Origin of the sequence: Ensifer sp. ENS09 (genome assembly GCF_014852425.1) — a bacterium.
Classification (GTDB): Bacteria; Pseudomonadota; Alphaproteobacteria; order Rhizobiales; family Rhizobiaceae; genus Ensifer.
Map to the genome: position 1 here is coordinate 401,771 of NZ_JACVBP010000004.1, position 56,390 is coordinate 458,160.

A 56,390-nucleotide genomic window follows, 5' to 3' on the forward strand; every position below is an offset into this window, starting at 1 on the left:
GTCGAGCGGGCCGATGGCAACGGGCTTGTTGCGATCTCGGCGCTCGATGCGAATGCAGGGCTCGCCACCGGCCGGCGCCTGCTGCTGATCTTTGCGACCGATGCGCAAAACACCGGCATGGCGTTTCGCGATACCGAGGAGAAGGTGATCGAGGATTTTGGCCGGCTGCCGGTTCGGCTGCGCGAAGGCTATGTCGATCTGACGCTGGCGCGAACCGCAGGGAACTGGAGCGTTTCGCCGGTGGGCCTCGACGGCAACGTGCATGCGCCGGTGGTGCAAGGCACGGGCAATGTCGCCTTCCGGCTCTCCAACAACGGGCCCTCCGGCCCGACCACCTATTTCCTCCTCGAACTGCGATAGGGGTAGCGCCACGTTTCGCTGGATCAATGAATGGCCACGATGTCGGCCTATGCTCCGCCGCTTTCACGCACAGGAGGATGAGATGAGAATATCGGAAGCCATGCATCCCGGCGCTCGCTGGATCTCTCCGGAAACCGATCTGAAGACAATCGCGCGTATCATGCGCGACGAGGACATCGGCGCGTTGCCGGTCGGCGAAAACGACCGCCTGATCGGCATGGTCACGGACCGCGACATTGCGCTGCGCGCCTTTGCCAACGGGCGGGACCCGGCGTCGATGACGGCGCGGGACGTGATGACGAGGGATATCGTCTATTGCCGCACGGACGAGACGATCGAACATGCCGTCCATCTGATGGAGGCGAAACAGGTGCGGCGTTTGCCCGTGATCGACCAGGACAAGCGCATGGTCGGTATGCTGTCGCTGGGGGATGTCTCCCATGCCGGTAGCCAGCAACTGTCGGGCGAACTCGCCAAGGCCGTCACGGCCCATCACGTCTAACGTCGGCTTTGCAGCTCGCGGCGCCTTTGAATAGGCGCCGCCAGCCGTTTCGTTCGAGGCTGTCAGAACCGGTAGCTGATACCGGTGCCGATCAGCCACGGATCGAGTTTGACCTTGCCGCTGACGGCACCGGCGCCCGGCAGGGTGGCGTTGACCTCAGGCTCCAGGAACAGCTTTTTTACGTCGAAGTTCAGGCCCCAGTGGTCGTCGAGCTTGATATCGACGCCCGCCTGAAGCGCCACGCCGAAGGTGTTTTTCAGGTTGAAGCTGGAGAAATCGCCGCGGGGCTTCTCGTTGTAGAACATCGTGTAGTTCACGCCGGCGCCGACATAGGGCTTGATCTCGTCGGTGACGTTGAAGTGATACTGCAGTGTGAGCGTGGGCGGCAGCAGCCAGGCCTTGCCGATCTCGCCGAGGCCGGCGATCGAACCGCTGCCGCGCGCGGTGTGCGGCGTCGTGCCGAGGATCAGTTCGGCCGCAATGTTGTCGGTGAAGAAATAGGTGATGTCGAGCTCCGGCACGACGGAGTTGCTGACGCCGACCTTTTCGCCGTCGAGTGCGCTGCCGTTGAGATAGAGCGTGCCCTTGTCGTCAGGCAGGACAGCGAGCGCGCGGCCACGGATCATCCAAGGGCCGGGCTCGCTTGCCAGTGGCATTTCCGGTGCCGCGACCGCGCCCGGCTCGGAGAGATCTGCCGCCGTCGCGAGCGCGAGCGGTGCCGCAAGCGCGGCGAAAAGGATGGCAGATGGCAGAATGGCGCGAGTAGGCATGATTTTCCGGACCCCCAGAAGAAGTTGAACATCGCCGGTCAGGGCGTTCGGCGGCAGGGATTCTGCGGCCGACGGCACTATGCTCAACAGGGCGTCTCAGCGGTTGTCCTGGATCAATGCGGACGCGAATCATCAAGCCCTTGGGGAAAAAGGTGGATTCGGCCAAAGACGCGATATCCGCGCCAATCCCCTGTCAGGCGGGCATGCGCGGAATGCTGGCAAGCAGACGCTGCGTATAGGGATGTTGCGGGGCGGCCAAAATGTCGCGGGTCTTGCCGCTTTCGACCACCTTGCCACGCTCCAGAATGACCATCTCTTCGCAGAGGGCCGCGACGACGCCGAGATCGTGCGAGACGAAAACCAGCGTCAACTTTTCGGCGAGTGTCTTGAACAGCTCGACGATGCGGATGCGGGTGGAAAGGTCGAGCGCGCTGACCGCCTCGTCGGCAAGGACGATCTGAGGGCGGGCGACGATGGCGCGGGCAATGGCGATGCGCTGGCGCTGGCCGCCGGAAAACTCGTGCGGGTAGCGGCGGAGTGCATCGGCAGGAAGCCCGACCGCTTCGAGTGCCGCGGTGACCGCCTGCGTCCGGTCGCCCGGGATCCGCAGCGACCTTAGCGGCTCGCCGATGATGTCGATCACCCGCTGGCGCGGGTCGAGAGAGGAATAGGGATCCTGGAAAACGGGTTGCACGGCGCGGCGGTAGCGCTGCATGAAGGCGCTGCTGCCGGTGTCGAGGGCTTCCTCGCCGAAGCGAATGGTGCCGCTCGTCGGGCGAATGAGCCCGAGCATCAGTCGCAGCAGCGTCGTCTTGCCCGATCCGGATTCGCCGACGAGACCGATGCTCACTCCCGGTCGCACCGATATCGAGACGTTGTCGAGGGTGGTCTGCTGGCGGGAGTAGCCGAAGCTGACGTTTTGAAGATCGAGCATCATGATCCGGTTGCTCCGAGCGCTTCGTCGAACAGGCGGGCGGCCTCGACCAGGGTCTTGGTATAGTCGTGCTGCGGTCTGCCGAATACCGAACCGACCAGGCCCTCTTCGACAGCGATGCCGTTCTTCAGCACGATGACACGCTCGACCACCTGGGAGACGACCGGCAGGTCGTGGCTGATGAACAGAAGCGCCATGCCGGTCTCGCGCACCAGCCGGTCCAGCAGTTTCAGGATCTCGGCCTGCGTCGTGACGTCGAGTGCCGTTGTCGGTTCGTCGGCAATCAGCAGCTTCGGGCGGCAGGCAAGCGCCATGGCGATGGCCACGCGCTGGCGCTGGCCACCGGACACTTCGTGTGGGTAGGAATTGATGATGCGGTCGGGCTGCGGCAATGCCACCTTGGCGATCAGGTCGCGGACTTCGCGTTGAACCGCCTCCTTCGTTGCCTTGCCGCCGTCTCGCTCCAGACGTCGGCGAACCGGTTCGGCGATCTGCCGGCCGATCTTCATCAGGGGATCGAGCGCGGTCAACGGCTCCTGGAAGACGACCGCTGCGGCGACGCCGCGCAGCCGGTTCATCACCCGGTCGGTGGCGTCGACAACCTGTTGCCCGTCAAGAGTGATCGAACCGGTGACCGCGATCGACGGTGGCAGCAGGCCGGTCGCGGCCATTGCCGTCATCGACTTGCCGGAACCGGATTCACCGATCAGGCCGATGCGTTCACCGGGGCGAATGGCGAAAGAGAGGTCGGACACCAGAGGCTTGTCGCCGGCGCGGATGGTGAGACCCTGGATGTCGAGCAGCGCTGTCATCGCGATCTCCCCCGCGTCGGATCGGCGATATCGCGCAGGCCGTCAGCCAGAAGATTCATGCCGATGACGAGCGCGACGAGGGCGATGCCCGGTGCGATCGCGCCGATCGGAGCCGTATAGACGGTGCCCTGTGCTTCCTGCAGCAGCCGCCCCCAGGAGGCATTCGGTGGTGGTGCGCCAAGGCCGAGATAGGAGAGCGACGCCTCCGCGATGACGGCGAGGCCGAATTGCAGGGCAAAATTGACCGACAGTGTCGGCCAGATGTTAGGCAGCACGTGGCGGAAGACGACGCCGCCCCAGGAGGTTCCCGATGTGCGCGAAGCGACGATGTAGTCCTGCCTAAGCACGCGCTTGGCGAGGATGCGGGTCAGCCGCGCAACGATCGCCGAGATGGCAAGCCCGAGTGCCAGGATCGCCGACCAGAGGCTGGCACTGTCGCTTGCCGCCACCACCAGCATGGCAAGCAGCAGGGTCGGAAAGGCGATCAGGATATCGAGCGTCGCAGCCATCACGTCGTCGGCCAGGCGCGTGGCGAAGGCGGCGACAACGCCGAGGCTGACGCCGATCGCAGCACCAATCGCAACTGCACCAGTGCCGACCAGCAGAGCGGTACGGGCGCCGATCATCAACTGGGTAAGCAGGTCGCGGCCCAGGCGGTCAGTACCGAGCCAGTGCAAAAGTGACGGCGCTTCCAGTCGTCCACCCGAGGCATTCAGCGCATCATAGGGCGTCCAGAAAAGCGTCAGTACCGCGACGGCGACGTTGAGGCCGACGAGGGCAAGGCCGACGGTCAGGGCCAGCGAGCGCTGGCGCTTCGGCGCGGAAACGGCTGTGTCGACGGGGCTCATGCATTGCCTCCGACGGCGCGTTCGCGCAGACGCGGATCGATCAGCCTTTGGGTGAGATCAGCGGCAAACCCGATGAGCAGCACCAGCAGGGTGGAGATGAACAGCACGCCCTGAACATTCGGATAGTCACGCTGCTCGATCGCAAGCAGCAGCATCGAGCCAAGGCCTGGCAGGGCAAAGACGCGCTCGACGACCACCGCGCCGAGCAGTGTCGTTGCAAGCTCGATGCCGAGAATGGAGACGATCGGCACGGCGCCGTTGCGGATGCCGTGACGAATGAGCGCCTCGGGGAAGCTGGCGCCGAGGGCACGTGCGGTGCGCAGATAGTCGCTACCGAGGACATCCTGGGTCGCCGAGCGTACGTAGCGCAGCAGGGACGCGCCCATGACGAGGCCGATCGTCATGACGGGCAATGCAAGCGCATAAAACACTTGTCCCTCGTTCTGCCAGCCGCGGCGGGGAAAGCCGCCCGAAGGGAACAGCCGGAAGGTGACGGCAAACACCGTGACCAGCAGGATGCCGACCCAGAAGACGGGAATGGCAATACCGAGCTGCGACACGGTTGAAATCAGTCCGCCATACCAGCGATCGGCTTTGACGGCCGAGAGGATGCCGAGCGGAACGGCGATCAGGATGGCGAGCACGAAGCCCATCAGCGCCAGCGGCACGGTGACCGTCAGCCGCGCCGCGATCTCCTCGATCACCGGCTTGCCGCTGACAAAAGAGGTCCCGAGATCGAAGCGGGCGAGGCTGCCGGCAAAGCGCAGGAACTGCTGCCAGAGCGGCAGGTTCGAGCCGACCTGTTCGCGCGCCTTCTCGATCTGCACGGCATCGGCGCCGACAGAGAGAAGCGCATTGGCGGGATCGCCGGGCAAAAGGCGCAAAAGCACGAACAGCACCACCGCCGCGATCAGCAGCGACAGAAGCAGAATGGCAAAGCGGCGGACGAGATAGGTGAGAATGGCTGCATTCCTTTCTTCTCACGGGGGCCGTGATCAGAGAGCTGGCTTTTGCACCAAAAAGATCGGGCAGGCTAGAGCACGGCCTATCTTTGGTCGCGCCTGTGGAAGGACGGCGAATTGCCCGGACAATTGGCGCGAAACGCAATCAGCCCCCGGAATGGATCCAGGGGCTGCTGTTCGTGCACCGGTGTGGGGTGCACGCCGGACGGCGCTGCCGCTTACTGCTCGCTCTTCTTGATGCCGAAGGCGAAGAATTGCGAGTTCAGTCCATTCACCGGGTAACCGGTCACGGCCGAGTTCGAGACAACGATCTGCGGGTAGAGATAGAGCCAGTTGCTGGCCGCATCCTCGGCGATGATCGTGTTGGCTTCCTTCAGCTTCGCCGTCTGCTCGTCGGTGTTGGCGGCGGCCTCCGACGCCTTGATCAGATCGACGACCTTGGGATTGTTGTAACCCCAGTAGAAATCCGGATTGCCGTAGAAGACGATGTCGCGGTGATTGACGTGCTCCTGCAGCGTGGCCTGGAAGTCATGCGCCTTGTAGACCTTGGTGTACCACTCGTTGGCGGTGATCACGTTGATCTCGACCTTGATGTTGACCTTTGCGAGTTCGCTCTGGATGAACTGCGCGACGATCGGGTGCGGATCGTAGTTCGGCGTATCGAGCTTGAAGGTGAAGCCATCGGCAAAGCCCGCTTCCTTCAAGAGCGCCTTGGCGCTCTCGACGTCATAGGCGTCGACGGCGGTCAGGTCCACGTACCAGGGATCGGTCGGCGGAACAAAGGAGCCGATCAGGGTGCCGTATTCGCCCCAGATCGAGGTCAGAAGCTTCTTGTCGTCGATGGCACGGGCGATCGCCTTGCGGACCTTGACGTTGTCGAAGGGGGCGACGCGGTCGTTGAACGCGAGCAGTTCCTTGGTCGTCGACTGGCCTGCAGTGACCGTGAAGTCAGGATTGTCCTTGAATTGGGCAATGGAGTCCGGGCTCTGGACGCTGGTGACGATGTCGACGGCGCCGGTCAATAGCGCATTGTTGAGCGCGGTCGCATCGGTGAAATATTGGAAGACGACTTCGCCATTGGTCGGCGCCGTGCCCCAGTACTTGTCGTTGCGGACGAGCGCCAGCGACGAACCGCGGCGCCATTCGTCGAGGCGATAGGGGCCGGTGCCGTCTTCGCCCGCGTTCAGATCCTTGGCTGCATCGTTGACGATCCAGACATAGCTCAGATTGTAGGGCAACGAGATCGAGCGGGCGGACAGCTTGACGACGACCGTCTGGTCATCGGGCGTTTCGATGGCGCTGATGGTTGCAAGGCTCTTCTTGCGCGAGCTCTTGGATTGCTCGGCCGTTACGCGCTCGATGCTGTACTTGACGTCGGCGGCCGTCAGAGGATCGCCGGAGTGGAAGGTGACGCCGGGGCGAAGCTTGAAAGTGTAGGTGAGGCCATCGTCGCTGACGCTCTGCTCAGCCACGAGACCCGGCTGAACGTCGCCTGCGTCGGTCAGCGTGAACAGCGCCTCATAGACATTGCCGTTGAAGGCTTCGTTGATGCCCTGGCCGGCGCCGGCAGTGTTATCGAGGTTCTGCGGCTCATAAAGCGAGCCGATGGTGATCGAGGCGTTGGGATCGAACTTCGCGTCCTCGGCAAAAACGGCCGTGCTCGACGCAAGAGCCAGTGCCAACGTGGTGGCTGCCAAGGTTGCGCCGCGCGCCCGGCGGGCCTGTCCCGTGGTCTTGCCAAAGCCGATGATAGTGCCAGTCATGTCCCAAACTCCTGCTTATGCCTGTTGTGCGGATCGCACCGCCGCCGAATTCTAGCCATCGGACGATTGCCGTGCATCATACTTATTCCCTAGTAATTTAGTGGGAAAATTGATTTCTTTTGTCAGGCGAAGTTGAAATTTGTACCCGCGATTGCGGCGGTTGGGCAGATGCGCATTTCGCTTTTCATCGCGCGGTGTGAACAGAGATATATCAGGCAGGCCTTGATAGGCCCGCGCGCCCTTGAGGAGTTGGCGCGATTTTCTTCCGCTGACTGTGAACGCCGGGCGTCAGGCAGAAATCGATTGTTGTTCGCGTAGGTTTTCCCTCGAAAATTGCAAAATGCAACGAGTCGACAAAAGGATTCGACAGTCGGCAGATTCTGATATATCGGCTGATTAATCGTTTAATCACGCGATAGCGGGAACACTGTCTTGGCGCGTTCCGGACCAAAACTAACGAGGATTGCCAGAACGCTGGGCGTCTCCGCGGCGACGGTTTCCAACGCGCTCTCCGGCAAGGGGCGCGTCTCCGCCGAGATGGTGGAAAAAATCCGCGCGACCGCTGCCGAGCTCGGCTATGTGCCGAGCCAGGCGGGCAGGGCGCTGCGCACCGGCCGCACCGGCGTTCTCGGTCTCGTCCTTCCCGATATCGCCAATCCGCTCTTCCCGCAGATCGCTCAGGCAATCGAGCTCGCCGCTTCGTCGTCGGGCTATGGCGTGCTGATCGCCGACTCCCGCGGCGACGTCTCGACCCAGACCAAGGCGATCGAGCGTCTGATCGATCGCGACGTCGATGGCCTCGTGATCGTGCCCAGGCGCGGCACCCGCATCGCCGATGTCGGCTGTCCGGTCGCCGTCATCGATACGCCCTCGACCCCCGGAAACACGGTCGCTGCCGACCATTGGGGTGGCGGCCAGCAGATCGCCGAGCATCTGAAGGCGCTCGGCCACCGCCGGGTGCTGATCATCGGCAACAATCCCGCCTCGAACGTACAGAACGACCGCGCCGGCGGCATCCGCTCTGTCTTCGGCGAGGGCTGCCATACCGATACGCTCTGGATCGAGCCGTTGGAAAAGGCGGCCGGCAAGGGCTGTCCGCTCGGCCTCGCCGATAAGGTGGCCGAAGGCTACACCGCCTTTGCCTGCATCTCCGATCTTCATGCGCTCCGGGCGCTCACCGAATTGCAGCGCGCCGGCATCGATGTGCCGGAAAAGGCAAGCGTCACCGGTTTCGACGACCTGATCTGGTCGCCGGTCATCACGCCGGCGCTGACGACGGCGCGCATGGACATGACCGAGATCGCGGCGGTCGCCGTCGCAGCGCTCGTCAAGGCGATCAGCGAGCGCGACCCGTCCGATCCTGAGATCGGTGCGCCGGTTACGGCGGCGACCTCCAAGGTGCCGATGCACCTGGTCGTCCGGCAATCGGCCGCAGCGCCGCCCGCGTCTCAACCCGTTCATACCACTGTCACCGCAGCCACATCCGTCACTGAAGGAGGACCCCAGCCATGAAGAAGTTCCTGCTCGCCTCAAGCGCGCTCTTGCTCGTTACCGCCAACGCCGCATCTGCCCAGGAAAAGACGCTCACCATTTCGGTCTACGGCTTTGCCCAGGACGCCTTCAAGGAACTGGTCTACACGCCGTTCGAACAGAAGTGCGGCTGCAAGCTCGTCGTCGAAACCGGCAACAGCGTCGAGCGCCTGGCCAAGATGGAAGCCAACAAGGCGAGCCCGGTCGTCGACATGGCCGTCGTGTCGATGGCTGACGCGCTTTCGGCCACCCGGGCCGATCTGATCGAAAAGATCGACACCTCGAAGCTCCAGAACTTCAACAAGCTCTACGACCTCGCCAAGGATCCGAACGGCGACGGCATGAGCGTCGGCTACACCTTCTACGCCACGTCGATCGTCTACCGCTCGGACAAGATGGAAGTGAACTCCTGGGCCGACCTCCTGAGCGAGAAGAACGCCAGCCACGTGGCGTTCCCGAACGTCACCACCAACCAGGGCCCGCCGGCGCTCTACATGGTCGGCGAAGCCATCGGCAAGAACACGCCTGACCTCAAGGAGGCGATTGCCGCCGTCGGCGCCAAGAAGGACGAGATCGTCACCTTCTACGTCAAGTCCTCGCAGTTGGTGCAGCTGATGCAGCAGGAAGAAATCTGGGCCGCCCCGATCGGTCGTTTCTCCTGGGAAGGCTTCACCAAGCTCGGCCTGCCGATCAAGTGGGCAACGCCTAAGGAAGGCCAGACCGGCGGCATGAACGTGATGGTGCTGACCAAGGGCGGCAAGAACCAGGATCTCGCACTTCAGTTCATGGACTTCTGGCTCTCGACCGAAATCCAGACGGCCCTTGCCGAAAAGCTGGTCGACAGCCCGGCCAACAAGGACGTGAAGGTCTCGCCCGAGATCGCCGAAAACCTGACCTACGGCGAAGAGACCGTGAAGAATCTCAAGCTGATCCCGTCGGCCGTCGCCCTCGACAACCGCGAAGCGTGGCTGTCGGAGTGGAACGCCCAGGTCGGCCAGTAAGTCCAGGCCTTTGCGACCTCCACCGGCGGACACGGACCGCCGGTGGAGACCTGATGCGACGGGCGCGATGAGAAGCGCCCAGGAATGCCTTGAAAGGAAGAAGGATGTTCCAGAACCGCGCCGAAGCCCTGGCGCTCGCTCTGCCCGCAGCGGTCTTTGCGGCGATCGTCTTTCTGGCGCCGGTGGTGATCCTGCTGGCGGAAGGCTTTCGCAGCGCCGACAGCTGGTCGCTGTCGGCCTATACGACCTTCTTTTCCGATCCGCTGAACCGCACCGTCTTCCTGCGCACCTTCCGGCTCGGCCTGATGGTTACCGTTGTTTCGGCGGTCATCGGCTATGCCGCGGCCTTTGCGATCGTCAATCTGTCGCCGCGCAACAAGGGACAGATGATCGGCCTTGTCGTGCTGCCGCTGATGATCTCGTCGGTTGCGCGCACCTATGCCTGGATCGTCATCCTCGGCCGCACCGGCATCGTCAACCAGGCGCTCCAGCTCGTCGGCCTTTCGGATGAGCCGATCCGCTTCCTCTTCACCGAGACAGCCGTGTTCATCGGCCTGCTGCAGCTGTTCCTGCCACTGATGATCCTGTCCTTGATCAGCGCGCTCGAGAACATGCCGAAGGATGCGATCCCGGCGGCGCGTGTTCTCGGCGCCAACTGGTTCCAGGTGTTCTTCAAGGTGATCCTGCCGCTGACCAAGGAAGGCCTTGTGATCGGTGGAACGCTGGTCTTCACCGGTTCGCTGACCGCCTATATCACGCCTGCGATCCTCGGCGGCTCCAAGGTTCTGATGCTTGAAACGCTGCTCTACCAGCGCGTCACCGTCGCCAACGACTTCGTCGCCGCAAGCGTCATCGCGTTCATCCTGATCGTCATGAGCTTTGCCGCCAATCTTCTCCTGAAACGGCTTGCCACTGCGAGGAACAAGCGATGACCCCTCGCATCTTTACGCCGCTCGTCCTCTTCCTGGTGATCGCCTTCCTGATCGGGCCGTTCTTCATCATTGTTGCCGCGTCACTTTCGGGCGGAGAGACGCTGGCCTTCCCGCCGCAGGGCTTCTCGTTCAAGTGGGTCGCCAAAGTCTTCACGGTCGAGAGTTTCCAGGAGAGTTTCGCGATCTCGATGCTGCTCGCGATCGGCGGTACCGCGGCCGCTCTCGTGCTCGGCGTTCCCGCTTCTTACGCGCTGTCGCGCTACAAGCTGCCTTTCGGCGAAACCATCCGCACGATCGTCTCGCTGCCGATCATCGTGCCCGGTATCATCGTCGGCCTGGCGCTCTTGCGTTACATCGTCGTGCCCTTTGGCCTCAACATCACGCTGACGCTGTTTCTCGCCCACACCGCGCTGGTTCTGCCCTATGCGGTACGGGTCGTCTCGGCGAGCCTCAACAACCTGCGCTCCGACATCGAGGAGGCGGCTGTGCTGCTCGGTTCCTCCCGCGCCGGGGCCTTCTTCCGCGTGGTGATGCCGAACATCCGCAGCGGCATCCTCGCCGCCTTCATCCTCGGCTTCGTCACGAGCTTCAACCAGGTGCCGGTATCGCTCTTCCTCTCCGGCCCGGGCGTGCGCACACTGCCGATCGACATGCTCTCCTACATGGAGATCACCTACGATCCGTCGGTCGCCGCCCTCTCCGCGCTGCTCGCCTTCATGTCCATCGGCATCGTCTTTCTTGCCGAACGCTTCCTGGGATTCTCTCGCTATGTCTGACGCCCCCTTCCTCAGCCTTGAAAAACTGACGCTCGCCTATGGCGATACCGTTGCAGTGAAGGACCTCGACCTTTCGATCCGCAAGGGCGAACTGGTGGCCTTCCTTGGGCCCTCCGGCTGCGGCAAGACGACGACAATGCGCTCGATCGCCGGCCTGCTGTCGCCGGCCTCAGGCGCGATCAAGCTCGATGGCGCCGACATCACCCGCGTGTCCGCCAACAAGCGCTCCGTCGGCCTCGTCTTCCAGTCCTACGCGCTCTTCCCGCACCTGACCGTGTTCGAAAATGTCGCTTTCGGCCTGCGGCTGAAGAAGCTGCCGGCAGCCGATATCGAGAGGAAGGTGACGGCTGGTCTCAAGTCCGTCGGGCTTTCGAAGTTCTCCGCCCGTAAGCCGGGCGAGCTTTCGGGCGGCCAGCAGCAGCGTGTGGCACTGGCGCGTTCCATGGTGATGGAACCGAAGGTGCTGCTTCTCGACGAGCCACTGTCGAACCTCGACGCGCGTCTGCGCCTCGAAATGCGCACGGAACTGCAGCGGGTGCAGAAGGAAACCGGCGTCACGATGATCTTCGTCACCCACGACCAGGGCGAGGCCCTGTCGCTGGCGGACCGCATCGTTGTCATGCTGAACGGCGCGATCGAGCAGATCGGCACCCCCGAGGATATCTACAATCGCCCGATCTCGCGCTTCGTCGCCGATTTCGTCGGCTTCGAAAACATCTTTGCCGTCGAGGGCGGCAAGCTGAAGGCCGAAAACGGCCCGATCGATCTTTCCGGATCCCTGCCGCCTGACACGGCAGGGCTTGCGTGGCGTCCGCGCATGGTGACCCTTGGTTCAGGTCCTTTCCAAGGCACTGTGCGCGGAGCCTCTTTCTCCGGCAGTACGCGCGAGTATCTGCTCGATACGCCCCTCGGCGCCATCAAAGCGGAAGAGGACGCAGCGCTTGCAGCCCGTGAAACCGGCTCTGCCATCGCCTTCGACCTGCCGGTCGAGAAGGCCGCACGCCTCAAGAAGTTCGGGTAAGGTCCGATGGGTGTCTGGATCGATACGGACATGGGGTTCGACGACATTGCCGCCGTGCTTGTCGTCCTTCATGCCGGTGAAGAGATCGACGGCGTTTCGCTGGTTTTCGGTAACACGCCGCTTGACCAGGTGAAGCGCAACGCTGCCGGCGCCGCGCGCGCTTTCGGCTGGGCCTTCCCCATCCATGAGGGGCGCGCCCTGCCGGTGCTCGGCAAGCTCGAAACTGCCGAACGCATCCTTGGCGAAGCCGGCATGCCGACAGCGGGATTGACGCTGCCGGAGGCTGACGCCTTGGCGGTAAGCGACGCCTTTGCGGCACTTTGCGCCTGGCTGGAGCAGGAGGGGCCGAAGCGGATTCTGGCGCTCGGGCCGCTCACCAATCTCGCTGCCCTTTGCCTTGCCCGCCCGGACCTGGCCAGCCGGATCACCGACCTCACCTGGATGGGCGGCGGCGTCACCAGCGGCAACCATACGGCATCCGCCGAGTTCAACGCCTTTGCCGATCCGGAAGCGTTGGCGATCGTGATCGCGCATGGCCTGCCGCTGCGCATGGTCGATCTCGATCTTTGCCGCAAGGTCTTTGCCTACCCCGATGACGTCGCGCCGATCCGCTCGGCGGGTGGCGCCCACGCGGCCCTCATCGCCGATTTGCTTGCCGGCTTCATCTCGATCGGCACAAGCCGCGGCCGGCCGGGCATGGCGATCTACGACCCTTGCGCTGCCGTTGCCTTCGTCAATCCGGGCGCAATCTCGTTTCGCAAGGCGCGCATCGATGTCGAACTCGGAGGGACGCTGGCCCGCGGGCGCACCGTCGTCGAAACACGCGAAAGCCATGCGATCTTCAATGCCGAATATGCCGTCGATGCCCATGTCGAGACGACCAGGGCTCAGATCCTGGGCGCTTTGATGAAGGAAGCGCAGAAGTGAGTTCCATAGAGCAGCCTCAGGACCTGATGGATGCGGCGCTCCGTAGCCGGGCAGTGGCGGCAGCGCGTGGTGCCGAGCCGTTCGACGTTCTAATATCGGGCGGCACGCTCATCGACGTGGTGACCGGAGAGTTTCGCCCGGCCGATATCGGCCTTGTCGGATCGTTGATCGCAAGCGTTCACGAACCGGGCGCGCGCAGTGACGCAGTAACCGTCGTTGATGCCACCGGCGCTTTCGTTTCGCCCGGCCTGATCGACACGCACATGCATGTCGAAAGCTCGATGGTGACGCCGGCGACCTACGCCAATGCGGTGCTGCCGCGTGGCGTGACGACCGTCGTCTGGGATCCGCATGAGTTCGGCAATGTCAACGGCGTGGCCGGCGTGCGCTGGGCCGCAAACGCAAGTCGCGATCTGCCGTTGCGCACGGTGCTGCTGGCACCGTCGAGCGTGCCGTCAGCACCCGGCCTGGAGCTGGCCGGTGCCGATTTCGACGCCGACGTGATCGCCGACATTTTGAGCTGGCCGGAAATCGGCGGCATCGCCGAAATGATGAACATGCGCGGCGTCATCGACGGTGAGGCGCGGATCACCGGGATCGTTCAGGCGGGGCTTGCCGCCGGCAAGCCAGTCAATGGCCATGCGCGCAGCCTTGCGGGGTCTGATCTCCAGGCCTTCGTGACCGCGGGCGTCAGCTCCGACCATGAACTCGTTTCCGGCGACGATCTGCTGGCAAAACTCAGGGCAGGGCTTTCGATCGAACTGCGCGGCTCGCACGATCATCTGCTGCCGGAATTCGTCAAAACGATCAAGGCTCTGGGCCATCTTCCTCAGACGGTAACGCTTTGCACTGATGACGTCTTCCCGGACGATCTCGCCCATGCCGGCGGCCTCGACGACGTCGTTCGTCGACTGGTGCGCTACGGCCTGCCCGCCGAATGGGCGCTTCGGGCGGCAACGCTGAACGGCGCCGTGCGCCTCGGCCGTCACGATCTCGGGCTCGTGGCGCCGGGCCGGCGGGCGGATATCGTGCTCTTCGAGGATCTTGCTGATTTCCGTGCGCGCACCGTCATCGTCGATGGCAAAATGGTTGCAGATACCGGACGGATGATCGAGCCGCTGAGCAGCATCGCCGCCGAGACCCTGCACGGCACGATGAAGATCGCGCCGCTTTCGGATGACGATTTCCGCATTCCTGCCGACGGCACCAGGGTCCGCGTCGCGACCATCGACCGGCCGCGCTTCACCCAGTGGGGCGAAGCCGTTGCTCAGGTCGAGGGCGGCTTCGTCGTTCCGCCTGAGGGCACGACTCTGATCGCCGTCGCGCATCGCCATGGGCGCACCGACAGTCGACCGCGCGTTGGTCTGTTGTCGAGCTGGGGCACCTGGCGCGGCGCTTTTGCGACCACGGTTTCGCATGACAGCCACAACCTCACGGTTTTCGGCGGCAATGCGCAGGATATGGCGGTTGCAGCCAATGCGGTGATTGCTGCCGGCGGCGGCATGGCCGTTGCGTCCGGTGGCAAGGTCGATGCGCTCCTGCCGCTGCCGCTCGCCGGGCTGGTTTCCGAGACGCCGTTGGAAGAGGTGGCGGATCGCTTTGCAGCACTCCGCGAAGCGGTCGGCCGCATCGTCGATTGGCAGCCGCCATACCTGGTCTTCAAGGCCTGCTTCGGCGCGACGCTTGCCTGCAACGCCGGCCCGCACCAGACCGATCGCGGCATCGCCGACGTGGCGACGGGCACGGTCATGGAAAGCCCGATCCTGGAGATCCTTGAAGCCTGACATTCAAGGCCGCCCTGCCTGGGCGGCCTTTGAAGTCCGACGTCACTTCCATCAAGGCGGGCACCCTCGCTCTTTAAGCGCAGGCTCTAAATCCTTGGAACACGGGTTCCCGCGAGCATCTTCGCGATGCACGCGTTACTCCGCCTGTGCCAGTTCCTGCTCCACCAGGGTCGACCAGAAGGTGGCGCCCGGACCGATCGCTTCGTCGTTGAAATCATAGGCGGTGTTGTGATGCAGCGCGCCATCGACGGCGGGGCCGTTGCCGAGCCAGACGTAGCAGCCGGGCGCCTCCAGCCCGAAGAAGGCGAAGTCGTCACCGGCGGTCGACGGCGGAAACGCCGTGCGGGTCTTGTCGCCAAAGACGGCGCGAGCGGCTTTCAACGCCCGGGCAGTGGGATCGCCGTCGTTGACGACGGGCGGAATGCGGCGTTCAAACTCGTAGTCGACGGAAATCCCGTACATCTCTGCCGTACCGCGCGCGAGACGGCCGATCTCCGTTTCGAGTTGGTCGCGCACCTCGGGCGTATAGGCGCGCGCCGTGCCGCCAATCTCGACGATATCGGGGATGACGTTAAGCGCCTTCGGGTCGCCGGCGCGCACCGAGCAGGCGCTGACGACGGCTGGCTGCAAGGGGTCGACGACGCGGCCGACGATCGACTGCAGCGAGGCAAGGAAGGTGCCTGACGCCGTTACCGGATCGCGGCCGAGATGCGGCTTGGCCCCATGGGTGCCGACGCCGCGGAAGGTGAGCCGCCAGCTATCCGAAGACGCAAGCTGCGGGCCGGCTACGACCGCCATTTCGTCCGGATCGAGACCCGGCATGTTGTGCAGGCCGTAAACCGCGTCGCAGGGGAACAGCTCAAAGAGGCCGTCCTCGACCATGCGCTTCGCACCGCCACGCCCTTCCTCTGCCGGCTGGAAGATGAAATGCACGGTGCCGGAGAAATTGCGGGTCTTAGCCAGATGGCGGGCAGCGCCGAGCAGCATTGTCGTGTGGCCGTCATGACCGCAGGCATGCATCTTGCCGGCTTCGCGGGATTTGTAGGGACGGTCGGCGATTTCCGGCATAGCGAGCGCATCCATATCGGCGCGAAGGCCGATCGAGCGGGTGCCGTTGCCGACCTGCAGCGTGCCGACGACGCCGGTTTTTCCCAAGCCTCGGTGGACCTTTAGACCCGCATCCTCAAGCCACTTGGCAACGAGATCGCTGGTGCGTACCTCCTCGAAGCCGAGTTCCGGATGGGCATGCAGGTCGCGACGGAAGTCGGTGAGGAAGGTGAGGTCGTCGGCTATTCCGTCTGGCAGGCGCATCGGCTGGCATTCCCATGTCATTGCGCGAAGGGGCTTGTGAATTCCGCGTGCTTTGCTTGAGCCGCGGCGCCCTTTCGGTTTGATCGAAGTCGCAAACGGTATAGACGAAAACGGCCGGAACCAGAACAGCAAGCCGGCCTTTTTGATCGCCTTTCATTTCGGGCGAAAGCGCGCAGACGAGGACCGGACCGATGCAGCCCCACGACTTCTGGCAGGAAATCTACCCGCCGAAAAGCTTCGACATTCAGGCGGGTTATCGCGATTTCTTCCCGGTGTCGCTCGGCGATGGCAGTCAGATCCTGTTGCCGATCCGTCCGCTTTCCGACGGCAAGCATGCGCTGGCCTCCATGATCGTCAATCAGGCGAGCTTTGCCGTCGAGGATGCGCTGGCAACGGAACTGGCCGCCAAGCTCGCGCCCTATGAGCCCGAGGTTGTTGCCGGCCTGCCGACGCTCGGCCTCACGCTCGCCTCGGCCGTCGCCCGCAAGCTCGGCCACAGCCGCTACGTGCCGCTCGGGACCTCGAGAAAATTCTGGTATGTCGACGACCTCTCCGTCCCACTTTCCTCGATTACGACGCCCGACCAGAAGAAGCGGCTCTATGTCGATCCGCGCATGCTGCCGTTGCTGGAAGGAAAACGGGTGGTGCTGATCGACGATGTGATTTCGAGCGGCACGTCGATCCTTGCCGGGCTGACGCTGATGGAGACCTGCGGCATCGAGCCGGTCGCGATCGGCGCCGCCATGCTGCAGACCGAGCGCTGGCGCCAGCCGCTCGCCGACCGCGCGCCGCAATGGCCGGAGCGCGTCGCCGGCGTCTTCCAGACCCCTCTGCTCACCCGCAACGAGGACGGCAGCTGGCGAGGCGCTTGATCGAGCCCTGTGGCGAGAACGGATTGCCCCCTTCCCGAACAATTCCTTTGATTCCTGCGACACGAGCGCGCTAGCCTCGGCCTGGCGTTGCGGCAGCTTCATCAATCCGATCCCCTTCGTCAGCGACATCGACCGATCGCGGATCTTTTACGAGACAGTACTTGGTCTGACGATCCGGGAGGACTTCGGTGACTTCGTGCTTTTCGAGGGCGGCTTTGCCGTCCACGAAGGACGCGCGCTCGAGCGGACGATCTGGCGGCAGGACCTGTCTTCGGGCGAACCGTATGGGCGGAAAAACGTGCTCCTGTACTTCGAGCATGACGATGTAGACGCAGCCTTCGCGCGCATCGCACCGCATGTGGAGCTGATCCATCCGATCGAGCTGCAGGCGTGGGGCCAGCGCGGCTTTCGATTTTACGACCCGGACGGGCATGGGCGCCGCCGCGATCGCGGAGGCGCCCGAACTCTTTCGTGCAGGACAGCCCAGAGGGCTTTGAACGGCTGGGACCGGTTTCTAGTTCGCCGGCCGGACCTGATAATAGACCGTCGACTTCGCGCCGCCTGCCTTGGCGATCGTGTAGACATCGTAGGAGGCCTGCGGATCGTTGCCCATGCCGAGCGAGCCCGAGGGCATGCCGGGAACCGCGATGCCTGCGACATCAGGCCTTTCCGAGAGCAGCTTCTTGACCGCCTCGAGCGGTACATGACCCTCGATGACATAGCCGTCGATGACGGCGGTATGGCAGCCTTCCATGTCGGCGGGAACCGCAAAGCGCGTCTTGATCACCGACATGTCGGCCTCGTCGCGCACCTCGACCTTGTAGCCGGCCGCTTCCATCGCGTCCGCCCATAGTTCGCAGCAACCGCATTGCGGATCCTTGTAGACCGCCATGGTGCCGGTTGCCGCGACTGCGCCTGTTGCCAAGAGGGTGATGCCCGCAATCGTGCCTGCAACGAAATGCCTGCGTAACACGTTCATCGAACACTCCTTTCCGTTTCTTCCTGATTTCCGGATTGTGACGCCCGGGCCGCGCAAAGTCGACCCGGGCGGTTTGCCGCAGCTTACTTGACCTCGGTCACCGTAAGCTTGCCGTTGACCCGATCGGCCACGAATTCGATCGCAGCACCTTCCTTGAGTTTGGCAAGCACCGCGTCGTCGGCGCGGAACACCATGGTCATGGCCGGCATGTCGAGGTTCTTCAGATCCTCATGGTCGATCGTCACCTTCTTGGCCCTGGTGTCGATCTTCTTGACCACGCCCTTGGTGAACTCCGCCGCATATGCGGGCAGGGCGAAGGTGGCGGAAACGGTGAGCGCGAGCGCTGCAAAGAGGGTACCTACGGTTTTCATGGTTTCATCCTTTCCTGTTTTCTCGGGGTTACTTCTTCACGACGTCGAGCGGGCCGTGCATGCCGGCGTCGTAGTGGCCCGGCACCAGGCAGGCGAATTCGAAGGTGCCGTCATTGGTGAAGGTCCAGTAGATGTCTCCGGACTTGCCGGGCTCGAGCCGAATGGCGTTCGGGTCGTCGTGCTCCATGTCCGGGAACTTCTCCATGGTGATCTTGTGTTCCTGGATCGTTGCCTTGTCGTCGAGCACGAATTCATGCGCGAGTTCGCCGGCGTTCTTGATCGCGAAATGGACCGTCTGGCCCTGGCGAACCTTGATGGTCGAGGGCGTGAAGATCATCTTGCCGTCGTCGGTTTCCTTCATGGTGACGCGGATCGTCTGCGTCGACTTCTTGCTGTCGCCGGGCTCGCCGATCGACACCTTGTCGTGGCCACCGGCGTGGCTGCCGCTGGCGAGCGCCTGGAAGGAAAGGGCGGAGGCGGCAACGAGCGCCAGAGCGAATGCTGATTTCTTCATCGTAATGTTCCTGATGGATTTGAAAGAGTTCATTGCAGTCGGCCGCCCTCTCACGGTTTGAGCGTGAGCACGGTCTTGGCATCCTTGGCCCGCGTCGGTTCCGGCAACGCACCGGTCCATTCCCAGGCCTGTGTTCCCGGCGGGTTTTCGTACCAGCCGGGATCGCTGTAATCGCCGGCGGAGATGCCTTCGCGCACCTTCACCACCGAGAACATGCCGCCCATCTCCAACGCGCCGTGCGGACCCCAGCCGGTCATCATCGGGATCGTGTTGTCGGGGAGCGGCATTTCCATTTCGCCCATGTCGGCCATGCCGGCCGTACCCATGGGCATGTAGTCGGGCTTCACCTTGCGGATCTTTTCCGCGACCGATTTCTTGTCGGCGCCGATGAAGGTCGGGATGTCGTGACCCATGGCGTTCATCGTGTGATGCGACTTGTGGCAATGGATCGCCCAGTCGCCCTCGTATTTGGCGTCGAACTCGTAGGCGCGCATGGCGCCGACGGGGATGTCGATCGACACTTCCGGCCAGCGCGCCTCCGGCCTGACCCAGCCGCCGTCGGTGCAGGTGACCTCGAAGTCGTAACCGTGCATGTGGATCGGATGGTTGGTCATGGTGAGGTTGCCGACCCTGACCCGCACCCGGTCGTTCTTCGACACGACCAAAGGGTCGATGTCCGGGAAGATCCGGCTGTTCCAGCACCACATGTTGAAGTCGGTCATTTCCATGATGCGCGGCACATAGGTGCCGGGATCGATGTCATAGGCGTTGAGCAGGAACACGAAGTCGCGGTCGACGCGCATGAAGCTCGGATCCTTCGGATGCACCACGAAGAAGCCCATCATGCCCATGGCCATCTGCACCATCTCGTCGGCATGGGGGTGGTACATGAAGGTGCCCGACTTCACGAGGTCGAACTCGTAGACATAGGTCTTGCCGGCGGGGATATGCGGCTGCGACAGGCCGCCGACACCGTCCATACCCGAGGGCAGGATCATGCCGTGCCAATGGATGGTGGTGTGCTCCGGCAGCTTGTTGGTGACGAATATTCTGACGCGATCGCCCTCGACCGCCTCGATCGTCGGGCCCGGCGACTGGCCGTTATAGCCCCAGAGATAGGCGGTCATGCCGTCGGCCATCTCGCGTTCGACCGGCTCGGCGACAAGGTGAAATTCTTTGACGCCGTTGTTCACGCGGTGCGGCAGCGTCCAGCCGTTGAGGGTGACGACCGGGTTGTAGTCCGGTCCGCTCGTCGGCACGAGCGGCTTCTGGGTCGTGGCATTGTCCATGCTTGCCGCTTCGGGCAGCCCGGAGTTGGAAGTTTGCGCCCAGGCGGCAGTCGAGACGAGAGCAGCACCGGCGCCGAGGAAGTTTCTTCTGTTGAACATGATCTGATCCTGTTTGAATGAGGCGGATGCGTACGGAAAACCGCACACATTTTTCCTCGACCCGCCCTAGTGCCCGGCGCCGCCGGCTTCCGCTGCTGCGGGTGCTGCCGCCCCTCCAGCCGAGCCACCTGATCCGCCGCCGTGGATGGCGGTCATCAGGTCGGCATCGGCCAGCCAGAAATCGCGCTTTGCGTTGACGGAGAGCACGGTCGAATTGACCTTGGCCCTGACGTCGGCAAGCAGTTCGAAGGTGCTGGTGATCATGCCGTTGTAGCTGAGGGTCGCTTCCTCCTCGATCTTGTTGCGCAGCGGCACGACGTTGTTGCGGTAGTGCCGGGCGATGTCGTAGCGCGAGCGGTAGGCCTCATAGGCCGAGCGGGCTTCCGAGCGGATGTTGACCGCCTTTTCCGCCAGCAGGTTTGCCGAGCGCATATGGGCAAGCTCGGACTTGCGCATGCGCGCGCTGCCGCTGTCGAAGATCGGGATCACGAATTCGAGCTCGAACTGGCCAGTTGTCTCGACCTTGGTGCCGTCGTCCTCCTTCTCCCGTTCCGCTTCCGCTCCGGCGATGAGCTCGAGGTCGGTCACATAACGGGTCGCTTCGGTGAGCTTGTAGGACTTGGCCACGGCTTCGAGATCGAGGCGGGCGATCTGCAGGTCGACGCGGCGCTTCAGCGCTTCCGCCTCGATGCTGTCCTTGCGCGCCAGCGTCTTCGGCAGGTTCGGCAGGCGGTTGGGAACCTGGTAGTCGACGTCGCTACCCCAGAGACCCATCAGTCGCGTCAGGTTTTCCTTGGCAAGACGCGCCGCAAGCCGGGCTTCGGCCGTCTGGCCGGCAAGTTCGGCGTTGAAGACGTGCTCGCGCGCCTGGTTGCCCTTGCCCATGGCGCCGGTCTCGCCAAGTTTTGCGGCGAGCTCCGAGGAGGCGTCTGCCGCCGCCTGGGCCTGGTTCAGCTGCGCGACGGTTTCCCAAGCAGCAACCGCTTCGATCCAGGCGCGGCGGGTTTCGGCCGCCAGCTGCAGTGTGCTGAGCGCCGCGTTGAGCTGTGCCTGGCGGAAACGCGCATCGGCAATGGCGATCATCTTGTCGCGGGTCAGGAGCGCCAGGATATTGGTCGTGACGAGGCCCTCGATCGCCTTATAGGCCTGCAGTTCCGGCGTGCCGATCCCGGTGGTGCCGATCGAGACGGTGGGATTGAGGAACAAGGTCGCCTGCCAGGCATCCGCCGACGCGTCGCCGAGATCGGCATAGGCCGCCTGCAGGCCCTTGTTGTTGAGAAGGGCGATCTGAACGGCCGTGTCGGCGTCGATGGTCTTGCGCTTCAGCAGCGCCTTGACCTCGGCATTGACCTTGTCGGCCTGTTCGCGGTTCTGGATCCAGACGCTCTTCTTGGTCGCGGCCCTCGAGACCTTGGCATCCACGGTGGTGAAGCCGGCGTCCTTGGCCGAGTATTCTGTCACGCAGCCGGCGAGCACGAGAGGCAGACCGATGGCTGCTGCGAGGTTGAGTTTGCGAAGCCTCATGACGCGTCTCCCTTGGCGGTCGACTGCGCGTCGTTGAGCGGTCCCCAGGCCTTGGGGCCGGTCGGTTCGCGGTGGGTGTAGCCCGAAATGGGGCTGCGATACTGCGTGTTTCGAATGCCGCTCGTGCTCTTGGCGGGATCGCCAAGGCTTGAGACCTCGGCAGGCAATGTGGCAGCGCATCCGCCCAGGATCATGGGCAGGAGCGCCATGGAAAACAAACGTTTCATGGTCAAACCTGAAATGTGAATGGCAGAGGTCGGCCGTCGACCGGATGAAACCGGGCGGGCCTTGTCGCGGACCGCGCTAGAGGTGGGGCGAGCGTCTCATCGGACACGCGGAAACCACGGCAATGCTTCGCTCCGCCACAGATTCTTTAGTCGGCAAGGACCAAAGGAAGCCTACGGCAGCGGTCACAGGTTCACGAAATCAGGCTCTTGGGGGGCGATGAAGACCGTCGAGCTCACCGGGGGTGAGCTGCGGGTGCGGGCCGAAGTTGCAGACCGAGCGTGGGAAAGCCGGATGGCTGCCGTCGACATCGCCAAGCACCGCGACGGCGGCGCAGAAGGTCTTGCAGCAATCCTTCTTGTCCGCCTTGCCGTTTTCCTGTGCCGGCTTCACCTTGCCCTTATCGAGGCTCGGGCAATGCTCGGTCGCAGCTTGCATCGGATTGGCGGCTGCCTCGATCTGCATCGAGCCGTGCGCGGCCGCATGCATCATGCCGGAGGCGGTGGAAAAGGGCAGCACGGCCAGCGACAAAGCGATCGCCAGCTTGAGCACTATCAGCAAACGCAGATATGTGGTTCGCACCTTCTCCATGATCGATCCGTAGAAACGCCTTTGATTCCTGTCAATGCTGCTTGCGCCTGGCGCCGTCACGAATGCGTGAGGCCTCCCGGGCTGCACACGCGTCGTCACCCGTGCCGCCGGTTGCGGACCGGATCGATGCCGGCCGTACCGAAGCGGGCGGGCTCGGTTGCCTTCGTCGGCGCGTTCGTGGCGTCTGCGAGATCTTCGAGAATGGGACAGTCCGGGCGGCCGTCGCCATGGCAATGGGCGGCGAGATGTTTCAGCGTCCGGCTCATCGCCTTCAATTCCTCGGCCTTGCGCTCCAGGATCTCGACATGTTCGAGCGCGATCTTCTTGACCTCGCCGCTGGCGCGCTCGCGGTCGCGCCAGAGCGCCAAAAGGTCGGCCATCTGCTCGACGGTGAAACCGAGATCGCGCGAGCGGCGGATGAAGCGCAGCGTATGGACGTCGTTGTCGCCATAGTTGCGATAGCCGGCTTCGCTCCGGTCGGCCTGCGGGATGAGGCCGATCGTCTCGTAGTAGCGGATCATTTTCGTCGATACGCCGGAGGCGCGGGAAGCTTCGCCGATATTCATGATGTCATCCTTGTTACCGCCGTGCGGACATTCCCTTGAGAATATAAGGGCTCTCCCCGGCTTCCGCCATGCTGGCGAGAGCCGGGGAGACGATCGAACCTAGGCCGCCTGTGCTGCGGCAACCGGGCGAAAGGCCCGAAGCCGCAAGGCGTTGCCCAGCACGAAGACGCTCGACAGCGCCATGGCGCCGGCCGCGAAGATCGGCGACAGCAGGAGGCCGTAGACCGGGTAGAGCGCGCCGGCGGCAACCGGGATCAGCACCGCGTTGTAGGCGAAGGCCCAGAACAGGTTCTCCTTGATGTTGCGGATCGTCGCCTTCGACAGCGCGATCGCATTCGGGACACCCAAGAGATCACCCGACATCAGCACCACGTCGGCGCTTTCGATGGCGACGTCCGTACCGGTGCCGATCGCGAGGCCGACATCGGCTTCGGCGAGCGCCGGCGCATCGTTGATGCCGTCGCCGACGAAGGCCACCGCGCGCCCGCCTTGCTTCAGCTTCTTCAGGGCCGCGACCTTACCGTCCGGCAGCACTTCGGCGATGACCTCGTCGATGCCGAGCTTGGCGGCGATCGCCTCGGCGGTGCGACGATTGTCGCCGGTGATCATCGCGACCTTGAGGCCGAGATCGTGCAGCATGCGGATCGCCTGCGGCGTCGTCTCCTTGATCGGGTCGGCAACCGCGATGATCGCCGCAAGCTTGCCGTCGATCGCCGCATAGAGCGGGCTCTTGCCTTCCGAGCCGAGGCGGGCCGCCTGGTCGGCGAAGGCCGACACGTCGAGCTTCAGCTGCGTCATCAGGCGGTCGGCACCCACATGGACGGTGCGGCCCGAGACCTCGGCGCTGGCGCCGAAACCGGGGATCGCCTCGAACCTGGCCGGTTCTGCGATATCAACACCCTTTGCCTTGGCCGCCTCGACGATCGCTTCGGCGATCGGGTGCTCGGAGCGGGTTTCGACGGCGGCGACCAGCGTCAGCACGGTGTCACGGTCGAAGCCTTCGGCGGTTTCGAGGTCGGTCAGTTCCGGCCGGCCCTTGGTCAGCGTGCCGGTCTTGTCGACGGCGATGACGGCCGCGTTGCGCAGCGTCTGCAGCGCCTCGCCCTTGCGGAAGAGCACGCCCATTTCGGCGGCGCGGCCGGTGCCGACCATGATCGAGGTCGGCGTGGCAAGGCCCATGGCGCAGGGGCAGGCGATGATCAGCACGGCGACGCCGTTGACGAGCGCGAAGGTGAGTGCCGGATCCGGGCCGAATATCAGCCAGACGCCGAACGTCAGAAGCGCAATCGCGATGACGGCCGGCACGAACCAGGCGGTGACACGGTCGACCAGCGACTGGATCGGCAGCTTGGCGCCCTGGGCCTGCTCGACCATCTTGATGATCTGCGCCAGCACCGTGTCGGCGCCGACCTTGGTGGCGCGGAAGGTGAAGGAGCCGGTCTTGTTGATCGTGCCGCCGACCACCTCGCTGCCGGCGATCTTTTCGACCGGAACGGGCTCGCCGGTGATCATCGATTCGTCGACATAGGAGTTGCCGTCGATGACGCTGCCGTCGACCGGGACACGGTCGCCGGGGCGCACCACGACGGTGTCGCCGGTGGTGACGTCGGAAAGCGGAACCTCGATCGTCTCACCGTTGCGGATGACGCGGGCGGTCTTTGCCTGCAACCCCATCAGGTGCTTTATCGCCTCGGAGGTCCGGCCCTTGGCGCGGGCTTCCAGGAAGCGGCCGAGCAGGATCAGCGTCACGATGACGGCGGCCGCCTCGTAATAGACGTTGGCGGTGCCGTCAGGCAGAAGGTCGGGCGCGAAGGTGGCGACCACGGAATAGATCCAGGCGGCGGACGTGCCGATCGCGACCAGCGAGTTCATGTCGGGCGCCAGGCGGAAGAGGGCGGGAACGCCCTTCTGGTAGAAGCGCAGGCCCGGGCCGAAGAGCACCAGCGTCGTCAGCACGAACTGCAGATACCAGCTTTCCTGCATGCCGATATTGTTCATGACGAATTCGTGCACGGCCGGAATGAAGTGCGAGCCCATTTCAAGCACGAAGATCGGCAGCGTCAGCACGCCGGCAATCAGCAGCGAACGCGCGAGCTTGCGGGTCTCCTGTTCGCGCTTCTCGCCTTCGCGGTCGACGCTTTCGTCGCCGGTGATGCGCTTGGCGGCATAGCCGGCAACGCGGACCGCTTCTTCGAGTGCTGCGGCCGTGGCGATGCCCCTGGTTACCCGCACCGACGCGCGCTCGGTCGCCAGGTTGACGTTGGCCTCGGTGACACCCGGCACGGTCTTCAGCGCCTTTTCGATGCGCGCGACGCAGGAGGCGCAGGTCATGCCCTCGATGGTGAGCTCGATCGTGTCTTCGGCCGCACCATACCCGGCATTCTCGATCGCCTTGACGATATCGGCGGACTTGGTGCTGGCATCGAAGCGGACGTCGGCGCGTTCGGTTGCGAGGTTGACCGAGGCTTCGGTGACACCAGGCACGGCGCGAATCGCCTTTTCGACGCGCGCCACGCAGGATGCGCAGGTCATGCCCTCGACGGGAATGCTGGCGCTTAATGCGGCGGCGGACATCGCTTCGAGATCGTTCGTTCTAATGGGGGTCACAGATCCCATGATCGTGCTCCTTTCTCTTTCTTTTGTCGCAAGATGGGGCTTCCAACGATGGGAAGGTCAAGGGCGAAAAGGAGATTTCTGCGCGCCATCTTCAGAACGGCCGGGAGAGGCCTGTCACCGCAGCGATATTGCCCGCAACGCATGGTCGCAGCGTCCTTGACGCAAGCTTGGCCGCGAGGCCCGGGAGGCTTGTCAAAGCTCAGGTCGAATGGCTCCAGGCTTGCCGGCGATCCGAGGCTGCAACCGTACTTTTCCTGCCTCTTGCGAGTGAACCGTATCGGATCCATCCTGTAGAAGTTGCGTCCCATAGGGAGGTTAGGATGACGGCTTACAATTGTGTCCGTTTCCGCGTGAGACCCGGTCAAGAGGAACGGTTCGAGCACCTTTTTCGCAGCGCTCTTCGCGACTTTGAAGGTTTGCGGAAGATGGCGCTCAGCAAGGCTGCGGATGGATCGTATTTCTCAATTGCCGAGTGGGAAAGCATTGAGGCGATCGCTGCGGCACGTCCCATGATGAAGGCGAACCTCGATACGTTCCGCGATACGCTCCTGGAACTCGGTCAGGATCTCGGGGTCACGGACCCGATTTCCGGCGAGGCGATCTTCGAAATGGCGCGTTAGGGCTATGTTGCTGCGCAAGGCGTGACGGCGACACCTCTGTCGATCGGTTGACGGGAAGGGAGTTGTTGCCTGCCAAGGTCGCGGATCTGACGGCAGTGATGTCGTCGGCTGGCGAACGTGTGGGGTAGCATCAGAAGCGGCGCGACATCTCGCGCCGGATTTGGGTGCGTTGAGAACAGAACACTGCGACGAAGGCGCGATGACGGGTTGAGGTCACCGCAGGCAATGGCTATGTCGTGCCGCACACACGCGTCACGAACCATAAGGCCATTCGGAATGATCCCAGACTTTCTCGTTACCCATTCCGGTGGTTTCCACGCCGACGAACTGCTTTCCAGCGTCATTCTTACGCGGCTTTTCCCCGAGGCTCGCCTCGTTCGCAGCCGGGCGCCGGAATGGCTGAAGCCGGGGACGAACCGCATCATCTACGATGTCGGCGGCCAGTATGATGCCGAGGCCGGACTGTTCGACCACCATCAGCGCGGGGCGCCGGTGCGAGAGGATGGCCAGCCCTACAGTTCGTTCGGCTTGATCTGGAAGCATTATGGGCGCGCCTATCTGGCTGCGTTCGGCGTTCCGGAGGCCCATGTCGAGGCGGTTCATGCCGCCTTCGATGCGCGTTTCGTGCTGCCGATCGATCTGGTCGACAACGGTGCGCTTGACCCTTCGGTTGCTGGCCCCTTGGCGGGGCTGACGCTGTCGGCGCTGCTGGAAACCTTGAAGCCTGTCTTCGACGAAGGCGGCCAGGAGGCCGAGGATCGCAGCTTCCATCAGGCCCTTTCGATCGCGCGCGCCTTCGTCGAGGCTGGCGTGTCGCAGCGCGCCGCAAAGCTTCGGGCCGAGGCGCTCGTGCTTGCGCAGATCGCCCTTGCCGGTGAGAGCCGCGTGCTAGAACTGCCGCGGGGCATGCCTTTCCGCCCGGCGATCGTGAAGGCTGGCACCGACCACCTGTTGTTCGTCGTTCATCCGCGCGAGAACGACTGGTGCCTGACGGGCATTCGCAAGGCCGACGAAGGGTTCGAGCTGCGCGCCGATCTCCCGGCTGCCTGGGCCGGCCTGACGAACGGTGAACTGGAGGCGGCTTGCGGCGTGGCCGGTGCGCGCTTCTGCCACAACGGCCGCTTCATCGCGGCGGCAGCGACGCGAGAGGCAGCGCTCGCCATGGCGGAACTCGCCGTCAGGGAAGCCGCGACAGCGGGTAGCGGTCAGGCCTGAGGAAACCGACGAGCCGACGGCGGCGGCTATGGCCAGTGTGCTTTTAGCCGGGCCGCCTGGGACGGGTCACGCCGAAAGCGTGGCCCTGAACTTGCTCGGTGATTGACCGTAGGTCTTCGCAAAAATTCGCGAGAAGTGGCCGGCGTTCTCGAAACCGACTTCGAGCGCGATGTCGATCAGCGGCGCCTTCGTCTGCGTCAGGAGATGCTTGGCGCGTTCCAGCCGAAACTTCCGATAGACCAGCGCCGGCGACATCTTCGCCTTGTCCATGAACAGGCGCTCGAGCTGCCGTCGGGACAGGCCGACGGATGCGGCCAGTTCCGGGATCGACAGCGTGTTGTCCGTGTGCTGCTCCATGATGATGAGGGCGGCGTTCAGGCGCGGGTCGTTGCTCTCGATCGCCAGCGGCTTTCTCGGCTGGACATGAAGATGCGAGCGCGCCTTGTCGATCTGCAGCACCTCGAGTGCATTCCGCTCGGCTTCCTTGCTGATGTGCAGGCGCACGATATGGGCTGCCATGTCGGCGGCACTGCTGCCGCCCGCGCAGGACCCGCGGGTGCGATCAAGGTTGAAGAGACGGTCCGAACGAACCTTGAGATCGGGGAAGCGCTCGCGGAACGCCTGATAATGAAGCCAGCTCACGCAGACGGTGTGCCCGGTCATCAGGCCCGCTTCGGCGAGCACGAAGGTCCCGGTGCAGAGGCCGATCAGAGGCACCCTGCGCGCCGCCGCCTTCTGGAGGAAGCGGATCGTGTCGTCGTCGATCGGCTGTTTGCTGTTGAGCAGGCCGCCGACCACGACGATGTAGTTGAACCCGGCGGGATCGACGAGGTCGGATGTCGGCGCCACCTGCACGCCGCAACTGGAGGCGATGAGATGCCGCGTGTTGCCCAGGACCTGCCAGTCCGCGCGGATGCGGCCGGACTTGTCGAGCTCGTCGCTCGCAAGCCGCAGCGTGTCGATGAACAGCGCGAATGCCGAAAGGGTGAAGGACCGCGCCAGAACGAAGCCGATCTTGAGACGCTCGGGCTGTGTCTCGCTGGATTTGATGGTCGTCGTCATTTGCCCTTCATGCTCGCGCCGCCAAGATCTCCCGTTCGCTGTCGAGCGTGCTCGGACATATCCGGAGAGGTGGCCGCTGGCGGCCGAGACTTGCCTTTTGCTCTCCATGGGAGCTGGGGTTCGGTTCTTCCGGCACCCCATGGCGTGGCGCGGGAAGCCGACGCCCGGATGAGGGCGTCCTCGTCCTCATCATAACGAAGAGGTCGGGCTCAGATTGCTCTCGTCACGACCTGCGCCGCCACGGTTACGAACATTGCGGCCAGTGTTAGCGCCGCACTGAAGCGTGCAACCTTCATCCGCCGTTCGCGTGAGCCGCTCCAATCATAACCCATCTTTTCCCTCCCTCGCGACCGGGCCGGAGCGCGCTTGCTCGGACGTCCGCCGAGCTGCGAGCCTTCCCAGGTCGTGGCTCTGAGTAGCGCTCATGCTGACGCGATGCCGTCGATCGTGTCAAGTTTGCCTCGGCACACAACGTTCCGGTGCCGGTCATGGCTCTGCGTCGCAGGCAACTGTGCAAAGGAATTTGCTGTTCGAGGGCGCAAACCCCCCAGTTGTGCGGGGAGCCTCTTTCCGCCGTTGTGATAGTTTTCTCTTTGGTGTGATTATTAAAGGGAGGGCGACGATGCCCGGCACATTCTCTACCGCCGACATGGACGTCATCAAACTGCAGCACGAGGAATGGTGTCGCGCCAACGACACCGACCCGAACAGTCCCGCGGGCATAGAGAAAGCCATGCAGATGCTGGTGAATTATGGCGGCAGCGCCAGCCGGCAACCGCCCGCGCAGCCGGAGACGGTGCGCGCCAAAGCGCGCGCCTGATCACAGCGTCAACCTACATTCTTTAGCAGTCTCGTCCTGTACTTCGATCGCGTCGAGCGAGGGTTGACGTCGGCTGCGTAGGGAATGCATTCCATGGCGCGGCGGCGCTATCGCGATCTGGCGTTGCGCCCGGCCGCTTGGGGTGCGCACGTCAAAGATGTATGCGCCAAGCGTTGGCTTAAAGGTTCTCCTTGAGGAGGACCTCTATCCTGATCTTGTCCTGAGCGGCGTGCGGTTCGCGAAAATCGGTCCGCGCGCGCATGATGCGGATGGCGCTGCGCACCGCGTGGCCAGGATCCTGGGCGATGACGGCGTCGATGCTGGCGTCGCGCAGGCCGCGTTCGCTGAAGGGGGTGCGCTCGTGCACGACCACCGTGATCTTCTGCAGATCGGTGAGGGACGCGGCTCCCTCGAGCGGAATCCTCGCCTCGGAACTCAATACGTAGATTGCCGCAACCTCCTGATTGTTTTCCAGAACTCTCTGGAGGATCTGGGTCGCCCTGCGCTCGTCGCCGTGGGTCTCGACCGAGGGCAGACACTGCAGGTGCGGGAACTGTGAGTTGACGACATCGTCGAAGCCGAAGCGGCGCTGGATGCTGTCGAGCGACTGCATCGTCTCGGCCACGATCAGGACTTTTCCGGCCTTCCGGCCGACAAACCGGCCGATGATCTTGGCCGCGGTCGCGCCGGCGGCATAGTTGTCGACGCCGACGAAATCTGCGGTCGGCAGCTTTTCCTGCCCGGACAGGAACTGCACGAACTTGACGCCGCGCTCGATCAGGCGGCCGATCGCATCGCGGACCTGCGGCGATTCTGGCGCCATCATCGCGATCCCGTCGAATTCGTTCTCGTCGATGTCGGCGAGATATTTTGCGACCTTGTGCGGGTCGTCGATCGGGATCTGGACGACGTCGAGGTCGACGAGGTCGCCCTTCATCGACACCCGCGCCTCCTCGACCCGGTGGATGAGTTCCGCCAGATAGAGATCGCCGCTCGTCGGCAGCACGAACCGGAACCGATAGCTCTTGTTGCGGGCCAGGCTAACAGCCGCGGGGTTTCGAATAAACCCAATACGCTCAATGGCTTCGTTGACACTGCGGACAGCCTTCGGGCTGACATTCGGCCTGTCGTTCAGCACGCGGTCGACGGTTGCGAGGCTCAACCCCGCTGCCTCAGCAAGATCCTTGGCTGTTGGCCGCATGCGGAACTCCCAGTGTGTATCGTCCCCAATCTACTCCACCAAAATCGCCGCGAAATCAAGAATTGATGTGCGCACCTCAAAAATCGCTTGCGCTGAGGTGCGCACCTCAGTTATGAATCCGTCAGCGAAGAACGCAGGCCCTGAATGCGGCCGCGCCCGCCGCTCGCGCCAAGAGGATTTAGGTGCGCCACCGCCCGGTCAGGGCGCTTCCTTCTGATGGAGGTCAGAAGGTACAAGGGGGAGGAACCCGATGATGAAGCAGATTCTGTTGAGCTCCACAGTCATGGTCGGAGCGTATTTTGGCATTGCGGGTGCGTCCGGTACGCACGCTTCCGCAGCGGAGCTGACCCTTTGCTGGGCCGCTTGGGATCCGGCCAACGCGCTCGTCGAACTCAGCAAGGACTTCGAAGCCAAGAGCGGCAACACGATGAAATTCGAGTTCGTGCCGTGGCCGAATTTCGCCGACCGGATGCTGAACGAGCTGAATTCCGGCGGCAAGCTCTGCGATCTGATGATCGGCGACAGCCAGTGGATCGGCGGCGCCGCCGAGAATGGCCAATACATCAAGCTCAATGATTTCTTCGACAAGGAAGGAATCAAGATGGACGACTTCATTCCCGCAACCGTCATCGGTTACGCGGAATGGCCGAAGAACTCGCCGAACTACTGGGCGCTGCCGGCGTTCGGCGACGTGGTCGGCTGGACCTATCGCAAGGACTGGTTCTCGCGTCCCGAACTCCAGGCGGAGTTCAAGCAGAAGTACGGCCGCGATCTCGCCGTGCCGAAGACCTTCGCCGAACTCAAGGACATCGCCGAATTCTTCCAGAAGCGTCAGATCGACGGCAAGACCGTCTATGGCGCTGCTATCTATACGGAGCGCGGCTCTGAGGGCATCACCATGGGCGTGATGGACGTGCTCTACAGCTACGGATTCGAATACGGAAATCCGAAGAAGGCCTATGAGCTCGACGGTTTCGTCAACTCGGCGGATGCGGTCAAGGGCCTGGAATTCTACAAGGCGCTCTATGATTGCTGCACGCCGCCTGGCCATTCCGACGCCTACATGTCGGAGGACATCGACGCCTACAAGTCCGGGCAGGTCGCCCTGCAGATGAACTTCGCCTTCACCTGGCCCGGCATCCATGCCGACGCCAATGTCGGCGGCGACAAGTCCGGCTACTTCCCCAATCCCGCTGGTCCGACCGGTGTGCAGTTCGCCCAGCTCGGCGGCCAGGGCATCTCGGTCGTCGCGGCGTCCGACAAGCAGAAGGAAGCGCTGGATTACATCAAGTGGTTCGCGCAGCCTGAAATCCAGAAAAAGTGGTGGGCGCTTGGCGGTTACTCCGCGCTGCGCTCGGTGGTCGAGGACCCGAGCTTCGCCACGAGCCAGCCCTATGCGCAGACCTTCCTGGATTCGATGGCAATCGTGAAGGACTTCTGGGCAGAACCTTCCTATGCATCTCTGCTCCAGGCTTCCCAAAAGCGCTTCCACGACTATGTCGTAGCAAAGCAGGGCACGGCGAAGGACGCGCTCGATGGTCTCGCTGACGACTGGAAGGACATCTTCGAGGACGAAGGCAAGTATTGACGCAAACACCCGCCGCCTCCCGGCGGAAGCGTCCATGCGGGGCCGGCCGGCCGATTTCTCGCGCCGGCCCCGCATGCCCATTCGTCAATGCCTTAGGGGAATACCATGCTCCATTCTTCGATCGATCGCGCTGCGCACGCGACGCCGCCGGTGCTTGCACGGCGCATCACAGGGTTGTCGGACCGCGCGATCGCCTGGATCTTCGTCGCACCGTCCATCGTGCTTTTGCTTGCGATCAACATCTTCCCGCTGATCTGGACCGTCCGGCTGAGCTTCACCAATTTCCGTGTGAACCGCCCGAACGAGCCTGTTCAGTTCGTCGGTCTGCGCAACTACCTGAACATCCTGACCGACAAGGACATCTGGCTGACGATGCAGGCCACGGCACACTTCCTGATCTGGACGATCGTCCTGCAGGTGCTCATCGGCTTTGCTCTCGCCTATCTCATCAACAAGAAGTTCCGCGGTAACGACCTGTGGACGACCATCATCGTGCTTCCGATGATGCTGAGCCCCGCCGTCGTCGGAAACTTCTGGACTTTTCTCTACCAGCCGCAGATCGGCCTCTTCAATTATGCGATCGGGTTCCTGACCGGAGCCGACCCGTCCAGCTTCTCGATGATCGGCGACACGTCGCTGGCGCCCTGGGCGATCATCATCGTCGACACCTGGATGTGGACGCCGTTCGTCATGCTCATCTGCCTTGCCGGGCTGCGCTCCATTCCGAGCAGCATCTATGAGGCGGCGGAATGCGACCGGGCCAGCAGCTGGCGCCAGTTCTGGACGATTACCATTCCGATGGTGCTGCCGTTCCTGATGCTGGCCATCCTTTTCCGCGGCATCGAGAACTTCAAGATGTTCGACCTGGTCGTGCAACTGACGGGCGGCGGCCCGGGCTCGATCACGGAGCTGACGTCGATCAACCTGAAGCGCGAAGCCTTCGAGAAATGGCGCACCGGATACGCGTCCGCCTATGCCGTCATCCTCTTCGTGACCGTCTTCGGCCTCGCGTCGATCTATGTCAAAGCACTCAACAAGGTGAAGCAGAGATGAGCAGCTTTTCTGTAACGGAGCCATCCGCACGGCAGAAGTGGTTCGCAGGCGCCCTGGTCGTGCTGTATGCGGTGATCACCATTCTCCCGCTGCTCTGGATCATCGGAACGGGGTTCAAGTCGCCCTCGGACGCGATCGCCTATCCGCCGAAAACCTTCTTCGAGCCGACGCTCGAGGGCTATGTGAACCTCTTCACCACGCGCACCCGCGTTTCTGAAGATCAACTGAAGGAGATGGGCGAACCGAAGACCTGGTACGAGCGTCTGGTTCGCAAGGACGGGCTGATCATCGCCGGCCCGTCGCGCTTCCCGGAGCGTTTCTACAATTCCGTCATCATCGGGTTCGGTTCGACGGTGCTGTGCATCGTGCTCGGGACGGCTGCGGCCTATGCCTTCTCGCGCTTCAAGGTGCCGCTCAAGGACGACCTGCTGTTCTTCATCCTCTCTACACGGATGATGCCGCCGATTGCGGTCGCCATACCGATCTTCCTGATGTTCCGCTCGCTCGGACTGAACGACACCCATGCCGGCATGATTCTGCTCTACACGGCGGTCAACCTGTCGCTCTCGGTCTGGCTGCTCAAGGGCTTCATCGACGAGATCCCGATTGAGTATGAAGAGGCGGCGCTGATCGACGGCTACACGCGCTTCCAGGCGTTCTACAAGGTGGTGCTACCCCAGGCGGCGACCGGCATCGCGTCGACAGCGATCTTCTGCCTGATCTTCGCCTGGAACGAATACGCCTTCGCCGTGCTGCTGACGTCCGGCACAGCGCAGACCGCACCGCCCTTCATTCCGACGATCATCGGCGTCGGCGGCCAGGACTGGCCGGCGGTGGCGGCCGGCGCGACCCTCTTCCTCGTCCCCGTGATGGTGTTCACGATCCTGCTTCGCAAACACCTCCTGCGCGGCATCACCTTCGGAGCGGTAAGAAAATGACAGCTTTCCTCAATCAGTTGCTCCGCCTTCGCCGTGGCGCATGGGAAATGGTGGCATCGGTGCTCATCGCGCTCGGCGTGGTCATGCTGATGCAGCCGGTCTCGCTCACGCTCTACTCCTTCTCCTTCCTCGTGACGCTGCTTGGAACAGTCATGTTCATCATCGTCAGCCATTTTCCGGAGTGACCCATGGCACAGATCAGAATTGAGAATGTGCGCAAGGAGTTCGGGGCGTTCACGGCTGTCCAGTCCTCGAGCTTCACGGTGGAAGACGGCGAGTTCTTCATGCTGCTCGGCCCTTCCGGATGCGGCAAGACGACGACGCTTCGGATGATGGCGGGACTGGAACTGCCGACGAGCGGCCAGATCTATATTGGCGGCGAAGAAGTCGGCATGAAGCGGGCAAGGGAGCGCGATATCGCCTTCGTCTTCCAGATGTTCGCCCTCTATCCCCACATGAACGTGCGCAAGAACATCTCCTATCCCCTCGTCAGCCAGGGCATGAAAAAGGCGGATGTGGCGACGCGCGTCGCCGAGGTGGCAAGGATCCTCAGAATTGAAGGCATCCTCGACAAGCCCGTCGGCGGGCTCTCAGGCGGCGACCGCCAGCGCGTCGCGCTCGGCCGGGCGATCGTGCGCAACCCGAAGGCCTTCTTCATGGATGAGCCGCTCGGCGCGCTCGACGCGGAGTTCCGCGAACATATGGCGGGCGAGCTGCGGGCGCTGCACGATCGCATGGGCGCCACCACCGTATACGTCACCCACGACCAGCTGGAAGCGATGCAGATGGGCGACAAGATCGTCGTCATGAACCACGGCGTCATCGAGCAGTTCGGCCGACCGCAGCAGATCTACGACTGGCCGGCGACGAAATTCGTCGCCAAGTTCATCGGCTCCCCGTCCATGAACTTTCTGGAGTTCGAGGGCATGATCGGTGTCGGTGGCGACAGCATCGACCTCGGCGGGAAAAAGGTGGCAGTGCCGGCATCGCGTGAGGGCAGGGCTGGTACGCTGTCGCTCGGTGTACGTCCCGAGCACGTCCGTTTCGTCGATGACTCCAGCTATAGAGGCCGCGTGATCGCCGTCGAGTATCTGGGCACCACCCAGATCGTCACGATCGAAACGCCCAACGGCGAGATCAAGGCGCGCACGCCCTCCAGTCAAGCAGCCCGCACCGACGAGCTTGTCGGTCTCGATTTCAACGCACGGACCTTGACGCTCTTCAATGCGGAGACGGGGCGTGCTCTTGTCTCCGAAGCCAACGAGGGAGTGCTGCGCCGTGGCTGAAGTCATTCTAAGAAACGTGACGAAGACATTCCGCACTCACGCGGCGCTCAACGAGGTCTCGATGACGATCCCGGACGGATCGTTCGTCGTGCTGCTGGGGCCGACTGGTGCCGGAAAGACGACGACGTTGCGCATGGTCTCGGGTCTCGACACGCCCGACAGCGGCGAGATCTTTATCGGCGGGATGTCCATGCAAGGACTGACGCCGGCGCAGCGCAACGTGGCGATGGTCTTCCAGCAATATTCGCTCTACCCGCATCTGTCCGTGCGGCAGAACCTGGAGTTTCCGCTAAAATCCCCGCTTCTGAAAACGCCGCAAAAGACGATCGACGAAAAGGTGAACGCCATCGCCGAGGTCTTGCAGATCTCGCACAAGCTCGACAACAAGGCGACGGCCCTGTCCGGCGGCGAAATGCAGCGCGTATCGATCGGTCGAGCGCTTGTCAGAAACCCGCAGATATACCTGATGGACGAGCCCTTGAGTTCGCTCGACGCGAAGCTTCGGGCCGACCTGCGCGTCGAACTGAAGAACATCCAGGCAAAATCCGGGGCGACGCTTCTCTACGTCACCCACGACCAGATCGAAGCCATGACCATGGCAACGCATATCGGCGTGCTCGAAGAGGGCAGGCTCGTTCAGTTCGGTTCACCACGAGAGGTCTACGAAGCGCCGGTCAGCGTCTACGCCGCGACCCGTCTCGGCCAGCCGCGCATCAACGTCCTGCCTGCCAAGCTTTTTGCGGGGGCGCCGGAGAGGGCGCAGTCGATCGGCCTTCGCCCCGAAAACATCGTCCAGGGCGCCGGAGAGGATGCCCTCGTGACCCGTGTCGAACATCTGGGCGACCAGACGCGCCTGCATCTCACGTTCAAGCAGCACAACCTCGTGACGGTCACGGATCCCCACACCGGGTTCCGCGGCGGCGAGACCATCAAGATCCAGCCAGACAAGCCGCTCTTCTTCGACGCGGCCGGAATGCGCATCGCTTAGGAGGCGAACATGAATCAGTTTATCAACCGCAAGGAAAATGCGGTTACGGAAGCGATCGAAGGGGTTCTTGCCGCATCCGGCGGCGCGCTCAGCCGCCTCGACGGATATCCGCACATTCGCGTCGTCCTGCGCTCGGATTGGGACAGGAGCAAGGTTGCGCTGGTTTCAGGTGGCGGCTCGGGACACGAGCCCGCGCACATCGGCTTCGTCGGCAAGGGCATGCTGACGGCTGCCGTCTGCGGCGACGTCTTCGCGTCGCCGAGCGTGGATGCGATCCTCGCCGGCATTCTGGCAGTGACCGGGCCTGCCGGCTGCCTGCTGATCGTCAAGAACTACACCGGCGACCGGCTGAACTTTGGCCTCGCGGCCGAACGCGCCCGCGCCTACGGCCTCAATGTGAGCATGGTCATCGTCGATGACGACATTGCGCTGCCGGACCTTCCGCAGGCCCGCGGTGTCGCCGGCACCCTGTTCGTCCACAAGATCGCCGGAGCGCTCGCGGAAAGCGGGGCAGACCTCGATGCGATCGCCCATGCGGCGCGCAAGGTCATATCCGGCACGAGCACCATCGGCATGTCGCTCGATACCTGCACCGTTCCGGGCTCGCCGAAGGAACACCGTATCCCCGAAGGACATGCGGAACTCGGCCTCGGCATCCATGGCGAAGCCGGCGTCGAGCAGATCGTCCATTCGGATGCGAGAGGCGCCGTTGCTGCCATGGTCGAGCGACTGCAGGCGGCGATGGAGGACAAGCCGCACGTGGCGCTCGTCAACAATCTCGGCGGCACGTCGATCCTGGAAATGTCTGTCCTCATGCATGAACTCGCCCAGTCTGACATCGCCGACCGGATCGTGCACCTTGTCGGGCCCGCGCCGATGATGACGTCGCTGGACATGCGTGGCTTTTCCGTCTCCGTCTATCCGGCCGACAAGGCCGAACTGGAGCTGTTGTCCCGGCCCGTGGCGCTTCCGGCCTGGCCGGGCGTGACCGCCGTCAGGCCGGTGAATGTTCTGGCCCTGCCGGATGGCCTGACGCCGATTTCGCCTCTGCCTTCACGACACGATGCGACGCGGCAGTTCCTGCTTGCCTGCTGCAACCTGCTGATCGATGCGGAAAAGGACCTGAACGCACTCGATGCCAAGTCCGGCGATGGAGACACCGGCTCGACGCTTGCTGGCGCGGCACGGGCACTCATTCAGGCGCTCGATCGCCTGCCGCTCTCCGACCATACGCAGCTCTTCCGCGCCATCGGGCAGGAGCTGAGCCAGACGATGGGTGGCTCTTCGGGCGTGCTTCTGGCGATCTTCTTCGCCGCCGCCGGTGATGGCGCCTCGAGCGGGCTTTCGATCCGCGAAGCGCTGAAAGCCGGGCTGGCGCGCATGCAGGAAATCGGCGGCGCGCAGATCGGCGACCGCACCATGGTCGACGCGCTTTCCCCTGCGCTGGATGCGCTCGACGCGAGCATCGGCGCGGCTGCTAAGGCAGCGCGTGACGGCGCCAATCTGACGGCGACGCTCGTGCGGGCAAGGGCAGGGCGGGCCGCCTATATCAACGCCAAACAGCTCGAAGGGCACATCGATCCCGGCGCCGAAGCAGTCGCCCGTCTGTTCGAGCACCTGGCACGCCATCCCGATATGCTCGGGCGCCAGCCCGAAGGCGCCGCAGCCGTCGCCGGCTGACAGCCAGACAACAAAACGCCCCGGCAAGCCGGGGCGTTTCGTGACGGGAGGTGTCAGTGGAGCGTGGGCTTAGAGCGCGCGGCTCTCGTAACCGGCCGCCTTCAGGGCGTCTGCGATCGGCCCTGCCGCTGCGGCGGTCTCGACGCTGACTTCCCTATTGCCGAGATCGACCTTGATCGTTGCCTGCGGGTCGACGCTCAAGATCGCCTTCTGGACGACGCCGGCGCAGTGGCCACAGGTCATGTTGTCGATCTTGTAGTTCTGCATGCTTGTCTCCTTGGTTCGGTTGTGAGACAAACATGGCGTCTCCCACCGTTGGAAGGTCAATAGGGCCTTCGAGATATTTGTTCGCGGCATTTCCAGTCGCACGAATGGTGGAAAGTACCCCCGAAAGTCTAGGCCAACGGCCTCTCAAATTCTCCGAAAAATTTGAAAGTCTTTCATCATCGATCCCGGGAATGGACGGCTAGCGGTCTGCGTCCGGAAGTCGCACAATCCCAAGGCTGTGCAAGAGGCATTCGCGTCGTCCGAGAGAGGGCGGACGATCGCCAGCCGGCACGAAACCTAAAGCGAAGCGATCGCTCCGGACTGTCCGGGCGTTCGAAATGCACTGGTCGGGAACTGGAGGAGACGGTTTCCCGCTCATTGTCGTTCGGCTGCGTCGTGGTGACGCCGCCAAGGGAGGAAAGATGTTTGAACGACTATTCAAGCTGAAAGAGCATCAGACGACGGCGCGCACCGAGGTGATCGCCGGTATCACGACATTCCTGACGATGTCCTACATCATCTTCGTCAACCCCGACATCCTGTCGAGCACGGGCATGGATAGGGATGCCGTCTTCGTCGCAACCTGTATTGCCGCGGCACTCGGCTCCGCCGTCATGGCGCTCGTCGCCAACTGGCCGATCGGCATGGCGCCCGGAATGGGCCTCAACGCCTTCTTCGCCTTCACCGTGGTCGCAGCCCTCGGCTTCACCTGGCAGCAGGCGCTGGGGGCGGTCTTCATCTCGGGCGTGATCTTCCTGATCCTGACCGTGACGGGGGTCCGAAGCTGGCTGATTGCCGGTATTCCGCATTCGCTTCGAAGCGCGATTGCCACCGGTATCGGCCTCTTCCTCGGCATCATCGCCCTGAAGAACGCCGGCATCGTCGTCGACAATCCGGCAACGCTCGTCGGCCTCGGTGACCTCAAGCAGACCGGTCCGCTTCTCGCCATCCTCGGCTTCTTCGTGATCGCCGTGCTCGATGCGCTGAAAGTTCGCGGCTCGATCCTGATCGGCATCCTGGTCGTCACCGTCTTGTCGATGATCCTCGGCGTCAGCGAGTTCAAGGGCATTGTTTCGGCACCGCCGAGCATCGCGCCGACCTTCCTGCAACTCGACATCATGGGTGCCTTGCATGGCGGCCTGCTGCACGTCATCCTCGTCTTCGTGCTCGTCGAAGTTTTCGACGCCACCGGCACGTTGATCGGTGTCGCCAAGCGCGCCAAGCTGGTCGAAGAAGGCAAGCCGAACCGCCTCGGCCGCGCGCTTCTGGCCGACAGCACCGCGATCGTCGCCGGCTCGCTGATCGGTACCAGCAGCACGACCGCCTATGTCGAAAGCGCCTCGGGCGTCCAGGCAGGCGGCCGCACGGGTCTAACCGCGCTCACCGTCTGCGTGCTCTTCCTCGCCGCGCTGTTCTTCTCGCCGCTGGCAGCTGCCGTTCCGTCCTATGCGACGGCTCCGGCTCTGCTTTATGTCGCCGGCCTGATGATGCGCGAACTGACGGAAGTCGACTGGGACGATCTGACGGAAGCGGCTCCGGCGGCACTCACCGCCCTTGCCATGCCCTTCACCTACTCGATCGCCAACGGTCTCGCCTTCGGCTTCGTCAGCTACGTCGTCTTGAAGGTCTTCACCGGCAAGTGGAGCGTCATCCATCCGGCAACCCAGCTCGTTGCAGCACTCTTCATCGTGCGCTTCGCGTTCTTCGCCGAATAACGAAAATCGGCCGGAGCATGTCGCGTCGGCCGATCAGAACTTCCCCGTAAGTGCTGACCGGAGCAACGAAATGTTGCTCCGGTCTTCTTCTGTTTCGTCTCAGTATTGGCCGGCGGGCAGATGCACGACGAGCCCATCCAGGTCAGCCGACACCGTGATCTGACAGCTCAGCCGGCTGCGTTCGTTCGGGTTGACTACGCACTCGATCATGTCCTGTTCCTGGAACTCGGGCGCCGGCAGGCGGTCGCTCCATTCGCCGTCGATGTAACAGTGACAGGTGCCGCAGGCGCAGGAGCCGCCGCATTCGGCGGCAATGGCGTCGATGCCGTTTTGCACGGCGGCGGACATCAGCGACTGGCCGATCTCCGCCTGGATTTCTTTCGTCGTGCCGTCCGCGTCGATGAAGACGATCTTGGGCATGGGTATTCTCCGATTGCGTATGTTGGTATCGAGGATGGGGGATCAGGCGGGTCGGATGGCGATCTTCAGCCGCTTGGGTCCGCGGACTGAAAGCCCGCGCTTGTATTCCGGTTCCCGGTCGACGAGTTCGATGGTCGGGAAGCGGCGAAGCAGGGTGCTGAAGATGATATCCATGTCGAGGCGCGCGAGGTGGTTGCCGAGACAGAAATGCACGCCGCCGCCAAAGGCCAGATGCCGATTGGGCGTGCGGCCGATGTCGAACGTGTCGGCGTTCTCGAACTGCTTGGGATCGCGGTTGGCGGCGCCATAGAGCAGGCCGAACTTGGTACCGCGCTCGAAGCGCCGGCCGAAGATCTCGACGTCCTCGACGCAATGGCGGTGGAAGAACGGGAGCGGCGACTCGTAGCGGAACATCTCCTGCACGCCGGTCTGGATCAGCCCGGGCTCTGCGCGCAACCTCGCCATCTGGTCGGGAAAACGCAGCAGTGCGTGCATGCCGCTGCCGAGCACGTCGATCGTCGAGCCGTGCCCTGCCATCAGGATCAGCATGCAGGTCGAGATGAACTCGTCGAAGTTCATGGCGCCGGAGCGTTCCGCCTCGATCAGCACCGAGATGAGATCATCCTTCGGCGCCCGCTCGCGCTCGGCCTTCAGTGCCGTCAGATATTCGTAGAACTCGGTCGTGTTGCGCTCGGCGAGTTCCTTGCGCGCATCCGAGCGGTCGACGTCGAAGAACTGCACGATGTTTTCCGACCAGATCCGTAGCTGCGGACAGTCCTCGTCCGGAACGCCGAGCAGGCGACCGATGATGTGGCCCGGAACATGGGCGGCCAGATCATCGACGAAGTCGATCTCACCACGATCGGCGAGGCTGTCGATCAGCCGGTCGACATAGGCCTGGATCTGGTCGCGGAGCTTGGCGATCATCGCCGGCGTGAACAGCTTGAACACCTGTTTGCGTAACCGGTCATGCACGGCACCATCGCTGTCGAGCAAGCTGAACTGCACGAAACGCTCGTGATGCGGCATGTCGTGCCAATTGGCGGCGCGTTGCAGTTTTGCAAGCTCTTCCTTGGTTGCGAGGTCTTCGAGCGAGCGCACCATGCGCTTGTCCATGACGATCGCCGAGACGTCCTCGAAGCGCGAGGCAAGCCAGATGTCGAAGTCCGCGAAGTAGTGCAGCCCCTCCTTTTCGCGCAGCGCGCGATAGGTCGGATAGGGATCGCGAGCAAAATCCGGTGACAGCGGCGCGAAGGTGAAATTCGCGGCGTCGCCGTTCGGCGCGGTTTCGGTCATGGGCAAATCTCCGTGCATAAAGCTGCATGATAACGTCACGGGATCAGCTCTGTGAATGGCGCCCTGTCGCAAGATGATGGACAAAACTCGCATCGGATGCCAGAAAATGGCATGTTGCCCGAAAGCGAAGAGCTCCATTTTCACACCCCGGCAAAATTCGCCGATGCGTTTCCCTATCTGGCGCTGGTGGCCGGAAGCCGGACGACACGTCCTGACGAGGCGCCGATCCGCAAACGGTTCCACCAGCATGTCTTCGTCTACACAACGGGCGGACGCGGGTTGATCGAGGTGCGCGGTCAACGTTTCCTGGCCGAAACGGGCAGCGTCGCCTGGCTCGATACTGCTCAGGCCTATGCGCATAGCTGCGCACCCGACAGCGAAAGCTGGCGCTATCTCTGGATGGGGATAGAGGGGCACGGGCTTGATGCGCTCTTCCAGTTTCTCGGCGTGCAGCAGTCACCACTGTTCGTGCCGAGAGACACGGACAGGGCACAGGCGGCATTCGAAAGTGTGAGGGGATTTCTTGCCGAGCGTTCGCCGGCGACCGACGCCCTGTCGAGCGCCGCGATCGCGGGGCTGATGGCGGACATGATCGCGCCACGGCTGATCGGAGCCGAACCGGCCGAGGACAGGTCCGGTGAAGACCGTTTGCTTCAGGTGCTGTCGGTGATGCGCGGCGATCTCGCGAGACCCTGGACGATCGACGATCTGGCGGCGCTTGCGCGGCTGAGCCCGTCGCAACTCTTTCGCCGCTTTCGCGACATGGTGGGAACAACGCCGATGGACTGGCTGCGCCACGAGCGCATCAACCAGGCAAAACGCCTGCTGGTGGGTCCCGATGCCAAGGTGTCGGCGGTGGCCGCCGTCTGCGGCTATCCGGATCCCTACCATTTCTCCCGCGATTTCCGGCGGCTGACGGGATACACGCCGACGAAGTTCAGGCGGGATGGCGGCTATTGAGGCCGCAGTCTTATCGTCCGATTTCGGCGGCCAGCGAGGCCCTGGCGCACCGATAACCCGACCGGACGACCGGGTCATGCATTCATTCACACGATCAGGAACGGCTCCTTGAAGAAATGCTCTTCCAGGTTGACGCCCTCGCCACCGCGATCGACCACCGCGAAATCCGAGACGTCATCAAGCGGCGTCAGGATGCCGTGCCAGACGTTGCGGGCGATGTTGACGCCCTGGCCAGGCGTGGTCTTGAAGGCGATCGGTTCGCTCGGTCCCTCATCGGTTTCCCGGGAGACGACGATCAGAAACGGGTTGTCGCTCAAGGGGATGAAGGCCTGGCTGCCGAGCGGATGGCGCTCGACCATGGTGAGTTTCAGCGGCAGCGGATAAGGTACACCGCGCACCAGGCTGATCATGGGCCGGGCCTTTTCGCCTGTTGTATCGATCTTGGCGAGGTCGTGGTAGCGGGTTGCATTGCCCCCGTTGATGGGGAAGTTGTTGGCATTCTCCGTTTCGATCACGTCGCCGAAAGGCGCAAAGGCCTCCCGGGTCAACGGCTGTATGACGATCTCCTTCATGTGACGCTCCTCCGTCCAATGTTGATGGGTTGCCTGGAAGTTCGGTCGGTTCGCCTCCTTGGCGAAACGATTTAGATGCCGGCTTTCGCAATACGCCCGAAGACACGCAGCCGGCTGACGCCGCCGTCGGGGAAGATGTTGAAGCGCACGTGGGTTACCGGACCCGCGATCGCGAGTGCGCTTGCTTCATAGGTGTGGATGCTGTCGGCGGCGAGTTTCTGCGGCGGCAGAACCTCGCGCCAGAACATCGACGATGCGGTGACGGATGCGGCCACTTCGCAAGCGGTCGCTCCGAGGTCGGCCGCCTGCAGCGAACAGGTGTCCGGGTAGTTTCCCTTGAAGTGGGCGGTATCGACCACGATCCGGTCGATCTCGCCGCGCGCTGCGAGTTTCACCACGATCCAGTCGTTGCCGGGCTCCCGCCGCCGGCGCGTCTCCCAGCCGTCGCCCATGTTGATGCCGCGTCCGGGCGCAAGCAGCCGCTGATGGCCGTAATGCCCGTTGGAATAGGCGATGATGCGCCCGCCAAGCAAGCATGAGGCCAGGTCGACCACGGTGTCGCCGATCGCTGCCTGGTCAAGCGCTGGCGCTCCGTAAACCCGAAGGCGGGCGACGCCGCCGTCGGGATAGATGCGCAGGCGCACATGGCTCCAGATGGAATCCGACCGCGCTTCGAAGTGATGCGGCGCACTCGGGCCGAGCGGCCGAGGACAGACCAGTTCCGTCCAGACCGTCCGATCGTCGGGGCCATCCGGTGCCAGGCAGGCGTCGATGGCGCAAGCGCTCGGGTAGTTGCCGGTGAAATGAGCGGTATCAACCTCGAAGCCCCGGATGAGGCCGTTCGTCGCGAGCGCCACGATGGCGTGGTCGTTGCCGGGGCCGCGGCGTCGCCGCGTCTCCCAGCCGTCCATCCACTTCCCGTTTTCGTCATAGACACCGGGATGATAGACCGGAGGCGCATCTTGTAACATGCGCTCGAGCGGCGCGAAGAACTCGTCGGTTGCAAAGACCGGCCGCGCGCCGAGACCGGCGGAGGCAAGGTTGATCGCGTTCAGCGCGAATTCGGGCGGGCTCACGCCGTCGGTCGTCATCGCGAGGCCCTCAGCTCGGCAGCATGTCCTTGAGGCGCAGATAGGCGATGCGTTCCACCTGCCGGCACGCCGTCTCGAACTCCGTGTCGCGATCGTTGCCGATCCGGCTTTCGAAGGCCGCGAGGATTTCGTCCTTGGTGCGTCCCTTGACCGCCATGATGAACGGGAACTTGAACTTGTCGACATAGGCGGCGTTGAGCGTGGTGAAGCGCTCGCGCTCGGCGTCGGTCAGCGCGTCGAGCCCGGCACCGGCCTGCTCGTTGGTCGAGCTTTCGGTCAGGCGCTTGGCTTGCGCCAGCTTGCCGGCGAGATCCGGATGCGCGATGAGGACGGCAAGCCGTTCTTCGGCCGAAGCTTCGCGGAAGACCGCGGAAAGCGCAGCGGCAAGGCCGATCGCCGTGTCATTGGCCGGCGAGAGCTCACCCTGGAAGGCGCGCTTCGCGATCCACTTGGAATGTTCGAAGACGCCGCCGAACTTGGCGACAAACGCCTCTTCGCCAAGCCGCGACGGGCGATCGTCCCAGGCCTTGTACGGGTAGTTCTCGGCCCAGTGACGGGCGATGTCGACGCGTTTTGCCAGCCAGACCTTCTCGTGGCCCTGCACATAATCGAGGAAGCGGGCGAGTGCCGCGGCCCGGCCGGGGCGGCCGACGAGGCGGCAATGCAGCCCGATGCTCAGCATCTTCGGCGCACCGGCGGTACCCTCAGCGTAGAGCACGTCGAAGCTGTCCTTGAGGTAGCTGAAGAACTGGTCGCCGCTGTTGAAACCCTGCGGTGTGGCGAAGCGCATGTCATTGCTGTCGAGCGTATAGGGGATGACCAGCTGATGGCGCCCCGCATGCTCGTGCCAATAGGGCAGGTCGTCGGCATAGGCGTCGGAGACATAGTCGAAACCGCCGGCCTCGGTGACGAGGTCGAGCGTGTTGTCGGAACAGCGCCCCGTGTACCAGCCGCGTGGGCGTTCGCCGGTGACGATCGTGTGCAGCCGGATCGCCTCGGCGATCTCCTGGCGCTCGCGTTCGGGCGAGAAATCCTTGTGCTCGATCCATTTCAGGCCGTGCGAGGCGATTTCCCAGCCGGCGTCCTGCATGGCGGCGACCTGCTCCGGAGAGCGCTTCAGCGCCGTGGCAACACCATAAACGGTGGCCGGCACGCTGCGCTCGGTGAACATGCGATGCAGACGCCAGAAGCCGGCGCGCGCGCCATACTCATAGATCGATTCCATGTTCCAGTGGCGTTGGCCCTGCCAGGCCTGCGCTCCGACGATTTCCGACAGGAATGCTTCGGAGGCCGCGTCGCCATGCAGCACGCAGTTTTCGCCGCCTTCCTCGTAATTGATGACGAATTGCACGGCGATCCGCGCGCCGTCGGGCCAGGTGATTTTGAAGTTCGGGCCGTGGCCGTGAAGATCGCGGGGGTATCTCATGAAAGCAGCTCCTCCAGACATTTTCGTCTCTGCATCCAATTTCTAGCGGCATTTGTTTCGAGCCATTCCCCCCAAAAAATTTGAAAGTCTCGAATGATCCGGTCGCTACCAAGCGGGTGGGATTGCCGGAATACTGCGAGGTGGAAAGCTGACTTCGGGAGGAGCGAAAACTATGCAATCTCAGGGTGGAAACGCCGGCCGTTTGACGACGCATGTGCTGGATACGGCCAGCGGCAAGCCGGCCGAAGGGCTGCGCATCGAGCTCTACCGGGTCGAGGGCGATCGCCAGACGCACATCAAGTCCGTCAAGACCAATGACGACGGCCGCTGTGACGAGCCGCTTTTGAGCGGCGAGCGCATGCAGACCGGCACCTACGAGCTGCAATTCCATGCCGGCGATTATCTCGGCGGAGCGGCCAAGCGCGGCGAAAACCCGTTCCTCGACGTGATCCCCATCCGCTTTGGCATCGATAACCAGGGCGCGCACTACCACGTGCCGCTGCTTCTTTCGCCCTATGGCTACTCCACCTACCGAGGGAGCTGAGCAATGACGATCCAGATCCGCAACACGATCCGCTTCATCCTGAACCACCGCCTCGTCGAACTCTCGGATGTTTCGCCGGTTCAGACCCTGCTCGATTTCCTGCGCATCGACCGCAATCTGAAGGGCACCAAGGAAGGCTGCGCCGAAGGGGACTGCGGCGCCTGCACGGTGCTTATCGGCCGTTTGCTCGACGGCAAGCTCAAGTATGAATCCGTCAATGCCTGCATCCGCTTCGTCGGCTCGCTTGATGGCTGCCACATCGTGACGGTGGATAGTCTGGCGCAGCCGGCCGGTCCGCTGCATCCGGTGCAGCAGGCAATGGTCGACACCCACGCCTCGCAGTGCGGCTTCTGCACGCCAGGCTTCGTGATGTCGCTCTATGGCCTCTGGATGGAGAACCCGAAGCCGTCGATCGCCGAAATCGAAAAGGCGCTGCAGGGTAACCTTTGTCGTTGCACCGGCTATGCCGCGATCATCCGCGCCGCCGAGGCGATCTCGACGATCGGCGACGTCGGCAAGGACCCGCTGGTGGCAGAGCGCGACCGGATCGCCGGCGAACTGGCCGCCCTTCAGGATGGCCGCCGGGTGGAAATCGGCTCGGAGACGGAACGTTTCATCCTTCCTGGCTCGGTTGACGATTTCGCCGCCGTGCTCGAAGCCAACCCGAAGGCGACGATCGTCGCCGGTTCGACTGATGTCGGGCTCTGGGTCACCAAATTCATGCGCGACATCTCGCCGGTCATTCACCTGACCCATCTCGAAGAACTGCGCCGCATTACCGTCGATGCCGACGGCGTGACGCTCGGCGCGGGCGTCAGCTATGCTGAAGCCTATCCGGTTATCGTCGAACACTTCCCTGAACTGACCGAACTTTGGGACCGCATTGGCGGCCAACAGGTGCGCAACATGGGCACCGTCGGCGGCAACATTGCCAACGGCTCGCCGATCGGCGACACGCCGCCGGCGCTGATCGCGCTTGGCGCCTCGATCACGCTGCGCAAGGGCGATCGCCGCCGCACGGTGGTGCTCGAGGACTTCTTCATCGCCTATGGCAAGCAGGACCGCGAGCCGGGCGAGTTCGTCGAAAGCGTGCGCATTCCATTCGTTTCCGACAATGCCCGTGTTGCCGTCTACAAGGTGACGAAGCGTCTGGATGAAGACATCACCGCCGTCTGCGGCGGCTTCAACATCGCCTTCGAGGCAGGTCGCGTCAGCGACGCCATCATCGCCTTCGGCGGCATGGCCGCTACGCCGAAGCGAGCCGCTCATGTGGAGGCGGTGCTAAAAGGCGCCGAGTGGAACGAGGAGACGATCGAGCGTGCTGTCGCAGCCTTCGATCAGGACTTCACGCCGCTCACCGACTGGCGCGCCTCGGCGGAGTACCGCCAACTGGTGGCGAAGAACCTGCTTCGCCGCTTCTATCTCGAAACGCAGTCGAGTGGCGGCCAGCTCCGTCTCGATCGCACCATTGCTGTCGCGGTTTAAGGGAGGAAGCCATGAACGTGATGCAGCCCATCGACCGCATCCGCGGTGGCGTACACGAAAACGAACGGCACGAGTCCGGCCACAAGCATGTGTCCGGAACGGCCGAATATATCGACGATATTCCGGAGCCCCAGGGCACCCTGCACGGCTATCTCGGCCTCTCGCAGCGGGCGCACGCCGACATCCTGTCGATTGACTTTGAGGCCGTGAACGCCAGCGAAGGCGTGGTCGGCGTCCTGACTGCGGCCGACATTCCCGGCGAGAACGACATCAGCCCGGCGCATAAGCATGACGAGCCGATCTTCGTCACCGACAAGGTGGAGTTCCACGGCCAGCCGATCTTCGCAGTCGTTGCGACCTCACGCGAGGCTGCCCGGCGCGCAGCCGCCAAGGTCAAGATCGAGTATCGCGACCTGCCGCATGTGACCGACGTGCTCGAAGCGGCAGCGGCTAACTATCCGCTGGTCATCGACCCCTTGAAGCTCGAGCGCGGCGACATTGACGCGGGCTTTGCCAAGTCGAAGAACATTCTTGAAGGCGAGATGCGCATCGGCGGCCAGGATCACTTCTATCTGGAAGGCCAGATCTCGTTTGCCATTCCCGGCGAAGACGACGAGGTGCTCGTCTATTCCTCGACCCAGCATCCGGCCGAAACGCAGCACATGGTTGCGACCGTGCTCGGCGTGCCGTCGAACGCAGTCACCGTCAACGTGCGCCGCATGGGCGGCGGCTTCGGCGGCAAGGAAACGCAGGCCAACATCTTCGCAGCCGTGGCCGCGGTCGCTGCCAAGAAATACCGCTGCCCGGTCAAGGTTCGGCCCGATCGTGACGACGACATGAGCGCGACCGGCAAGCGTCATGACTTCCACGTGGACTACAAGCTCGGCTTCGACGACGAAGGTCGCATCGAGGCGGTAGACGCCGTCTTTTCGGCCCGCTGCGGTTACTCGGCCGATCTGTCCGGCCCGGTCACCGACCGCGCGCTGTTCCACGCCGACAATTGCTACTTCTATCCGAACGTCCGCCTGCGTTCGCGCCCGCTGAAGACCAACACCGTTTCCAACACCGCGTTCCGCGGTTTCGGCGGCCCTCAAGGGATGGTCGGCGGCGAACGCATGATCGAGGACATCGCCTATGCCGTCGGCAAGGACCCGCTCGAAATTCGCAAGCTGAACTTCTACGGCGGCGAGGGGCGCAATCTCACCCCCTATCACCAGACGGTGGAAGACAACATCATTGGGCGGATCATCGAGGAACTGGAAACCTCGGCCGATTATGCCAAGCGTCGCGAAGCGGTGATCGCGTTCAACCGCGAGAGCAACGTGGTCAAGCGCGGCATCGCTCTGACGCCGGTGAAATTCGGCATCTCCTTCACCAAGACGGAGTACAACCAGGCCGGCGCCCTCGTGCATGTCTATACGGATGGCTCGATCCATCTGAACCATGGCGGCACCGAGATGGGGCAGGGGCTCTACACCAAGGTCGCCCAGGTGGTGGCCGACGAGTTCCAGGTCGATCTCGACCGGATCAAGGTGACGGCGACGACGACGGGCAAGGTGCCGAACACGTCGGCAACCGCGGCGTCGTCCGGTTCCGATCTCAACGGCATGGCCGCCGCCAACGCCGCCCAGCAGATCAAGGAGCGGCTGGTCAAGTTCGCAGCCGAGCGCTGGAACGTCACCGAGGCCGATGTCGCCTTCGAACCGAACACGGTTCGCATCGGTGCCGAGCGCCTGAGCTTCAACGAGTTCATCAAGATCGCCTATGGCGCCCGCATCCAGCTTTCGGCCGCCGGCTTCTACAAGACGCCGAAGATCCACTGGAACCGCGCCGAAGGCCGGGGCCGGCCGTTCTTCTACTACGCCTACGGCGCCTCGTGCTCGGAGGTCAGCGTCGATACGCTAACCGGCGAATACCAGGTCGATCGCACCGATATCCTGCACGATGTCGGCCGCTCGCTGAACCCGGCCCTCGACCACGGACAGGTCGAAGGTGCCTTCGTTCAGGGCATGGGCTGGCTGACGACGGAAGAACTTTGGTGGGATGCCAAGGGCCGTCTGCGTACCCACGCGCCCTCGACCTACAAGATCCCGTTGGCCTCTGACCGTCCGCGCGTCTTCAACACCCGCCTTGCCGAATGGTCGGTCAACCGCGAGGAAACCATCCGCCGGTCGAAGGCGGTGGGCGAACCGCCCTTCATGCTCGGCATTTCGGTTCTGGAAGCCTTGTCGATGGCGGCGGCGAGCGTTGCGGAGTATCGTATAGCGCCGCGCCTCGACGCGCCGGCAACGCCGGAACGGGTGTTGATGGCGATCGAGCGGCTGCGGGCGGCCGCACGGCAGAAAGGGTAACAGGGGCTGATCGTCATGGTGGCAAGCCGCGAGGATATCAGGGACTTTCTCAGACGCGAGCGCGACTGCGTTCTCGTCGAGGTGACCGGTGCTGCGGGGTCGACACCGCGCGACACCGACGCCTGGATGCTCGTCGCGCCTGAGAGCCTGTTCGGCACGATCGGCGGGGGGCAGCTCGAATACATGGCGATCGATCATGGCCGGCGGGCGCTGAAGCGCGGCGACGCGCCGGAGGCGATGACAATCCCGCTCGGACCGGAGATCGGCCAGTGTTGCGGCGGGCGCGTGGCGCTTGCCTTCACACGCATCGATCGGGAGAGAGCAGCCATGCTGATTGAACGTAGCGACCTGGAAATAGCCAGCCGGCCGCATGTCTATGTCTTCGGCGCCGGCCATGTCGGCGATGCCTTGACGATGGCGCTTTCCCTGGTGCCGGTGCGCACGGTTCTCGTTGATACCCGCGAGAACGAGCTTTCGGCCGTTGCCGACATTCCCGGCATCGAGACCTGCCTGACGGCGATGCCGGAGGCGGTGGTGCGCGACGCGCCTCCCGGCAGCGCGTTCGTCATCCTCACTCATGACCATGCGCTCGACTTCCTGATCGCCGCGGAAGCGCTTCGCCGCGACGATGCCTCCTATGTCGGCATGATCGGTTCGAAGACCAAGCGCTCGACCTTCAAGAACTGGCTGTCGCGCGAGATCGGTCGCCCGGATCTCTTCGATAGGCTCGTCTGCCCGATCGGCGGCACGACGGTAAAGGACAAGCGGCCGGCGGTCATTGCCGCGCTTGCCGCCGCTGAGGTGATGGCGGCGGCGCTCAATTTCCGACAGCCGGCGCAAGCGGAAATCTCGCGTCGGCCCGCTGCCGCCAAGCTGGCTCGTTAGCCAGTCGGCCCGTCAACGTAGCGCTGTTTCGACCAGGTGTGCGCCATTGAGGTGGAGCGCAAAGCCGTTGATGTGCGGTTCGGCGACCTCCGGTCGAAGTTCAAGGGTCGGGATTGCATAGTCCCCGCCGTTCTGGCGGCGATAGGGAATGGGTGCGGTCGTTCCAAGCGTGTGCATCCTCTGCCGTAGACGCTCGGCCGTCGCTTCGAAACCGACCTCGTCCAGACTATCGACGCGGTAGGCGACGAACGGCGGAAGCACGTCGTAACCGGGATAGAACAGGATCCCATGATTGATCGGGAAGAGCAGGTCGTCGATCGGCCCGTTTACCCCGCGCGGGGAGTAATGCTCCTCCCAGCCGCCTGTCGTTACCACCAGCATGGCGCGTTTTCCCGCAAGCGTGCCCTCGCCGAAGCGCTTGCCCCAGTATTTGTCGCTGTGCTCGCCGACGCCATAGGCAAAGCCGTAGGCATAAACGCGATCGACCCAGCCTTTCAGGATCGCCGGCATGGAATACCACCACAGCGGAAATTGCAGGATCAGGGTGTCGGCCCAGAGCAGCTTTTCCTGCTCGGCCTTGACGTCGGCGGTGAGTGTGTCGGTGGCAAAGGCCTCCTTCGACGCGCGGCTCGGCTTGAAACGGGCGTCCGCGTCAAGGGCCGGAAAATCGGAACGACCGATTTCGGACTTCCATCGCTCGGCATAGAGATCGGTGATACGAACCTCATGGCCTTCGGCCTTAAGCGCGCTGACGGCGACATCGCGCAGCGCGCCATTGAGCGAGCGCGGTTCCGGATGGGCATAAACAATCAGAACTTTCATGGTCGGTCTTCCCTGGTCTCATCAACTGAGACTCTAGGTAGACCGCTGCGTGCCTATGCGGTAGATATTCGAAATGCATAGGATTGTGCCATAAAATGGATAAATCTGACGTCACGCTCGAACGCATGCGAAGCTTTGTGCGCGTCGCCGAGCGGGGCAGCCTTTCGGCCGTTGCCCGTGAGCTCGGCATCGGCCAGTCGACGGTGACGCGGCAGCTGCGGGAGCTTGAGGAAGCGGTCGGCGTGCCGCTCATCAGTCGCACCACCCGTCGCGTCACGCTGACTGACGAAGGCAGCCGCTACTATGCCGACAGCATCCAGATCCTGCGGCTCGTCGAGCTGGCCGGCGACGAAGCGCGCGGCGCCCGCGGCGCGGCTGCCGGCACCATTCGTGTGTCCTGTACCTCCGCATTCGGGGTGCTGCACGTCAGCCGGCTGATCTTTGCCTTCCAGGACAGGCATCCCGACATTGGCGTCGATCTGAGCCTGACCGACGAGCGCATCGATCTCGTGCGGGAAGGCATAGATGTCGCGCTGCGTCTTGGACCTCTCAGCGACAGCTCGATGAAGCTACGGCCGCTTGGGCAAAGCCGGCGTCTGCTTGTGGCGGCGCCGGCATACCTGGCCGCGCGTGGATATCCGCGCGCTCCAAGCGACCTCTCGGCGCATGAGGGGATCCGCATGTCGAACATCGCCGGCAGTGACAGGCTCAACTTCGAAGCCGCGGACGGGCGGCATCTGTCCGTCCCCTTCGGTGGGCGTCTTCGCGTCGACCACGGGCTTGCCGCACGTGAGGCTCTCGTCGCCGGCCGGGGCATCGCGCCTGCCCACCGATGGCTCGTCGACGATCTGATTGAGGCCGGCGTGTTGGTACCGCTGCTTCCGGACTATTCATTGCCTGCGGTGCCGCTCAGCCTGCTGATCGTGCCGGAACGCTCTGGCATCGCCCGTGTTCGTCTGTTGGTTGATTTCCTGGTCGAGGCGATCGGCAACCTTCCGGGGATCGAGAAGTCCAGAGCCTAGCGGCCTCGGCCGTCCGCCAGCTGCGACAGCGTGATCCCTAACCCGAATGGATCGGTCGCATGACCCGTGCGCCGTAAGCCATACCACAAATGTGTCGCTTACCCTTTGCTTCCGGATCTGTCTATCATCAGTAGTTTCTAAAATAAGGTTGACGCTGAGGTCGACCTTAGCGGAAGTAACGCGTCCAGGATTTTCTTTAGTGCTTTTCAGACAAATCGCGTTTTACGCAATTGCACAGAGACGGGGACGCATCAGATCGGGAGACGACTATGAAGAAACTGACGCGTGCTCTGCTCTTGTCCACGGCATTCGCGGTGCTGACGCACTATAGCGCGCCGTTCATGATCGGCGTTGCCCACGCCGATGGGGGTACTACCAGTGGTGAAGGCAGCACGGGCGGCACCGGTGGCGACGGCGGGACGGGCGGCACCGGAGGAACCGGTGGTGATGGTAGTACGGGCGGTGATGGCGGTACGGGTGGTACCGGCGGTGACGGTGGAACGGGGGGCGATGGCGGCACGGGCGGCACCGGTGGTGATGGCGGCACGGGCGGCACCGGTGGTGATGGCGGCACGGGCGGCACCGGTGGTGATGGCGGCACGGGCGGCGATGGTGGTGGCACCGGCGGCGATGGCGGTGGCACCGGTGGTGACGGTGGTGGCACGGGCGGCGATGGCGGCGGCACGGGTGGTGACGGTGGCGGCACGGGTGGTGACGGTGGCGGCACCGGTGGCGATGGCGGCGGCACCGGCGGTGACGGCGGCGGTGGCGGCAAGCCCAAGCACGCCAACAACGGCTTCGGCAACGGCGGCGGTGACGGCGTTCCCGGCAAGTCGAAGCACAGCGACGTGAAACGCTGATCTCTGGAAAATATCGAGGGCGCGCCGCATCGGCGCGCCCTCTTTGTTATTTTGCGAACCGCGTGGGGCCCCGCCCCGGGCGAACGAACCGGACCCCACCGGTCGGAGTGGCCGGTAGCCTATAGCGATGCTTAGTCCGTTCCGCCCTGTTCCGAAGCTCAAGCCGACAGAGGCGGAACGCGAATTGTCAGGCCAACATTCCGTTGATGAGACGCTGACAGCGCTCGGCCATGTAATCGATCATCAGCCGCACTTTCGGGTCCTGGAAACGCTTGTGCGGATAGATCGCCGCAAGCTGCACGCTGAGCGGCGGTGTTTCGGTGAGGATCGGCACCAATGCACCGGAATTGATGTGGGCCTTCACCTCGAAGAGCGGCTTGTTGATAATGCCGCGGCCGTCGAGCGCCCATTGGGTGAGCACATCGCCATCGTCGGAATCATAGGGGCCGGTGACTTCGAGCTTGCGCACGCCTTCCATGGTCTGGAGCGTCCAGAAATACTCTTTCGAACCGGGATACCTGAGCAGCAGACAGTCGTGCTTGTCGGCGATGAGTGCGTCGGGCGTCTGAGGGATACCCCGCTTCTCGAAATAGGCCGGTGCACCGCAGACAACGCGCTCGCAATTCATGATGCCGCGCATGCGCAGGTTCGAATCTTCGAGGATGCCGAGCTTGAAGGCGACGTCGACGCCTTCCGACAGGATATCGACATTGTGGTCCGACAGGCGAAGCCGCACTTCGATGTCGGGATACTTGTCGTGAAACTCCGGAATGCCCGACGCAATCAGCCGCCGACCTATCCCTAAGGGAGCAGTAATCTTGAGCGCCCCCTTCGGATTGCGCGAGAGATCGGCGATCGCATTTTCCGCTTCGTTGACCGCCTCGAGGATCTTCACCGCACCGTCGTAAAAGACGCGACCGTGCTCCGTCGGGGTCAGCTTGCGCGTCGTCCGATTGAACAGGCGAACGCCCATGTGGCGTTCCAACTCTTTGATTCTATTGCTTGCAACCGCCGGCGTCACGCGCTGGTCGCGACCGGCCGCCGATAGGGTTCCAAGCTCTACGACGCGTACGAAGACGCGCACATTGTCCAGATAAGACATGCCTTCGTCCCACTCCTCCAGGCTCTCTCTAGCCTATCCATTCCGTCGCTATTTTATAGATTTTTTTGAAAGTGTTGGTGAAGCAGCGACGTTCCCGCGACCTCCAGCAATGACACATAATGGCGAGAGGAGAAATGGGAGAATTTCATGTACGACTATGCCATCGCCTGGGATTGGCTGACCTTTGCCGTGAGATGGCTGCACGTCATCACCGCCATTGCATGGATCGGTTCGTCCTTTTACTTCGTCGCCCTTGACCTCGGTCTGAAGAAACATCCCGGCCTTCCCGTCGGCGCCTATGGCGAAGAATGGCAGGTGCACGGTGGTGGCTTCTACCACATCCAGAAATACCTGGTTGCGCCGGCCAACATGCCCGAGCACCTGATCTGGTTCAAATGGGAGTCCTACGTCGCCTGGCTTTCGGGCTTCGGCATGCTCTGCCTGGTCTACTACGCAGGCGCCGACCTCTATCTGATCGATCCGAACGTGCTCGATGTCTCGAAGCCGGTGGCGATTGCCATTTCGCTTGCCTCGATCGCCTTCGGCTGGCTCGCCTATGACACGATCTGCAAGTCGCCACTCGGCCGTGACAACACGCGACTGATGGTGCTGCTCTACTTCATCCTGGTCGCGATGGCCTGGGGCTACACGCAACTCTTCACCGGCCGCGCCGCCTTCCTGCATCTCGGTGCGTTTACCGCAACGATCATGTCGGCCAACGTGTTCTTCATCATCATCCCGAATCAGAAGGTGGTCGTCGGCGATCTGATCGCCGGCCGCACGCCCGACGCCAAGTACGGCGTGATCGCCAAGCAGCGCTCGACCCACAACAACTACCTGACGCTGCCGGTTCTGTTCCTGATGCTGTCGAACCACTACCCGCTGGCCTTCGGCACCCAGTACAACTGGATCATCGCCTCGCTGGTCTTCCTGATGGGCGTCACCATCCGCCACTACTTCAACACCCGCCACGCGAACAAGGGCAATCCGACCTGGACCTGGCTCGTGACCGCACTTCTCTTCGTTGCGATCATGTGGCTGTCGACCGTGCCGAAGATCCTTTCCGGCGGCGGCGAAGAAAAAATCTCCGCGGCGCAGCAGCCGTTCGTGACGGCGGAAGCCTTCCCGAAGGTGCGCGACACGGTGCTTGGCCGCTGTTCCATGTGCCATGCCAAGGAGCCCGGCTGGGAGGGCATGATCGTCCCGCCGAAGGGCGTGACGCTCGAGACCGATGCCGAGATC

General features: G+C 63.3%; 55 protein-coding genes and 1 pseudogene (2 of these 56 running past the window's edge). 30 read left to right on the forward strand and 26 right to left on the reverse strand.

Features of this window, described 5'->3' with window-relative positions; genetic code table 11:
• Positions 1-360, forward strand: the end of a protein-coding gene (locus IB267_RS22195; protein ID WP_192449605.1) for a glycoside hydrolase. It extends 1,809 nt beyond the left edge of the window; only the last 360 of its 2,169 coding nucleotides appear in the window; its start codon lies beyond the left edge, outside the window; its stop codon occupies positions 358-360.
• 82 nt (positions 361-442) lie between these two features.
• Complete coding sequence (locus tag IB267_RS22200) at positions 443-862, forward strand: CBS domain-containing protein (protein ID WP_043613745.1); 420 nt, start codon at positions 443-445, stop codon at positions 860-862.
• Positions 863-924: 62 nt separating this feature from the next.
• Here IB267_RS22200 and IB267_RS22205 read toward each other — a convergent pair whose 3' ends face one another.
• From IB267_RS22205 to IB267_RS22230, 6 genes are all read right to left on the reverse strand, one after another.
• Positions 925-1,632 (reverse strand): OmpW family protein, encoded by a 708-nt coding sequence (locus tag IB267_RS22205; protein ID WP_192449606.1) that lies wholly within the window; start codon positions 1,630-1,632, stop codon positions 925-927.
• Between the two features lie 193 nt (positions 1,633-1,825).
• Positions 1,826-2,572 carry an ABC transporter ATP-binding protein gene (locus tag IB267_RS22210; protein WP_192450021.1) on the reverse strand — a complete coding sequence of 249 codons (747 nt, stop codon included), beginning with the start codon at positions 2,570-2,572 and terminating at the stop codon, positions 1,826-1,828.
• Positions 2,566-3,378: an ABC transporter ATP-binding protein gene (locus IB267_RS22215; protein ID WP_192449607.1), complete on the reverse strand. Its 813-nt coding sequence runs from the start codon at positions 3,376-3,378 to the stop codon at positions 2,566-2,568. The genes IB267_RS22210 and IB267_RS22215 overlap by 7 nt, the downstream gene beginning before the upstream one ends.
• Positions 3,375-4,226, reverse strand: coding sequence for an ABC transporter permease (locus IB267_RS22220; RefSeq protein WP_192449608.1), 852 nt, complete (start codon positions 4,224-4,226; stop codon positions 3,375-3,377). The genes IB267_RS22215 and IB267_RS22220 overlap by 4 nt, the downstream gene beginning before the upstream one ends.
• Positions 4,223-5,188 (reverse strand): ABC transporter permease, encoded by a 966-nt coding sequence (locus IB267_RS22225; protein WP_192450022.1) that lies wholly within the window; start codon positions 5,186-5,188, stop codon positions 4,223-4,225. Before IB267_RS22225 ends, IB267_RS22220 begins: the two co-directional genes overlap by 4 nt.
• Positions 5,189-5,406: 218 nt before the next feature.
• Entirely contained in the window at positions 5,407-6,951 is a 1,545-nt protein-coding gene (locus tag IB267_RS22230; RefSeq protein WP_192449609.1) for an ABC transporter substrate-binding protein, read from the reverse strand.
• 432 nt (positions 6,952-7,383) lie between these two features.
• Between IB267_RS22230 and IB267_RS22235 the strand changes: the two genes are divergently transcribed.
• The 7 genes from IB267_RS22235 to IB267_RS22265 all read left to right on the forward strand — a co-directional run bounded on the left by IB267_RS22235 (position 7,384) and on the right by IB267_RS22265 (position 14,922).
• Complete coding sequence (locus tag IB267_RS22235; protein WP_192449610.1) at positions 7,384-8,463, forward strand: LacI family DNA-binding transcriptional regulator; 1,080 nt, start codon at positions 7,384-7,386, stop codon at positions 8,461-8,463.
• Positions 8,460-9,482, forward strand: a complete 1,023-nt coding sequence (locus tag IB267_RS22240; protein WP_192449611.1) for a PotD/PotF family extracellular solute-binding protein — start codon at positions 8,460-8,462, stop codon at positions 9,480-9,482. Before IB267_RS22235 ends, IB267_RS22240 begins: the two co-directional genes overlap by 4 nt.
• A gap of 104 nt (positions 9,483-9,586) precedes the next feature.
• Positions 9,587-10,414 (forward strand): ABC transporter permease, encoded by an 828-nt coding sequence (locus tag IB267_RS22245; RefSeq protein ID WP_043613763.1) that lies wholly within the window; start codon positions 9,587-9,589, stop codon positions 10,412-10,414.
• On the forward strand, positions 10,411-11,190 hold the full coding sequence (locus tag IB267_RS22250) for an ABC transporter permease (RefSeq protein WP_192449612.1): 780 nt from the start codon (positions 10,411-10,413) through the stop codon (positions 11,188-11,190). Before IB267_RS22245 ends, IB267_RS22250 begins: the two co-directional genes overlap by 4 nt.
• Positions 11,183-12,211 carry an ABC transporter ATP-binding protein gene (locus tag IB267_RS22255; RefSeq protein ID WP_192449613.1) on the forward strand — a complete coding sequence of 343 codons (1,029 nt, stop codon included), beginning with the start codon at positions 11,183-11,185 and terminating at the stop codon, positions 12,209-12,211. Before IB267_RS22250 ends, IB267_RS22255 begins: the two co-directional genes overlap by 8 nt.
• A 6-nt stretch (positions 12,212-12,217) precedes the next feature.
• Positions 12,218-13,138, forward strand: a complete 921-nt coding sequence (locus IB267_RS22260; protein WP_192449614.1) for a nucleoside hydrolase — start codon at positions 12,218-12,220, stop codon at positions 13,136-13,138.
• Between the two features lie 26 nt (positions 13,139-13,164).
• Positions 13,165-14,922 carry an adenine deaminase gene (locus IB267_RS22265; protein WP_210335993.1) on the forward strand — a complete coding sequence of 586 codons (1,758 nt, stop codon included), beginning with the start codon at positions 13,165-13,167 and terminating at the stop codon, positions 14,920-14,922.
• 135 nt (positions 14,923-15,057) lie between these two features.
• On the opposite strand, the gene IB267_RS22270 is transcribed toward IB267_RS22265, so the two are convergent.
• Positions 15,058-16,233 (reverse strand): M20 aminoacylase family protein, encoded by a 1,176-nt coding sequence (locus IB267_RS22270; protein WP_192449616.1) that lies wholly within the window; start codon positions 16,231-16,233, stop codon positions 15,058-15,060.
• Between the two features lie 155 nt (positions 16,234-16,388).
• Here IB267_RS22270 and IB267_RS22275 point away from each other — a divergent pair, with 155 nt between their 5' ends.
• The gene (locus tag IB267_RS22275) at positions 16,389-17,105 is read left to right on the forward strand and encodes a phosphoribosyltransferase (protein ID WP_371742625.1); all 717 of its coding nucleotides are present in this window, start codon (positions 16,389-16,391) and stop codon (positions 17,103-17,105) included.
• Between the two features lie 100 nt (positions 17,106-17,205).
• A pseudogene (locus tag IB267_RS22280) lies at positions 17,206-17,538 on the forward strand (VOC family protein); the annotation flags it as partial.
• A gap of 81 nt (positions 17,539-17,619) precedes the next feature.
• Here IB267_RS22280 and IB267_RS22285 read toward each other — a convergent pair.
• From IB267_RS22285 to IB267_RS22325, 9 genes are all read right to left on the reverse strand, one after another.
• Positions 17,620-18,078, reverse strand: a complete 459-nt coding sequence (locus tag IB267_RS22285; RefSeq protein WP_371742626.1) for a DUF411 domain-containing protein — start codon at positions 18,076-18,078, stop codon at positions 17,620-17,622.
• An 89-nt stretch (positions 18,079-18,167) separates the two neighbouring features.
• On the reverse strand, positions 18,168-18,455 hold the full coding sequence (locus IB267_RS22290; RefSeq protein WP_192449619.1) for a copper-binding protein: 288 nt from the start codon (positions 18,453-18,455) through the stop codon (positions 18,168-18,170).
• Between the two features lie 28 nt (positions 18,456-18,483).
• Complete coding sequence (locus IB267_RS22295) at positions 18,484-18,969, reverse strand: plastocyanin/azurin family copper-binding protein (protein ID WP_192449620.1); 486 nt, start codon at positions 18,967-18,969, stop codon at positions 18,484-18,486.
• Positions 18,970-19,019: 50 nt separating this feature from the next.
• The gene (locus IB267_RS22300; protein ID WP_192449621.1) at positions 19,020-20,357 is read right to left on the reverse strand and encodes a multicopper oxidase family protein; all 1,338 of its coding nucleotides are present in this window, start codon (positions 20,355-20,357) and stop codon (positions 19,020-19,022) included.
• 66 nt (positions 20,358-20,423) lie between these two features.
• Positions 20,424-21,881, reverse strand: coding sequence for a TolC family protein (locus tag IB267_RS22305; RefSeq protein ID WP_192449622.1), 1,458 nt, complete (start codon positions 21,879-21,881; stop codon positions 20,424-20,426).
• Positions 21,878-22,108 (reverse strand): hypothetical protein, encoded by a 231-nt coding sequence (locus tag IB267_RS22310; protein WP_192449623.1) that lies wholly within the window; start codon positions 22,106-22,108, stop codon positions 21,878-21,880. The genes IB267_RS22305 and IB267_RS22310 overlap by 4 nt, the downstream gene beginning before the upstream one ends.
• Positions 22,109-22,307: 199 nt before the next feature.
• A complete protein-coding gene (locus tag IB267_RS22315) occupies positions 22,308-22,697 on the reverse strand; it encodes a hypothetical protein (protein WP_192449624.1) in 390 nt (129 codons plus the stop codon).
• A 95-nt stretch (positions 22,698-22,792) separates the two neighbouring features.
• Positions 22,793-23,263 (reverse strand): Cu(I)-responsive transcriptional regulator, encoded by a 471-nt coding sequence (cueR, locus tag IB267_RS22320; RefSeq protein WP_034799282.1) that lies wholly within the window; start codon positions 23,261-23,263, stop codon positions 22,793-22,795.
• A 99-nt stretch (positions 23,264-23,362) separates the two neighbouring features.
• Positions 23,363-25,837: a heavy metal translocating P-type ATPase gene (locus tag IB267_RS22325; RefSeq protein ID WP_192450023.1), complete on the reverse strand. Its 2,475-nt coding sequence runs from the start codon at positions 25,835-25,837 to the stop codon at positions 23,363-23,365.
• 362 nt (positions 25,838-26,199) lie between these two features.
• Between IB267_RS22325 and IB267_RS22330 the strand changes: the two genes are divergently transcribed.
• Positions 26,200-26,499, forward strand: a complete 300-nt coding sequence (locus IB267_RS22330) for an antibiotic biosynthesis monooxygenase (RefSeq protein WP_192449625.1) — start codon at positions 26,200-26,202, stop codon at positions 26,497-26,499.
• Between the two features lie 276 nt (positions 26,500-26,775).
• Complete coding sequence (locus IB267_RS22335; RefSeq protein WP_192449626.1) at positions 26,776-27,714, forward strand: MYG1 family protein; 939 nt, start codon at positions 26,776-26,778, stop codon at positions 27,712-27,714.
• Positions 27,715-27,780: 66 nt separating this feature from the next.
• On the opposite strand, the gene IB267_RS22340 is transcribed toward IB267_RS22335, so the two are convergent.
• Positions 27,781-28,776, reverse strand: a complete 996-nt coding sequence (locus IB267_RS22340; protein ID WP_043613801.1) for a GlxA family transcriptional regulator — start codon at positions 28,774-28,776, stop codon at positions 27,781-27,783.
• Positions 28,777-29,398: 622 nt separating this feature from the next.
• Between IB267_RS22340 and IB267_RS22345 the strand changes: the two genes are divergently transcribed.
• Positions 29,399-29,596 (forward strand): hypothetical protein, encoded by a 198-nt coding sequence (locus IB267_RS22345; RefSeq protein WP_192449627.1) that lies wholly within the window; start codon positions 29,399-29,401, stop codon positions 29,594-29,596.
• Between the two features lie 178 nt (positions 29,597-29,774).
• On the opposite strand, the gene IB267_RS22350 is transcribed toward IB267_RS22345, so the two are convergent.
• A complete protein-coding gene (locus tag IB267_RS22350; protein ID WP_192449628.1) occupies positions 29,775-30,797 on the reverse strand; it encodes a LacI family DNA-binding transcriptional regulator in 1,023 nt (340 codons plus the stop codon).
• A 253-nt stretch (positions 30,798-31,050) separates the two neighbouring features.
• Between IB267_RS22350 and IB267_RS22355 the strand changes: the two genes are divergently transcribed.
• The 7 genes from IB267_RS22355 (at position 31,051) to IB267_RS22385 (ending at position 38,330) form a co-directional block, all read left to right on the forward strand.
• On the forward strand, positions 31,051-32,385 hold the full coding sequence (locus IB267_RS22355; RefSeq protein ID WP_192450024.1) for an ABC transporter substrate-binding protein: 1,335 nt from the start codon (positions 31,051-31,053) through the stop codon (positions 32,383-32,385).
• A 105-nt stretch (positions 32,386-32,490) separates the two neighbouring features.
• A complete protein-coding gene (locus IB267_RS22360) occupies positions 32,491-33,438 on the forward strand; it encodes a carbohydrate ABC transporter permease (RefSeq protein ID WP_192449629.1) in 948 nt (315 codons plus the stop codon).
• On the forward strand, positions 33,435-34,376 hold the full coding sequence (locus tag IB267_RS22365) for a carbohydrate ABC transporter permease (RefSeq protein WP_192449630.1): 942 nt from the start codon (positions 33,435-33,437) through the stop codon (positions 34,374-34,376). Before IB267_RS22360 ends, IB267_RS22365 begins: the two co-directional genes overlap by 4 nt.
• Complete coding sequence (locus tag IB267_RS22370; protein WP_034799314.1) at positions 34,373-34,561, forward strand: hypothetical protein; 189 nt, start codon at positions 34,373-34,375, stop codon at positions 34,559-34,561. Before IB267_RS22365 ends, IB267_RS22370 begins: the two co-directional genes overlap by 4 nt.
• A gap of 3 nt (positions 34,562-34,564) precedes the next feature.
• Positions 34,565-35,662 (forward strand): ABC transporter ATP-binding protein, encoded by a 1,098-nt coding sequence (locus IB267_RS22375; protein WP_192449631.1) that lies wholly within the window; start codon positions 34,565-34,567, stop codon positions 35,660-35,662.
• Positions 35,655-36,650: an ABC transporter ATP-binding protein gene (locus tag IB267_RS22380; protein WP_192449632.1), complete on the forward strand. Its 996-nt coding sequence runs from the start codon at positions 35,655-35,657 to the stop codon at positions 36,648-36,650. The genes IB267_RS22375 and IB267_RS22380 overlap by 8 nt, the downstream gene beginning before the upstream one ends.
• Before the next feature lie 9 nt (positions 36,651-36,659).
• Positions 36,660-38,330, forward strand: coding sequence for a dihydroxyacetone kinase subunit DhaK (locus IB267_RS22385; RefSeq protein ID WP_192449633.1), 1,671 nt, complete (start codon positions 36,660-36,662; stop codon positions 38,328-38,330).
• A gap of 69 nt (positions 38,331-38,399) precedes the next feature.
• Here IB267_RS22385 and IB267_RS22390 read toward each other — a convergent pair whose 3' ends face one another.
• Positions 38,400-38,597: a heavy-metal-associated domain-containing protein gene (locus IB267_RS22390; RefSeq protein ID WP_034799336.1), complete on the reverse strand. Its 198-nt coding sequence runs from the start codon at positions 38,595-38,597 to the stop codon at positions 38,400-38,402.
• A gap of 422 nt (positions 38,598-39,019) precedes the next feature.
• Between IB267_RS22390 and IB267_RS22395 the strand changes: the two genes are divergently transcribed.
• On the forward strand, positions 39,020-40,312 hold the full coding sequence (locus IB267_RS22395; protein ID WP_192449634.1) for an NCS2 family permease: 1,293 nt from the start codon (positions 39,020-39,022) through the stop codon (positions 40,310-40,312).
• Between the two features lie 99 nt (positions 40,313-40,411).
• Here the strand turns inward: IB267_RS22395 and IB267_RS22400 are convergent, their stop codons facing one another.
• Positions 40,412-40,732, reverse strand: a complete 321-nt coding sequence (locus IB267_RS22400) for a 2Fe-2S iron-sulfur cluster-binding protein (RefSeq protein ID WP_192449635.1) — start codon at positions 40,730-40,732, stop codon at positions 40,412-40,414.
• A gap of 42 nt (positions 40,733-40,774) precedes the next feature.
• Entirely contained in the window at positions 40,775-42,028 is a 1,254-nt protein-coding gene (locus IB267_RS22405; protein WP_192449636.1) for a cytochrome P450, read from the reverse strand.
• Between the two features lie 51 nt (positions 42,029-42,079).
• On the opposite strand from IB267_RS22405, the gene IB267_RS22410 reads away from it, so the two are divergent.
• Entirely contained in the window at positions 42,080-42,988 is a 909-nt protein-coding gene (locus tag IB267_RS22410) for an AraC family transcriptional regulator (protein WP_192449637.1), read from the forward strand.
• Positions 42,989-43,074: 86 nt separating this feature from the next.
• Here the strand turns inward: IB267_RS22410 and IB267_RS22415 are convergent, their stop codons facing one another.
• From IB267_RS22415 to puuE, 3 genes are all read right to left on the reverse strand, one after another.
• The gene (locus IB267_RS22415) at positions 43,075-43,560 is read right to left on the reverse strand and encodes an ureidoglycolate lyase (RefSeq protein ID WP_034799348.1); all 486 of its coding nucleotides are present in this window, start codon (positions 43,558-43,560) and stop codon (positions 43,075-43,077) included.
• A gap of 71 nt (positions 43,561-43,631) precedes the next feature.
• Complete coding sequence (gene alc / locus IB267_RS22420; RefSeq protein WP_192449638.1) at positions 43,632-44,651, reverse strand: allantoicase; 1,020 nt, start codon at positions 44,649-44,651, stop codon at positions 43,632-43,634.
• 10 nt (positions 44,652-44,661) lie between these two features.
• Positions 44,662-46,077 carry an allantoinase PuuE gene (gene puuE, locus IB267_RS22425; protein WP_192449639.1) on the reverse strand — a complete coding sequence of 472 codons (1,416 nt, stop codon included), beginning with the start codon at positions 46,075-46,077 and terminating at the stop codon, positions 44,662-44,664.
• 172 nt (positions 46,078-46,249) lie between these two features.
• Here puuE and uraH point away from each other — a divergent pair, with 172 nt between their 5' ends.
• Genes uraH through xdhC form a run of 4 tightly spaced genes read left to right on the forward strand, consistent with a single transcriptional unit; the run spans position 46,250 to position 51,342 of the window.
• Positions 46,250-46,621, forward strand: coding sequence for a hydroxyisourate hydrolase (gene uraH / locus IB267_RS22430; protein WP_104665191.1), 372 nt, complete (start codon positions 46,250-46,252; stop codon positions 46,619-46,621).
• Between the two features lie 3 nt (positions 46,622-46,624).
• Positions 46,625-48,106, forward strand: coding sequence for a xanthine dehydrogenase small subunit (gene xdhA, locus IB267_RS22435; protein ID WP_192449640.1), 1,482 nt, complete (start codon positions 46,625-46,627; stop codon positions 48,104-48,106).
• An 11-nt stretch (positions 48,107-48,117) separates the two neighbouring features.
• Positions 48,118-50,457, forward strand: coding sequence for a xanthine dehydrogenase molybdopterin binding subunit (xdhB, locus tag IB267_RS22440; RefSeq protein ID WP_192449641.1), 2,340 nt, complete (start codon positions 48,118-48,120; stop codon positions 50,455-50,457).
• Between the two features lie 18 nt (positions 50,458-50,475).
• Positions 50,476-51,342 (forward strand): xanthine dehydrogenase accessory protein XdhC, encoded by an 867-nt coding sequence (gene xdhC / locus IB267_RS22445; protein ID WP_192450025.1) that lies wholly within the window; start codon positions 50,476-50,478, stop codon positions 51,340-51,342.
• A gap of 12 nt (positions 51,343-51,354) precedes the next feature.
• Here xdhC and IB267_RS22450 read toward each other — a convergent pair whose 3' ends face one another.
• Positions 51,355-52,164, reverse strand: a complete 810-nt coding sequence (locus IB267_RS22450) for an NAD(P)H-dependent oxidoreductase (RefSeq protein WP_192449642.1) — start codon at positions 52,162-52,164, stop codon at positions 51,355-51,357.
• Positions 52,165-52,259: 95 nt separating this feature from the next.
• Here IB267_RS22450 and IB267_RS22455 point away from each other — a divergent pair, with 95 nt between their 5' ends.
• Complete coding sequence (locus IB267_RS22455; protein ID WP_192449643.1) at positions 52,260-53,186, forward strand: LysR family transcriptional regulator; 927 nt, start codon at positions 52,260-52,262, stop codon at positions 53,184-53,186.
• Positions 53,187-53,455: 269 nt separating this feature from the next.
• Positions 53,456-54,046 carry a hypothetical protein gene (locus IB267_RS33170; RefSeq protein WP_210335967.1) on the forward strand — a complete coding sequence of 197 codons (591 nt, stop codon included), beginning with the start codon at positions 53,456-53,458 and terminating at the stop codon, positions 54,044-54,046.
• 187 nt (positions 54,047-54,233) lie between these two features.
• Here IB267_RS33170 and IB267_RS22465 read toward each other — a convergent pair whose 3' ends face one another.
• The gene (locus tag IB267_RS22465) at positions 54,234-55,148 is read right to left on the reverse strand and encodes a LysR family transcriptional regulator (protein ID WP_192449644.1); all 915 of its coding nucleotides are present in this window, start codon (positions 55,146-55,148) and stop codon (positions 54,234-54,236) included.
• Between the two features lie 147 nt (positions 55,149-55,295).
• Between IB267_RS22465 and IB267_RS22470 the strand changes: the two genes are divergently transcribed.
• Positions 55,296-56,390, forward strand: partial view of a urate hydroxylase PuuD gene (locus IB267_RS22470; protein ID WP_192449645.1) — the 5' portion only. Its footprint extends 144 nt past the window's final position; the window shows 1,095 of its 1,239 coding nt (coding positions 1-1,095); it begins with the start codon at positions 55,296-55,298; its stop codon lies beyond the right edge, outside the window.

Bases quoted from the DNA above. Each gene is read 5' to 3' on its own strand.
- IB267_RS22300 (WP_192449621.1), bottom strand. From the start codon at position 20,357: ATGTTCAACAGAAGAAACTTCCTCGGCGCCGGTGCTGCTCTCGTCTCG.
- IB267_RS22215 (WP_192449607.1), bottom strand. From the start codon at position 3,378: ATGACAGCGCTGCTCGACATCCAGGGTCTCACCATCCGCGCCGGCGAC.
- IB267_RS22240 (WP_192449611.1), top strand. From the start codon at position 8,460: ATGAAGAAGTTCCTGCTCGCCTCAAGCGCGCTCTTGCTCGTTACCGCC.
- IB267_RS22230 (WP_192449609.1), bottom strand. From the start codon at position 6,951: ATGACTGGCACTATCATCGGCTTTGGCAAGACCACGGGACAGGCCCGC.
- IB267_RS22355 (WP_192450024.1), top strand. From the start codon at position 31,051: ATGAAGCAGATTCTGTTGAGCTCCACAGTCATGGTCGGAGCGTATTTT.
- IB267_RS22465 (WP_192449644.1), bottom strand. From the start codon at position 55,148: ATGTCTTATCTGGACAATGTGCGCGTCTTCGTACGCGTCGTAGAGCTT.
- IB267_RS22365 (WP_192449630.1), top strand. From the start codon at position 33,435: ATGAGCAGCTTTTCTGTAACGGAGCCATCCGCACGGCAGAAGTGGTTC.
- IB267_RS22370 (WP_034799314.1), top strand. From the start codon at position 34,373: ATGACAGCTTTCCTCAATCAGTTGCTCCGCCTTCGCCGTGGCGCATGG.
- IB267_RS22255 (WP_192449613.1), top strand. From the start codon at position 11,183: ATGTCTGACGCCCCCTTCCTCAGCCTTGAAAAACTGACGCTCGCCTAT.
- IB267_RS22330 (WP_192449625.1), top strand. From the start codon at position 26,200: ATGACGGCTTACAATTGTGTCCGTTTCCGCGTGAGACCCGGTCAAGAG.
- IB267_RS22450 (WP_192449642.1), bottom strand. From the start codon at position 52,164: ATGAAAGTTCTGATTGTTTATGCCCATCCGGAACCGCGCTCGCTCAAT.
- IB267_RS22315 (WP_192449624.1), bottom strand. From the start codon at position 22,697: ATGGAGAAGGTGCGAACCACATATCTGCGTTTGCTGATAGTGCTCAAG.
- puuE (WP_192449639.1), bottom strand. From the start codon at position 46,077: ATGAGATACCCCCGCGATCTTCACGGCCACGGCCCGAACTTCAAAATC.
- IB267_RS22250 (WP_192449612.1), top strand. From the start codon at position 10,411: ATGACCCCTCGCATCTTTACGCCGCTCGTCCTCTTCCTGGTGATCGCC.
- IB267_RS22340 (WP_043613801.1), bottom strand. From the start codon at position 28,776: ATGACGACGACCATCAAATCCAGCGAGACACAGCCCGAGCGTCTCAAG.
- IB267_RS22400 (WP_192449635.1), bottom strand. From the start codon at position 40,732: ATGCCCAAGATCGTCTTCATCGACGCGGACGGCACGACGAAAGAAATC.
- IB267_RS22385 (WP_192449633.1), top strand. From the start codon at position 36,660: ATGAATCAGTTTATCAACCGCAAGGAAAATGCGGTTACGGAAGCGATC.
- IB267_RS22415 (WP_034799348.1), bottom strand. From the start codon at position 43,560: ATGAAGGAGATCGTCATACAGCCGTTGACCCGGGAGGCCTTTGCGCCT.
- IB267_RS22200 (WP_043613745.1), top strand. From the start codon at position 443: ATGAGAATATCGGAAGCCATGCATCCCGGCGCTCGCTGGATCTCTCCG.
- IB267_RS22270 (WP_192449616.1), bottom strand. From the start codon at position 16,233: ATGCGCCTGCCAGACGGAATAGCCGACGACCTCACCTTCCTCACCGAC.
- IB267_RS22360 (WP_192449629.1), top strand. From the start codon at position 32,491: ATGCTCCATTCTTCGATCGATCGCGCTGCGCACGCGACGCCGCCGGTG.
- xdhB (WP_192449641.1), top strand. From the start codon at position 48,118: ATGAACGTGATGCAGCCCATCGACCGCATCCGCGGTGGCGTACACGAA.
- IB267_RS22220 (WP_192449608.1), bottom strand. From the start codon at position 4,226: ATGAGCCCCGTCGACACAGCCGTTTCCGCGCCGAAGCGCCAGCGCTCG.
- IB267_RS22310 (WP_192449623.1), bottom strand. From the start codon at position 22,108: ATGAAACGTTTGTTTTCCATGGCGCTCCTGCCCATGATCCTGGGCGGA.
- IB267_RS22405 (WP_192449636.1), bottom strand. From the start codon at position 42,028: ATGACCGAAACCGCGCCGAACGGCGACGCCGCGAATTTCACCTTCGCG.
- IB267_RS22350 (WP_192449628.1), bottom strand. From the start codon at position 30,797: ATGCGGCCAACAGCCAAGGATCTTGCTGAGGCAGCGGGGTTGAGCCTC.
- cueR (WP_034799282.1), bottom strand. From the start codon at position 23,263: ATGAATATCGGCGAAGCTTCCCGCGCCTCCGGCGTATCGACGAAAATG.
- IB267_RS22245 (WP_043613763.1), top strand. From the start codon at position 9,587: ATGTTCCAGAACCGCGCCGAAGCCCTGGCGCTCGCTCTGCCCGCAGCG.
- IB267_RS22295 (WP_192449620.1), bottom strand. From the start codon at position 18,969: ATGAAGAAATCAGCATTCGCTCTGGCGCTCGTTGCCGCCTCCGCCCTT.
- IB267_RS33170 (WP_210335967.1), top strand. From the start codon at position 53,456: ATGAAGAAACTGACGCGTGCTCTGCTCTTGTCCACGGCATTCGCGGTG.
- IB267_RS22395 (WP_192449634.1), top strand. From the start codon at position 39,020: ATGTTTGAACGACTATTCAAGCTGAAAGAGCATCAGACGACGGCGCGC.
- IB267_RS22260 (WP_192449614.1), top strand. From the start codon at position 12,218: ATGGGTGTCTGGATCGATACGGACATGGGGTTCGACGACATTGCCGCC.
- uraH (WP_104665191.1), top strand. From the start codon at position 46,250: ATGCAATCTCAGGGTGGAAACGCCGGCCGTTTGACGACGCATGTGCTG.
- IB267_RS22375 (WP_192449631.1), top strand. From the start codon at position 34,565: ATGGCACAGATCAGAATTGAGAATGTGCGCAAGGAGTTCGGGGCGTTC.
- IB267_RS22335 (WP_192449626.1), top strand. From the start codon at position 26,776: ATGATCCCAGACTTTCTCGTTACCCATTCCGGTGGTTTCCACGCCGAC.
- IB267_RS22390 (WP_034799336.1), bottom strand. From the start codon at position 38,597: ATGCAGAACTACAAGATCGACAACATGACCTGTGGCCACTGCGCCGGC.
- IB267_RS22265 (WP_210335993.1), top strand. From the start codon at position 13,165: ATGGATGCGGCGCTCCGTAGCCGGGCAGTGGCGGCAGCGCGTGGTGCC.
- IB267_RS22345 (WP_192449627.1), top strand. From the start codon at position 29,399: ATGCCCGGCACATTCTCTACCGCCGACATGGACGTCATCAAACTGCAG.
- alc (WP_192449638.1), bottom strand. From the start codon at position 44,651: ATGACGACCGACGGCGTGAGCCCGCCCGAATTCGCGCTGAACGCGATC.
- IB267_RS22325 (WP_192450023.1), bottom strand. From the start codon at position 25,837: ATGTCCGCCGCCGCATTAAGCGCCAGCATTCCCGTCGAGGGCATGACC.
- IB267_RS22290 (WP_192449619.1), bottom strand. From the start codon at position 18,455: ATGAAAACCGTAGGTACCCTCTTTGCAGCGCTCGCGCTCACCGTTTCC.
- IB267_RS22205 (WP_192449606.1), bottom strand. From the start codon at position 1,632: ATGCCTACTCGCGCCATTCTGCCATCTGCCATCCTTTTCGCCGCGCTT.
- xdhA (WP_192449640.1), top strand. From the start codon at position 46,625: ATGACGATCCAGATCCGCAACACGATCCGCTTCATCCTGAACCACCGC.
- IB267_RS22455 (WP_192449643.1), top strand. From the start codon at position 52,260: ATGGATAAATCTGACGTCACGCTCGAACGCATGCGAAGCTTTGTGCGC.
- IB267_RS22305 (WP_192449622.1), bottom strand. From the start codon at position 21,881: ATGAGGCTTCGCAAACTCAACCTCGCAGCAGCCATCGGTCTGCCTCTC.